Genomic DNA, 57,307 nt, shown 5'->3' on the forward strand with positions numbered 1-57,307 from the left:
CCCGGGCCTTGGCTGCCGTCCACCCAGGGGATGGCGGTGACCACGACGGCGTCGGTGGCCGGGTCGGCGAGGGTGGCGGCCAGCGCCCGCCGGAAGTCCTCGGGAGTGGCCCCGGTGGTCAGATCGGTGACGGGCTGCGGGCGCAGGCCCCGGGCCAGGCAGGCGTCGTAGGTGAGCAGGCACAGCGACTCGGCGTTGCCCAGGATGCCCACCCGCGGGCCGGCGGGCAGCGGCTGGGTGGCCAGCAGCACGCCGGCGTCGACGAGTTCGGTGACGGTGTCGACGCGTATGACCCCGGCCTGCCGCAGCAGCGAGGAGACCGTGGCGTCGGGGGTGCGGCCGGCCGGGACGGCGTGGCCGGGGGGCGGGGCGCTGGCGTTGTGGCGGGCGCCCTTGACCACGACGATCGGCTTGCGGGCGGCGGTGCGCCGGGCCAGGCGGTTGAACTTCCTGGGGTTGCCGAAGGACTCCAGGTACATCAGGACGACGTCGGTGTCGGGGTCGTCGTCCCAGTACTGGAGCACGTCGTTGCCGGAGACGTCGGCGCGGTTGCCGGCCGAGACGAAGGTGGAGACGCCGCCGGCCCCCCGGCCGCGGCGGTGCAGTCCGGCGAGCACGGCGATGCCGATGGCCCCGGACTGGGTGAACAGCCCGATGCGGCCGCGTTCGGGCGTCTCGGGCGACAGAGTGGCGTTGAGCCGGACGTCCGGGGCGGTGTTGATCAGCCCGAAGGCGTTGGGGCCGATGATGCGCATCCCGTACGAGCGGGCCCGCCGCACCAGTTCGCGTTGCGCGTCGCGGCCGAAGTCGGCGGAGAGGACGACCAGCCCCTGCACGCCCCGCCCGCCGCACTCGTCGACCACCCCGGGCACCTCCCGGGCCGGGACGGCGACGACGGCGAGGTCGACGGGCTCGGGGATGTCGCGCACCGAGCGGTGGGCGGGCACCGAGTCGATCTCGGCGCGTCCCTCCTCCAGCGCTCGGTTGACTGCGTGGACGCGGCCGGTGAAACCGGCCGCGCGCAGGCTCTCCAGGACGGTGCGCCCGGCTCCGCCCGGGTTGCGGCTGGCGCCGATGACGGCGACCACGCCGGGGGACAGCAGCCGCTGCACGGAGCGGGCCTCGGCGCGCTGCTCGCGGGCCCGCATGACCGCCAGGGACTGCTCGGTCGGTTCGATGCCGAAGGTGAGGTGGACCGCGCCGTCCTCGAAGCTGCGTTTCTGGGAGTAGCCGGCGTCCGTGAAGACCTTGACCATCTTCGTGTTGGCGGGCAGCACCTCGGCGACGAAGCGGCGCACTCCGCGCTCGCGGGCGCAGGCGGCGATGTGCTCCAGCAGGGCGGAGCCGACCCCGCGGCCCTGGTGGTCGTCGCGGACGAGGAAAGCGACCTCGGCCTCGTCGGCGGGCAGGGAGGCGGGGCGGCCGGTGGCGTCTATGCGGTCGTAGCGGACGGTGGCGATGAACTCGCCGCCGACGATGGCGGCCAGGCCGACCCGGTCGACGTAGTCGTGGTGGGTGAAGCGGCGCACGTCGCGGTCGGAGAGCCGGGGGTAGGGAGCGAAGAAGCGGTAGTACTTCGACTGGTCGGAGACCTGCTCGTAGAAGCTGACCAGGCGCTCGGCGTCGTCGGGCGTGATGGGGCGGACCCGGGCCGTGCCGCCGTCGCGCAGCACCACGTCGGCTTCCCAGTGGGCGGGGTAGGCAGGCTCGCTCGGCGTCCGCATGGGGGTCAGCCTAGTCACCGGGGCACTGGATCGCGGAGGTGTCGGCTCCCCTTCCCGGGAGTCCGCCTGTGCGAAGCTGGGCTGGACTCCGGACATGCGGCCCGGTCCCGGCCGGACCCGAACCGGTCAGCGCCGGTCCGGCCTGTTCCGACCCGGTCCGGCCCGTTCGGGCTCGATCCGCTCCGACCCGTTTCGATTCGAAGGGCAACACCATGGCAGAGCGCCGTGTCACCGTCGGCTGGCCCGAGGGCCTGCACGCCCGCCCCGCCGCGGTCTTCGTCCGCGCCGCGACCGCCTCGGGCGTCCCCGTCACCGTGGCCAGACCGGACGGCGAACCGGTCAACGCCGCCTCGATGCTCTCGGTACTGGGACTGGGGGTGGAGGGCGGCCAGGAGGTCGTGCTGGCCTCCGCGGCCGATGACGCCGACATCGCCCTGGACCGGCTGGCGAAGCTGGTCTCCGAGGGACTGGACGAGCTGCCCGGAGCCGTCTGAGCCGCACGGTCCGGCGAGCCGGCCGCCGTCCGGGCCCGCATGCGGCACTGGATACGGGCCCGGCGCGGAAACGCGACGGAGATCACCGGCGGAAAACCACCGGCAAAGGCTGTGGGGCGAGCATCCCCCACGGCCTTTCCCGTATCCGGATTATTCCTGGCACGTATTCCCCGTGTACTCCCCTCCTGTGTACAGGGTTCCTGTTACGGGTTTTCACACGGCGTGTTTACGCCGTGTTTCGTTCTTCTCACCGGGCCTTTCCGGCGGCTGTCGCGCGCGGCCACCGGCCGCTGCTCGCGGCGCACCGCGACGGAGCGTTCCACGTGCTCGCTCGCCAGGGCGCGCGCCCGTTCCGCGTCGCCGCGCGCGACGGCGTCCACGACGGCGCCGTGCTCACGCCACACGGCGACCGCGCGCAGCGGCGGTTCCGCGGCGTACACCCAGGTGATCTTGCGGCGCAACTGTGTGAGCAGCGAGGCCAGGCTGGGGCTGCCCGACGCCCGGGCCAGCGTCTCGTGGTACCAGTCCTCCAGGGCCCTCAGATCGGACAGCCGGCCGCTCTCCGCCCGCTGCAGGCCCAGGCGGACCAGTCCGCGCAGGACCCTCAGCTGCGCCTCGGTGCGGCGCCGGGCGGCCCGCGCGGTACCCAGCGGCTCCAGCAGGGCGCGTATGTCGAGCAGGTCGGCGGCCTCCTGCTCGGTGGGCCGGGCGACACAGGCGCCCGCGTGGCGGCGGGAGACGACGAAACCCTCCGACTCCAGGGTCCGCAGAGCCTCTCGCACCGGGACGCGCGAAACGCCGTAACGCCTGGCGAGGAGTTCCTCGGTGAGCCGGGCCCCGGGCGGGAAAACACCGAAGACGATGTCGTCACGGACCGCGCTGCACACCATGTGCGCGGAAATGCGCATGGGCCGACCTCCGCCGCCGTCTCCATATTTCCCGAAGTGCCGCAGAGTCGAACTGTATTCCACCGGAACACGTTTTCCGATGCCCGCCGGAAAACAGACGTGAAAACATCTGCCGCGCGACCTCACGGGTCGCGCGGCGGATGCCGGTGCGTGACGGGCGCGGCTGCCCTGTGCCCTGCGGGGCGGGGTCCGTCAGACGTCGACACCCTTGCCGGCCAGATAGGTGACCGGGTTGAAGTCCGAGCCGTAGTGGGCGCCGTTGCGGGCCTCGAAGTGCAGGTGCGGTCCGGTGCTGTTGCCGGTGGAGCCGACCGCGCCGATCCGCTGGCCGCCGTCGACCTTCTGGCCCGCCGAGACCCTCGTGGCGGACAGGTGGGCGTACTGGGTGTACTTGCCGTCGTCATGGCGGATGACGATCTGGTTGCCGTACGCGCCGCCCCAGCCGACCGTCACCACGGTGCCCGGACCGACGGACCGCACGGGAGTGCCGGTGCCGGCGGGGAAATCGATGCCGCTGTGCTTGCCGGAGGACCAGGAGGCGCCGGCCTGCTTGTAGGCGGTGGTGGTGTCCACGCCCGCGACCGGGTCGACGTAGCCGGTGACCGAACGGCGCTCGGCGGAGCGGTCGGCACGCTCGTTCGCGCGCTTCTCGGCGGCCCTGCGCTCCTGGGCGGCCTCGCGCTCCTGGACGGCCTTGGCGGCCCTCGCGGCCCTCTCCTCGGCGACCTCGCGCTTCTCGGCGGCCCTCTCCTCGGCGGCCCTCTCCTCGGCGGCGTCGGCGACGCGCTGCTGGGCCCGGGCCTGGGCCCTGACGTCGTCGGCGATCGTGTCGCCGACGGCCATGGCCTGGACGAAGCCCAGGGCGTAGGTCCCCGAGCCCTCGCCCGGAGCGGCGATCGCGGGAGTGGCGGCGGCGCCGACCACGCCGGTGACGGTCAGGACGGCGGCTCCGGCCAGGCCGGCGCGGGTGCGCATGGAACGGCTGGAGAGGTGGTGCTTCTCGGTGAGGTCCTCGGTGAGCCCGGTGAGCTTTCCGGTCAGCTTCTCGGCGAGCTGCGCGGCGGCACGGGTGAACGCCATGGGTGGCGTGCTCCTTTCCTTCCTTCTCGCCTACCGGGTTAGCTGTCGGGTTCGGAGCAGGAAGGTCTCCTACGGGCGCACGGCCCGATTCACCCCAGGTGCCTCGGGAGAGGACCACTCCCGCGCGGATGGGCGGGAGGGTGGGTCCCCGGCTCCCCCGTCCGGGGGACTCGGCGATCACTGCCGTCGGCCGCGGTCGCGGTCACTTCTGACGGCCAGCGAGACAGACGCTAAACGGACAAATTTGAGCGAGCAAGCAGATAGCGGCTTTTGTAGGCCATGCCACACAGGCCGCCCACTGGAATAGCCCAAAATCGGACATAAGAAAGGCCCTTGGTGTGGCAATCCCACCAAGGGCCTTCCGCTGCGCAGCCGCCGCGAGGCGGCCGGGGGTCACTGGTCGGTGACGACGGTCACCTCTCCGATTCCCAGGTCGCGCACCGTGTCGGCGATCTGGGACGCGTCTCCCACCAGCACCGTCACCAGACGGTCCGCGGGGAAGGCGGCCACGGCCGCCGCCGTCGCCTCCACGGTGCCGGTCTCGGCGAGGCGGGCGTACAGCTTCGCCTGGTAGTCATCGGGAAGGTGCTGCTCCACCTGGTCTGCGAGGGTGCCTGCGACGGCCGCCGCCGTCTCGTAACGCAGCGGGGCCACCCCCACCAGGTTCTGCACGGCCGTGTCACGCTCGGCGTCGGTGAGGCCCTCCTCCGCCAGGGTGCGCAGCACGCGCCACAGGTCCTCCAGCGCGGGACCCGTCACATCGGTGGCCACCGAGCCGTTGATCGCCAGCATCGAGGCGCCGGCACCCTCGGGCGAGGAACGCAGCACCTGGGCGAAGGCCCGCACGCCGTAGGTGTAGCCCTTCTCCTCGCGCAGCACCCTGTCCAGGCGGGAGGTGAGCGTGCCGCCCAGGCAGTACGTGCCCAGCACCTGGGCGGGCCAGACCCGGTCGTGCCGGTCGGGGCCGACCCGGCCGATGAGCAGCTGGGTCTGCACCGCTCCGGGCCGGTCCACGACGACCACCCGGCCGGTGTCGTCCGCGGTGATCGGCGGGACCGGCCGGGGCCCGGCGGCCGCGCCCTTCCAGTCGCCGAGGGTCTCGGCCAGCGCCTTGTCCAGGTCCACCCCGGTGAAGTCGCCGACCACCACGGCCGTGGCCGTCGAGGGCCGCACGTGCTCCGCGTAGAAGGCGCGCACCGCCTCGGCGTCGATGTTCCTGATGGTCTCCTCGGCTCCCTGCCGGGGACGCGAGAGCCGGGAGTCGGCCGGGAACAGCTCCTTCGACAGCGCGATGGCCGCCCGGCGGGCGGGGTTGGCCAGCTCGTGCGGGATCTCGTCCAGACGGTTGCGCACCAGCCTCTCGACCTCGCCCTCGGGGAAGGCGGGGGCGCGCAGCGCGTCGGCGAGCAGACCCAGCGCCCTGGCCAGCCGGGAGGCCGGGACCTCCAGGGAGACCCGTACGCCGGGGTGGTCGGCGTGCGCGTCCAGGGTGGCACCGCAACGCTCCAGCTCGGCGGCGAACTCCTCGGCGGTGTGCCGGTCGGTGCCCTCGCTCAGCGCCCGGGCCATGATCCCGGCCACGCCCTCCCGGTCGCGGGGCTCGGCCTCCAGCGGCGCGACGAGGTCGACCTCGACGGCCACGACCTTCTGGCCGGGACGGTGGCAGCGCAGCACGGTCAGCCCGTTGGGCAGCTCACCGCGCTCGGGGGCGGGGAACGCCCACGGCCTGGGCTCGCCGCCGCGGGGCTGGGGGTGGAACTCCATCGACATTCCGTTCTGGGCCGTGGCGTCGCTCACTGGGCGGCCTCCTGATCGTGGGTGTCGGCGGCGGTACCGGTTCCGGAGACGGTGGCGCCCTCGGAGACGTCGGCCGCGGTGTCGGGGGCGGTCGCCTGGGTGGGCTCGTAGATCAGCACCGCGCGGTTGTCGGGGCGCAGCCGGGCCGCGGCCACCTCGCGCACCTCGTCGGCGGTGACCTGGAGCACGCGCTCCACCGCGGTCAGTGCGAGCTGTGGGTCGCCGAACAGCACCGCGTAGCGGCACAGCTCGTCGGCGCGGCCGCCGACCGTGGCCAGCCGGTCCAGCCACTCGCGCTCCAGCAGCGCCTGGGCGCGCTCCATCTCCGCCGGGGTCGGCCCCTCCTCCGCGAAGCGGGCCAGTTCCTCGTCGACCGCCCGCTCGATGTCGGCGATCTCGGCGTCGCCGGATGCCTTCACGTCCAGCCACCCCATCGAGGGCGCCCCCGCCAGCCGCAGCATGCCGAAACCGGCGGTGACGGCGGTGCGGTCGCGGCGGACCAGGCGGGTGTTCAGGCGGGAGGACTCGCCGCCGCCGAGCACCGTCAGCGCCAGATCGGCGGCGTCCGCCTCACGGGTGCCGTCGTGCGGCAGCCGGTAGGCGGCCATCATCGCCCGGGAGGGCACCTCCTCGTGGAGGGTCTGCTTGACCTCCTCGCCGATGACCTCCGGCAGGGAGCCGTCGCGCGGCGGCCGCTTGCCCTCGTGGGAGGGGATGGAGCCGAAGTACCTCTCGACCCAGGCGAGCGTCCGCTCCGGGTCGATGTCGCCGACGACCGCCAGCACGGCGTTGTTCGGCGCGTAGTAGGTGCGGAAGAAGTCCCGCGCGTCCTCCAGCGAGGCGGCGTCCAGGTCGGCCATGGAGCCGATCGGGGTGTGGTGGTACGGGTGGCCCTCGGGGTAGACCATCGCCGTCAGCTTCTCGAACGCCGTGCCGTAGGGCACGTTGTCGTACCGCTGGCGGCGCTCGTTCTTCACCACGTCGCGCTGGTTCTCCATGGACTCCTCGTCCAGGGCGGCCAGCAGCGACCCCATCCGGTCGGCCTCAAGCCACAGCGCCAGCTCCAGCTGGTGGGCGGGCATCGTCTCGAAGTAGTTGGTGCGCTCGAAGCTGGTGGTGCCGTTGAGCGAGCCGCCCGCCCCCTGTACCAGCTCGAAGTGACCGTTCCCCTTCACCTGTGCCGATCCCTGGAACATCAGGTGCTCGAAGAGGTGCGCCAGACCTGTGCGCCCGGCGACCTCGTGGCGCGATCCGACGTCGTACCAGAGGCAGACCGCGGCGACCGGCGTCTGGTGGTCCTCTGAGAGCACCACGCGCAGGCCGTTGGCCAGCCGGTGCTCGGTCGCCGTCAGACCGCCGGCGGTGGGCGGAGGGGAGGCCGTGTGAGCCATGGGCAGGGAGTCCCTTCGATCGCGATCGCGGACCGCGTTCTCACAACGCGTGTGTGGTCACTGTATGCAAGCGGCCGGACAAAGCGCGAAGTTCCCGTACGGTTCGGGGCGGGGACCGGACTGTCGGTGCCGAGGTCCACAATGGTGCCCGTCCGTCCCCCGCCCCAGCACGGGGCCACACAGTCCGCAGTACGCAAGAAGGAGTCGCAGCCGCGATGGCCCGCCGCAGCACGAAGACCCCGCCGCCCGGGGGAGAGTTCGAGGAGCGCGTCCTCGACATCGACGTCGTCGACGAGATGCAGGGCTCCTTCCTGGAGTACGCCTACTCGGTCATCTACTCGCGCGCCCTGCCCGACGCGCGCGACGGGCTCAAGCCGGTCCACCGGCGGATCCTCTACCAGATGCACGAGATGGGGCTGCGGCCGGAGCGCGGCTACGTCAAGTGCGCACGCGTCGTCGGCGAGGTGATGGGCAAGCTCCACCCGCACGGCGACAGCGCCATCTACGACGCGCTGGTGCGCCTGGCCCAGCCCTTCTCCATGCGGCTGCCGCTGGTGGACGGGCACGGCAACTTCGGCTCGCTGGGCAACGACGACCCGCCCGCCGCCATGCGGTACACCGAGTGCCGCTCCGCACCGGCGGCCGGGCTGATGGTCGAGTCGATCGACGAGGACACCGTCGACTTCGCGCCCAACTACGACGGCAGCGAGTCCGAGCCGGCCGTACTGCCCTCGGCCTACCCGAACCTGCTGGTCAACGGCGCCTCCGGTATCGCGGTCGGTATGGCCACCAACATGCCCCCGCACAACCTGGGCGAGGTGATCGCCGCCGCCCGGCACCTGATCAGGCACCCCGGCGCGGACCTGGAGACGCTGATGCGTTTCGTGCCGGGGCCGGACCTGCCCACCGGCGGCCGGATCGTCGGGCTGGAGGGCATCAAGGACGCCTACGCCAGGGGACGCGGCACCTTCAAGATCCGCGCCACGGTCTCGGTGGAGAACGTGACCGCGCGGCGCAAGGGCCTGGTCGTCACCGAACTGCCGTTCAACGTCGGCCCCGAGAAGGTCATCTCCAAGATCAAGGATCTGGTCAACGGCAAGAGGATCCAGGGCATCGCCGACGTCAAGGACCTCACCGGCCGCGAGCACGGGCTGCGACTGGTCATCGAGATCAAGAACGGCTTCAACCCCGAGGCCGTGCTGGAGCAGCTCTACAAGCTGACGCCGATGGAGGAGTCCTTCGGCATCAACAACGTGGCCCTGGTCGACGGCCAGCCGCTGACCCTGGGCCTGAAGGAGCTGCTGGAGGTCTACGTCGACCACCGCTTCACCGTGGTGCGGCGGCGCAGCGAGTTCCGGCGCGGCAAGCGGCGCGACCGGCTGCACCTGGTCGAGGGCCTGCTGGTGGCGCTGATCGACATCGACGAGGTCATCCGGATCATCCGCTCCAGCGAGAACGCCGCGCAGGCCAAGGAGTCGCTGATCGCCAGGTTCGGCCTGTCCGAGGTGCAGACGCAGTACATCCTCGACACCCCGCTGCGCAGGCTGACGAAGTTCGACCGCGTCGAACTGGAGGCCGAGCGCGACCGGCTGAACGCCGAGATCGAGGAGCTGACCCGCATCCTGGAGTCCGACGCGGAGCTGCGCAGGCTGGTCTCCTCGGAGCTTTCCGCGGTCGCCAGGAAGTACGGCACCCCGCGCCGCACCGAGCTGCTGTCCTCGGCGGACGTTCCGGCGGCGGCCGTCCCCCTCCAGGTGGCGGACGACCCGTGCCGGGTGCTGCTGTCCTCCACCGGGCTGCTGGCCCGCACCGCGGGCGGCGAGCCGGTCTTCGACTCCTCCGCCAAGCGCCGCAAGCACGACGTGGTGGTCTCCGCCGTCCCGGCGACGGCCCGCGGCGAGGTGGGGGCGGTGACCTCCACCGGGCGCCTGCTGCGGATCTCGGTCATCGACCTGCCGCAGCTTCCGGAGAACTCCGCGCCGAACCTGGCGGGCGGAGCCCGGTTCACGGAGTTCCTCTCCCTGCAGGAGGGCGAGGAACTGGTGTGTCTCACCACTTTGGACGAGTCCTCGCCGGGGCTGGCGCTGGGTACGGAGCAGGGCGTGGTCAAACGGGTGGTGCCCGACTATCCCTCCAACAAGGGCGAGTTGGAGGTGATCACCCTCAAGGAGGGCGACCGGATCGTCGGCGCGGTGGAGCTGCGCACCGGCGAGGAGGACCTGGTCTTCGTCACCGACGAGGCGCAACTGCTGCGCTTCCCCGCCGGGCAGGTCAGGCCCCAGGGGCGCCCGGCCGGTGGCGTGGCGGGCGTCAAGCTGGGTCAGGGAGCGAAGGTGATCTCCTTCACCGCCGTCGACCCGGCCGTCGACGCGGTGGTCTTCACCGTCGCGGGCTCGCACGGCACACTGGCCGAAGAAATGGGCACGGCCAAGCTGACGCCGTTCGACCAGTACCCCCGCAAGGGCCGGGCCACGGGCGGGGTGCGCTGCCAGCGCTTCCTCAAGGGCGAGGACCACCTGACCTTCGCCTGGGCCGGTGCCACTCCCGCCCGCGCGGCGGACGCCAAGGGCTCGCCGGTGGACCTGCCGGAGCCGGACCCGCGCCGCGACGGCTCCGGCGTTCCGCTGGCCAAGCCGGTCTCGGTGGTCGCCGGGCCGGTGTGACGCCCTGCCGCATACCGGTGAGGCGGCCCGGCGGTACGTGCCGGGCCGCCGTACCACCGGGCCGCCTTGCGAAACGGCACACTCAGGTCCGTACGTAGCGCAGGACGCCCCACATGCTGTCGGGGCCCGCCTCCTCCGGCGAGCCGGTCGCCGCGCAGGAGGCCAGTTCCCCGCGCACCGCGTCGGCGTCGATACCGGAACCGATCAGCACGAGCTGTGTCAGGCGCGGCTCGCCGCTCCCCCACGGCCCGGGGTTGAAGCGCAGGAAGCGGCCGACCGCGTGCAGCCCGTACTTCTCCCGGTGACCGGGCACACCGAAGTGGACGAAGCCCTTGATCCGGTACAGGCCGCCGGGCCTGCCGTCCAGGAACTCCATGAGCCGGCGCGGGTCCATCGGCTCGCCGGTGGTGAACTCCACGCTCTGGTAGGCGGCGTGGAAGTGCTCGTCGTGCCCTTCGCCGCATCCGTGCCCGCCCTCGCGGATCTCCGCCCACACATCCTCGAAGGAGAGTTGCCGTGTGCCCTGCGCACCGTCGTCGCGGGGGCGCGGGTCGAAGAGCAGCTCCGGGTCGACGCGCCCGTGGAAGGCCCGGACGACGGGTACGCCCCGGCCGATCCCCCGCAGCTCCCCGGTCAGGGCGGACAGCTCCTCCTCCCCGGCCCGGTCCGCCTTGTTGAGCACCACCAGATCGGCCATCGCCACATGCCGTTCGAGTTCCGGGTGCCTGGCCCGGGTGCCGTCGAACTCCACCGCGTCGACGACCTCCACCAGCCCGCCGTAGACGATGTTCTCCTCGGCGCTGGAGAGGATCATGCGGATCAGGGTCTCCGGCTCCGCCAGGCCGCTGGCCTCCACCACGATGACGTCGATACGGGCCGAGGGGCGCGCGAGGCGCTCCAGCATGGTGTCCAGGTCGCTGGTGTCGACGGCGCAGCACAGGCAGCCGTTGCCCAGGGAGATCATCGAGTCGACCTGTCCGGCCACCGACATGGCGTCGATCTCGATGCTGCCGAAGTCGTTGACGACCACGCCGATGCGGGTGCCGCCGCTGTGGGCGAGGAAGTGGTTGAGGAGGGTGGTCTTCCCCGACCCCAGGAAGCCGGCGAGTACGACGACCGGGATCCGCTTCCTGACCAAACTCGTGCCTCCATCGTGCGGGTGGCGGCCGTACCGGAACGGCTGCCGATGGTAACCGACGGCCTCTCCCGCCCGCGCACGCGAGGACCTTCGAGGGTGGGCCCGGGGCCTGCGAGGGCGGACCCGGGCCCACCGGTTCCGCCGACTCCGCCGGCAGGAACCCCCGGGCAGGAGCGGTTAGGCTCCCCTGTGTGAGTACCTGTTCGACCGCCTCCCGGGCGCTGGCCGAACCGCCGGCCGCCACCGCCGCGACCGCCCGGACATGGCTGCTGGTCGAGCAGCCCGGGCCGTGGGGGGCCAGAGCCCTCACCGACAGCCGTCTCGATCCGGTGCTCGGCCGCGCGCTGGAACGGGCCGCCGACGGCACCGGTGTACGGGTCGCGCTGATCCGCCGCCCCGGCCGCCACCCGGACAGCCACGGGCCCGCCCTCCGCCGTGTCTACCTCGCCCACACCCTCCCCGGCCGGTCCTGGGTGCGTACCGCCCTGCTCACCGGCCCGGACGAGCTGTACGGCCTCGACGCGGCCGCCATGGCCTCGCTCGGCGCGGGCGACCACGACGGGCTGTGGGAGCCGTACGGCGGTGATCCCCTGGCCCTGGTGTGCACCAACGGCAGGCGCGACCGCTGCTGCGCCGTCCTGGGCCGCCCGCTGGCCGCCGAGCTGGCGGCCTCCGAGGCATGCGAGGTGTGGGAGACCACCCACATCGGCGGCCACCGCTTCGCCCCCACCCTGCTGGTCCTGCCGTACGGCTACGTGTACGGCAGGCTGGGAGGCCACGCCGTCAAGGGCGTGCTGGACGAACTGCGGCGCGGCCGGATCGCCACCGGCGGATGCCGGGGCCGGTCGGCCTGGGAGCGGCCGGGCCAGGCCGCCGATCTGGCGGTCCGCGAGCTGACGGGCGAGGCGGGCGCCGACGCCCTGGCGGTCACCGGGACCGCGGGCGCCGCCCCGCGGTGGAGCGTCACGGTGGCCCACACCGACGGCCGCTCCTGGCGTGTCACGGTCACCGAGGACACCGACGTCCCGCCCGTGGCCGCGAGCTGCGGTGCCGTTCCCGCCGTGCAGCCCCGCGTGACGGCCGTGGGCGTGACCCCGCTCTGACCGGACCGCGCCCGCCCCGGAGACCGGGGCGGGCGCGGTCCGGTGGTGTGCCGGTCAGCGGGTCGGGCATCCCCTCTCCGTGGTCGCCGGGCCCGCCGCACAGGCCGGTCCACAGGCGCACCGGCACGGCTCGGGGGCCTTCCCGCGCCCGCCACGGTGCGGTCGCGTGTGCCGGGCGTACGCCCGGCACACCAGACAGACGGCGGCGAACTGCGCGAACCCGGCGGCCGTGCCCACCGTGACGGGTCCGCCACCCAGTGTCCGGACCGTCACGGCGGGCACGGCGGTGGCCGCGACCAGGTATGCCAGGTGGCAGGCGAGGAGGGCTGCGACGGCGGACAGGACGAGGCGGCGGTGACGGCGTGTTCCGCGGAAGGCGGCTTCGTGGGGGCGGGCGAGGCGGGCGGCGGGGGCCGCTGCCGCGCCGGGAGCGGCCCACCGGGGAAAGCGCGCCGCGGTGGCGCCGCGCTCCTCACCCCAGCCGGAGGCGAGGGTGTCGTACCAGGGGTCTTCGATCCGCATGTCCCAGGATGGGCAGGACCCCGGACCCGATGAAGGAGCAATCCGGACCCTTCACCCTTTCAGGGGTGGATTCGCCGAACCGGCCCCACTGCTCCGGCGGGCCGGGTCACCGGAGGTCGCGCCGGGGCCCGGGCCCGGAAGAACCGTGCCTCCGCCTCCGGACGGGCCGGAGGCGGAGGCACGGTGAAGGGCGTGGAGCGGCGTGGGTCAGACGTCGATCCGGGAGCGGTCCAGCGTGGCCGCGGAAGTGGTGATGAACTCCTTGCGCGGCGCGACCTCGTTGCCCATCAGCAGGTCGAAGGTCTTCTCGGCGGCCTCCAGGTCGCTGATGTTGATGCGCCGCAGGGTTCGGTGGCGCGGGTCCATCGTCGTCTCCGCGAGCTGGTCGGCGTCCATCTCGCCCAGGCCCTTGTAACGCTGGATGGAGTCCTTGAAGCGGACCCCCTTGCTCTGCAGCTCCAGCAGGGTCTGGCGCAGCTCGTTGTCGGAGTAGGTGTAGATGTACTTCGCCCGGCCCCGCCGGGGGTTGATCAGCTCGACCCGGTGCAGCGGCGGGACCGCCGAGAAGACCCGGCCCTGCTCGACCATCGGCCTCATGTAGCGCTGGAAGAGCGTCAGCAGCAGGCAGCGGATGTGCGCGCCGTCGACATCGGCGTCGGCCAGGAAGATGACCTTGCCGTAGCGGGCCTGGTCGATGTCGAACGTCCGGCCGGAGCCCGCCCCTATGACCTGGATGATCGCGCCGCACTCGACGTTCTTCAGCATGTCGGAGACGGACGACTTCTGGACGTTGAGGATCTTGCCCCGGATCGGCAGCAGCGCCTGGAACTCGGAGTTCCGGGCGAGTTTGGCGGTGCCGAGCGCCGAGTCGCCCTCGACGATGAACAGCTCACTGCGCTCGACGTCGTCGCTGCGGCAGTCGGCGAGCTTGGCCGGCAGGGCGGAGGACTCCAGCGCGGTCTTGCGGCGCTGGGCCTCCTTGTGCTGGCGGGCGGCGATGCGGGTGCGGGCCGCGGCCACGGCCTTCTCCAGCACCGAGCGGGCCTGCTGCCTGGCGTCGCGCTTGGTGGATGTCAGGAACGCCTTGAGCTCCTTGGAGACCACCTGGGCGACGATCCGGGAGGCGGCCGAGGTTCCCAGCACCTCCTTGGTCTGGCCCTCGAACTGCGGCTCGGCCAGCCGCACGGTGACGACCGCCGTCATGCCCTCCAGTGCGTCGTCCTTGACGACGTCGTCCTCGGCGACGCGCAGCAGCTTGGCGGAGCGCAGCACCTCGTTCACCGTGCGGGTGACCGCGCGCTCGAAGCCGGCGACGTGGGTGCCGCCCTTGGGGGTGGCGATGATGTTGACGAACGACCTGACCGTGGAGTCGTACCCCGTCCCCCAGCGCAGCGCTACGTCCACGCCCAGCTCACGGGTGACCTCGGTGGGGATCATGTGGCCGCGCTCGTCCAGGACGGGGACGGTCTCCTTGAAGGTGCCCTGCCCCGTCAGGCGCAGCACGTCGCACAGCGGCCGGTCCGGGGCGAGGTACTCGCAGAACTCGCTGATGCCGCCGTCGTAGTGGAAGACCTCCTCCGCGGGCGGTGCGCCTTCGAGCCCGCGGTCGTCACGGACGACGATCGTCAGGCCGGGCACCAGGAAGGCGGTCTGGCGGGCACGTGCGTGCAGGTTCTCCAGGGAGAGCCGGGCGTCCTTGAGGAAGATCTGGCGGTCTGCCCAGTACCGCACCCGGGTGCCGGTGCGGGTCCTGGGGATCTTCTTGCTCTTGCGCAGGCCGCTCGTCGGGTCGAAGGGGGCGTCCGGACCGGACTCGGTGAAGATGCCCGGGACACCGCGCCGGAAGCTGACGGAGTGCGTGCGGCCGTCGCGGTCGACCTCGACGTCGAGGCGGGCGGACAGGGCGTTGACGACGGACGCGCCGACGCCGTGCAGACCGCCGGAGGCCGCGTACGACCCGCCTCCGAACTTTCCGCCGGCGTGCAGCTTGGTCATCACGACCTCGACACCCGACAGTCCCGTCTTGGGCTCGACGTCGACGGGGATGCCGCGGCCGTTGTCCCGTACCTCGACGGAGCCGTCCTCTCGGAGGATCACCTCGATGTGGTCGCAGTGCCCTCCGAGGGCCTCGTCGACCGAGTTGTCGATGATCTCCCAGAGGCAGTGCATGAGACCGCGGCTGTCGGTGGAGCCGATGTACATGCCGGGTCGCTTGCGCACCGCCTCCAGCCCTTCGAGGACGAGCAGGTGCCGCGCGGTGTAGTTGGAACCGTCACGGTCCGCGCCCGTGAGCAGGGCGGTGGACGGCATGGGGTTTCCCCTGCCGGAGGCCAGGGGAGTCTCGGCGGTCACGCGGTTCGCTCCTCGCTGAATTTCGCTGGGGATGGCTGTCTTGCGGGTCAGAGGGTACCGAGGCCATGGAGAGCCAAGGTGAAGCCACCCAGGAGAAGGCCCATGCTAAACCAGTGTCGACCAAACGTTCGATAACTCGTCCGGGTGACGTGTACATCACGTTCCCTTCCGGGCATGAACCATCTAGGCTCCGGGCACGTCCTCTGGAACGACACCGGCGAGACCGGCACCGGAGGAGACAACCGAACACACAACACGAAGACGACAAAGATCAACACATCTCTGTAATCGGCTCATTCGCCGCCAACCGGCAACATGTCAGCCACCTCACACAGAGATTTTCGAGGAAAAGCCACGAGCGGGAACGTTTTCGGCCTGGTTGGATGTTGACCCTGGTACGACAGCTCGTCGAGCTAGAGAAGAGGCGACGTGACTACTGTTCTGACCCCCGCGAGCCCGCTGACGGCCGCTGATCGCTGCGACCGCTGCGGCGCCCAGGCATACCTGCGTGTTGTGCTCGTCAGCGGTGGAGAGCTGCTGTTCTGCGCCCACCACGGCCGCAAGTTCGAGCCGGAACTCAAGAAGATCGCTGCGGAGATACAGGACGAGACCGAACGGCTCAACGCCACCCCCGCGACGGCGGGTGACGGCGAGCACTGACCTGCCGGCCGGCGGCAAACGCGTCCCCATCCGACGAGCTCGGACCGGCCCAGGGCCGGACGCCACGGGCGGTCGTCCCCTCGCGGGGTGGCCGCCCGTTTGCCGTACCCGGGCACAGGTGGGCACGGTGGAGGGCGGCAGGCCCGGAAGGGCGCGGAGACTCCCGCACGCCGGGAAACGGGCACCTGGGTCCTCCCTGAGCGTACGATCGCCCCCGCCTCACCCCAGGGTGGGCCATGCGGGCGATTTCCGCATCCGGGGAACCGCCACACCCGCGCGCCGCACGTGTCGGAGGGCCGGAACCCCGCCGGCGGGGTTCCGGCCCTCCGACACGTGCGGCCGGACCTGGTGGACGGATCAGTCGAGGTAGTCCCGCAGGACCTGCGAACGGGAGGGGTGGCGCAGCTTCGACATCGTCTTGGACTCGATCTGGCGGATTCGCTCGCGGGTCACGCCGTAGACCTTGCCGATCTCGTCCAGCGTCTTGGGCTGGCCGTCGGTGAGGCCGAAGCGCATCGAGACCACGCCGGCCTCGCGCTCGCTGAGCGTGTCGAGCACGGAGTGGAGCTGCTCCTGCAGGAGCGTGAAGCTGACCGCGTCGGCCGGGACGACCGCCTCGGAGTCCTCGATGAGGTCACCGAACTCGCTGTCGCCGTCCTCGCCCAGCGGGGTGTGCAGGGAGATCGGCTCGCGACCGTACTTCTGGACCTCGACGACCTTCTCCGGGGTCATGTCGAGCTCCTTGGCCAGCTCCTCCGGAGTGGGCTCGCGGCCCAGGTCCTGGAGCATCTGGCGCTGGACGCGCGCGAGCTTGTTGATCACCTCGACCATGTGCACCGGGATGCGGATGGTGCGGGCCTGGTCGGCCATGGCCCGGGTGATGGCCTGACGGATCCACCAGGTCGCGTAGGTCGAGAACTTGTAGCCCTTGGTGTAGTCGAACTTCTCGACCGCGCGGATCAGGCCCAGATTGCCCTCCTGGATCAGGTCCAGGAAGAGCATGCCCCGGCCGGTGTAGCGTTTGGCCAGCGAGACCACCAGACGGAGGTTGGCCTCCAGGAGATGGTTCTTGGCCCGGCGGCCGTCCTCGGCGATGATCTCCAGCTCGCGCTTGAGCTTGGGAGCGATCTTGTCGCTGTTGGCGAGCTTGTCCTCGGCGAAGAGACCGGCCTCGATGCGCTTGGCCAGCTCGACCTCCTGCTCGGCGTTGAGCAGAGGGACCTTGCCGATCTGCTTGAGGTAGTCCTTGACCGGGTCGGCGGTGGCGCCCGCGGCGGCGACCTGCTGGGCGGGTGCGTCGTCCTCGTCCTCGTCGGACAGGACGAAGCCCTCGTTCTCGTTCTTGGGCTCCACCGGGGGGTCCTCGGCGACCTTGCCACCCTTGACCGGGGGCTCGTCGATGACCTCCTCGTCGCCCTCGAGCAGCTCGTCGACGTCCGTCTTCTTGGCCGCGGTCTTCTTCGCCGCGGCCTTCTTGGCGGGCGCCTTCCTGGCCGCGGTCTTCTTCGCCGCGGCCTTCTTCGCCGGCACCTTCCTGGCCGGCTTCGGCGCGGCCTCCTCGGCGGCCCCCTCCGCGTCCTCGGCGGGGTCCTCCGGAGCGGCCTTCCTGGCAACGGTCTTCTTGGCGGCGACCGCCTTGGTCGCGGTGCGCTTGGCCGGGGCCTTCGCTGCGACGCTCTTCCGGGTGCGCTTGGGGGCCTCCGCGGCACTCACCATCAGCGTCACACCCTCCTCATCGAGGATCTGGTTGAGACTGCGCAGGACGTTCTTCCACTGGGTCGGCGGAATCTGGTCGGCCTCGAAGGCCCGACGCACATCGTCGCCGGCGATCTGCCCCTCGGCCTTTCCCCGCTCAATGAGCGCCATCACAGACGCGGACTCGGCGATCTCCGCAGGGAGCGTACGGGATGTGCTGGCCGACACGAACAACCTCTCGGAACGATGGAAACGGCTTCGGCCCCGCCCACTGGGGGCTCCGGGACCTGCAAGCCCCGGCGGGGATGACCGGCGGCTCGGGCGGAGCGACGGAGGAACTACAGCGCCGGATGCGGCGTCCGTATTCCCCCGGTAGCTGCCACCTCTTGAGTCATCGTGCTGCCACGCGAAGCGTTACGCCCAACCAGAGTGTCCCGGGTCACACGACATAGGAGAACAGAAATACCCATACAGCGACTTATAACCGGACCACGGCCCAGGACGGCAGATGCCGCGGGTACGGGCGGACCGGCCGGAAGGACGTCGCCGGATCCCGCCGGGCGGGATCCGGCGACACCGTGCGGGCGCGGCCGGTGCCGGACGTCAGTGTTCGCGGGGCGCCGGCACCACATGGTCGGCGGCTCCGCCCCCGGCCGGAGCCGCCGAAGAGGCCTGGGCCTCGGACTGCACGGCGGGTGCGCTCGCGGCGGGAGCGACTGGAGCAGGTGCGCCGGGCGTCGCGGGGACGGCCGCCTCGGTGGAGACCGCGAGCAACTGGCGCACCGCGTTCTCCGCGGCGACCGCCTCCCCGGAGGCGACGGCTTCGGCGATCCTGCGGTGGTGCGCCAGCGACGCCTCGGTGGGGCGCTCACATCCGACGGCGGGCGCCCCGGAGACCTGGAGAGCAGCGCCGACGATGCCGGAGAGGTGCTCCAGCATCCGGTTGCCGGCGGCCTGCAGGAGCAGGGCGTGGAACTCGGCGTCGGCCCGCGAGAAGGTCAGGCTGTCGCCCTGAGCGAGTGTGTGGCCCATGATCTCGACCATGTCAGCGAGGCGCTGCTGCACCTCGTCGCGGCTGTGGTCCGCGGCGAGGCGGGCGGCCAGCGGCTCGATGGCCCAGCGCAGCTCACACAGCTCGCGACGCTGGTCGTCACGTTGTGGGCCGAAGGCACGCCACTCGATGATGTCGGGGTCGAGGAGGTTCCAGTCACTGACCGGACGGACCCGCGTCCCGACGTTGGGGCGGGCACTGACCAGGCCCTTGGCCTCAAGGACCCGGAGCGACTCACGGACGACGGTGCGCGACACCTCGAAGCGCTGGCCGATCTCCTCCGGCACGAGGGGTCGGTCTGCCCCGAGGTCTCCGGAGACGATCATCTGGCCCAGTTGCTGTACGAGTTGGCCGTGCAGTCCACGCCCCCGGTTTCCGGCGGCACGTCGTCCGGCCCGGGCCATGTCCGCCTCGCCGCCGTCCCACGCGGGAACGGTGGTGACACGGGTCGCGCCGGTCGACTCGGCATAGGCGTAACGGTCCGGCTCGCCCGGACCCGTGAGGCCGGAGTCGGCGGAGCGAGCCGAGGTCATCATGGTGTGCGCAAGGGTAGTCACGCATCCTTTGTCGGCGGTGCTCCGGACGGCCTTGAGGGCTTTGGTGAAAAGCACACGAAAGGGTGATCAGTAGCCTCCTCGCGATTGACGCCTTATCGGAAAGAAACGGTCTTCTGACCGGGAATATGCGACAGACGGCGCAAACCTGCGGCGGAGCGGTACCGCCGGAGCCCCGGATCCGCTGGTGAGAGGCGCGCCGGCTCCCCGACGGGCCGGTCAGTGGGCCAAGCACCGCCTCGGAGGAAGGCGAAGGTTTCGCTCTCTCCCCGTCAGACCTCCGGGCGCAGCATCGGTGGATTCAGCACCGTGGCGCCACCGGCCCGGAACAACTGTGCGGGCCGACCACCCTGACGGGTCGTCGTACCGCCGGTGGGTACCAGGAAGCCCGGGGTGCCGGTTACCTTGCGGTGGAAGTTCCTCGGGTCGAGTGCGACGCCCCACACCGCTTCGTAGACCCGCCGCAGTTCTCCCACGGTGAACTCCGGCGGGCAGAAGGCGGTGGCGAGCGAGGAGTACTCGATCTTCGATCGGGCCCGCTCCACTCCGTCCGCGAGGATTCTGGAATGGTCGAAGGCCAGCAGAGCGGGCTGCCCGCCACTTCGGTCCGGGCCACTCCCGGAAGGTTCCCCGGGGGGCAGCAGGGTATCCACCGGTGCCCAGCGGACGCTGTCGGCGTCGCCGCCGGCCGTGGGGGCGGGCAGATCGGGGGCCAGTACCAGGTGGGCGACGCTGACCACTCGCATCCGCGGATCACGCCCCGGATCACCATAGGTGGCGAGCTGTTCGAGATGGGCCCCGGTGTGCCGGTCGCCCGGCCCCTGAACGTGCAACCCGGTCTCCTCGGTGAGTTCGCGGGCGGCCGCGGCCCCGAGATCCTCGTCGATGCGCACGAAACCCCCGGGCAGCGCCCATCGCCCCTGGTACGGAGGTTCGCCCCGGCGTACGACCAGTGCGCACAGGGCGTGCCTTCGCACGGTGAGCACGACCAGATCGACGGTGACGGCGAAGGGGGGAAAGGCCGACGGGTCGTAGGGCATGACATGATCATAGTCGTCTGCCTGACGATAAACAGAGGCTTGCGCCGCTCCACCATCAGCCTTGGACCGCCGCGGCACCAAGACCGCGCGCGGCCCGCTGCCTCCGCAGGCACCGCCTCAGCGGTTCGGGGTCGAGCCCGCTGTTGCACGCGTCGTGGAGCAGCCGCGCGAAGACGTACCCCGGATCCAGTTCCAGTGCCCGGCCCAGCGCCACGCGCGCGCCCGGCTCGTCTCCACCGGACCAGGCGACCCAACCGGCCAGAGTGAGCGGGGCCGCGGCGTGCTCGGCGTAGGCCCCGACGCACCGCCTGGCCAGCGCACGCCACAGCCGCAGCGCGGGGACGGCGTCCTCGTCCTCCATCCACTCCGCGGCCCAGTCCCGGGTGACCCGGTCCTGGAGACCGAGAATCACGGTGGCGGCCTCCTCATGGCTCAGGATGCGGTCGTCCCGGGCGTCGGCGCCCCCCGCCCCCTCCTTCCGACCCGACGTCGGCGCGTTCCGGTAACGGTCGAGCAGCCGTCCGGCGAGCGCCAGGGTCTCGGCACGCACCGTCTTGCGGTCGGCCTCACCGAGCATCCGGGGCACCAGGGCCGCGCCCGCGGTGTCGAGGGCCCGCTCCTGTGGTCCGGCGGTCGGCGGACCCAGTGGCGCGAGCCTGGCCGTCATCTCCTTCAGGGTGCCTTCCACCCGCAGTCCGGCGTACGCGGCCGCGGCCGCGATGGCCGAGGTGCCGGGGAGGCCCAGCGGTGTGCCCTCGGCGGGGCAGCACCGGACGTCGGGGCAGCAGTAGGACCAGTAGCGGCCACCGGAGACGCACAGCGCCTCGTACACCGGCATGTCCAGCGCCCCGCAGGCGGTCCGCAGCCGCTGGGCGAGAGGCCGGAGCCGTTCCATGACGGTCCGGCCGTTCTCGCCGCCGGCCGGATCCTGGCACAGGAAGACGAGCGCCGCGTCGGGGCGATCGCCGCGCGGGACGCCGCTGCCGCGCAGACAGTCGGCGAGCTGTTCGGCCAGCTCGGGCCATCCCACCTCTTCAGCGGGAATGCCCACGCGGAGCCGGCCGCCGAAGCGGCCGCTCGGGCCGTGGAGACCGACCAGGACGACGGAGTCGTCGGGGTGGTAGCCGAGCAGGTAGGGAAGGGAATCGATCAGCTCGGCCGGGCCGCGCAGGGTGACCTGGGCGGTGGCGGACGGCTGCGGGGTGGATCCGCTGTGCTGTGTCATGCCCCGACAGTGACGCGGACGGACGGGGCGACGTGCGGCTCCGTCCACAGGCAGCCCGGATAGGCAGATTTATCGATGTTCCGGTGATCGAATCGACTGTATGGACGCCAGGTTGTCCACAGGCGGTTCGCGCAGTGTCGGTGTCATCGGGTTGCATGGACGCATGAGCGAGGAGAATCTGCGTGCCGCGGCCGACGCCGTACTGGCCCGTCTCGTCGGTGACACCACCGGTACGGCGAGGCTGCGCACCGACCAGTGGCGGGCCGTCGAGGCTCTGGTGGTGGAGCGCCGGCGGACCTTGGTGGTGCAGCGAACGGGCTGGGGCAAGTCGGCGGTGTACTTCGTGGCGACCGCGCTGCTGCGCGAGCGCGGCGAGGGACCGACGGTGATCGTCTCCCCTCTCCTGGCACTGATGCGCAACCAGGTCGAGGCCGCGGAACGAGCGGGCGTCCGCGCCCGGACGATCAACTCCGCGAACACCGAGGAGTGGGACACGGTCCACGCCGAGGTGGCCGCGGGCGATGTCGATGTGCTGCTCGTCAGTCCGGAGCGCCTGAACAACCCCGACTTCCGCGATCAGGTCCTGCCGAAGCTGGCCGCCACGACCGGACTGCTGGTGGTCGACGAGGCGCACTGCATCTCCGACTGGGGCCACGACTTCCGGCCCGACTACCGGCGGCTACGGACGATGCTCGCCGAGCTGCCCCCGGGCGTCCCGGTGCTGGCCACCACCGCGACGGCCAACGCCCGGGTGACGGCCGATGTGGCCGAGCAACTGGGCACCGGCGGAACGGGGACGGACGCGCTGGTGCTGCGCGGCCCGCTGGACCGGGAGAGCCTCAGCCTGGGGGTGCTGCGCCTGCCGGACGCGGCACACCGGCTGGCCTGGCTCGACGGCCACCTCCACAAGCTGCCGGGCTCCGGCATCGTCTACACGCTGACGGTCTCGGCAGCCGAGGAGGTGGCGGCGTTCCTGCGGCAGCGGGGGCACACCGTCGCCTCATACACGGGGCGGACGGAGAACGCCGACCGGGAGGCGGCCGAGGCGGACCTGCTGGGCAACAGGGTCAAGGCACTGGTGGCCACCTCCGCGCTGGGCATGGGCTTCGACAAGCCGGATCTGGGCTTCGTCGTCCATCTCGGCTCCCCCTCCTCTCCCATCGCCTACTACCAGCAGGTGGGCCGGGCCGGGCGCGGGGTGGAGCACGCCGAGGTGCTGCTGCTGCCCGGCCCGGAGGACGAGGCGATCTGGCGGTACTTCGCGTCCCTGGCCTTTCCTCCCGAGGAGCAGGTGCGCCGCACCCTGGACGTGCTGGCTTCGGCCGACCGGCCGCTGTCGCTGCCTGCTCTGGAACCGCTGGTGGAACTGCGCCGCTCGCGGCTGGAGATGATGCTCAAGGTGCTCGACGTGGACGGGGCGGTGCGGCGGGTGCGCGGCGGCTGGGTCTCCACGGGCGAGCCCTGGTCCTACGACACCGAGCGGTATGCCTGGGTGGCACGGCAGCGGGAGGCCGAGCAGCGCGCGATGAAGGAGTACGCCGCCACCTCCGGGTGCCGGATGGAGTTCCTGCGGCGGCAGTTGGACGACGCGGAGGCGGCGCCCTGCGGGCGGTGCGACAACTGCGCGGGCCCGCGGCTCGGCACCGATGTCGATCCGGCGGCGCTGGAGGCCGCCCGGGGGGAACTGGGACGCCCCGGTGTGGAGGTGGAGCCCCGCAGGATGTGGCCGACGGGGCTTCCCGCGATCGGGCTGGATCTCAAGGGCCGCGTCCCTCCGGGTGAACAGGCGGCTTCCGGCAGGGCGCTGGGCCGACTGTCCGACATCGGATGGGGCAACCGGCTGCGCCCGTTGCTGGAGCCGACCTCGCCGGACGGGCCGGTGCCCGATGACGTGGCCGGTGCTGTGGTCTCCGTACTCGCCGACTGGGCGCGGGGGCCGGGCGGCTGGGCCTCAGGGGAGGAAGGCTCGCCGGCCCGCCCGGCGGGGGTGGTGACGATCGACTCGCGGACCCGGCCGCGGCTGATCAGGTCTCTCGGGGAGCGGATCGCGGCGGTCGGCCGGATACCGCTGCTGGGCACCGTGGAATACGCCGACAGCGCGTCGGACACCCGCATACCGCGCAGCAACAGCGCGCAGCGGCTGCGTGCCCTGCACGGTGCGCTGACCGTGCCCGAGCCGCTGGCGGAGGCGGTCGCGGCGGCCGACGGCCCGGTACTGCTGGTGGACGACGTCACGGAGACCGGCTGGACCCTGGCGGTGGCCGCGCGGCTGCTGCGCCGGGCCGGGGCCCAGGGGGTGATGCCGCTGGTGCTGGCCGTGCGGGGTTGAGTCGCGGCCCGACGCGTTGCGGAAGACTCCGGCGTGACCAGGGCGACCCGGTGTTCCATTGCCGCAACCGTGTTCACCCGTGAGAATTGGTGCGGTGCCACGGAGGGAGGACCATGACCGTCGGCTTCGTCTCACCGCCGCCCGCCGGGCCCCCGTCCCACACCGGACGCGTTCTCGAACCCGCCGAGTGGGCCGCCGCCGGGATCCCTCTGCCGCGCAGCCCGCGTGAACTGGTCGCCGGGCTGCACACCCGCCACCGGCCCGGACCGTCCACCTCCGTCGTCGCGGTGCTCGGCCCGGACGAACGGATCATCGCCAGCGCGTCGTTCTCCCGGGCCAACTCCACTCCGGACGGCTGGGAGTGCCGCAACGTCCTGCTGTCCCAGCTGCGCAGGGTCGTCCCGCACGACCTGCGCCGCCGCAGGCCCTCGCGGACCGCCGTCCTGCTGTGCTGCCGGGAGGACGGCCCGGGTTGGAGGGACGAGGACGGCGCTTGGATGTGGGGGCTGCGCGACGCCTGCACACTGCACGGCCTGCGGTGCGGGGCGTACATCACGCTGACCCGTACCGGCTGGCGGGTGCTCGGCGAGGACCGCGGCGGACGACAGCCGTACGTCGGCGGCCCCGCCGTCTGGGACACACGGCCGGGAGGCGGGGGCCCGGGAGACGAGGTTCCGGAGAAAGCCGGCCCCGGTAAGAGGAGCCCCGGGAAAAAGAACCCGGGGCTCTCCGGGACACGGCGGAGTACGACGGCCCGCTGACCCGCCGGGCGGCGGGCCGGAGCGCCGATTCAGAGCAGGGTGCGCAGCCGGCCCGGATCGCCGCAGACGATCAGCCGCGACCCCGTCCTGGCAAGGGCGGCGGGCAGCGCCCGGGCAGCCTGCTCGTCCGTCCCGCCGTTGACCGCGAGCACGACGACCGGGCGGCCGGTGGCGCGTTCCGCGGCCGACGCGTGGGCGTAGAAGACATCGTCGCCCTCGGCCTGTTGGCTCCAGTAGGCGTCCTCCCCGAAGGTGAGCTCGTGCTGCGCCCAGGGGTGCTGCTCACCGGTGGTGAACACCAGGACGTCGGCGGGCGAGCGACCCTCGTCGAGCAGCCCGTCAACGGTCTCGTCCGCGACCTCGACCGCAGTGGCGTCGGTGGCCTCGACGAGCTGGATCTGCGGCGCGACCTTCCCCTGAGCCGCCTTCGCGTCCGCCGTCTCCGCCTCGGGGCGCAAGGGCCCGGCGTTGCGCGTCGGCACCGGCCTGCCGGGAGCGGGACGGCTGCGGTCGGCACGCTGCGGCGTCGGCCGGGGGCCGGGGACGGGTGCGGGGGGACGGGGAACCTGTGGGGCCCGGGCGGTGCCCGTCATGTTGCGGGGGCCGGGGACATTCGGGTGGATCTTGGGCTCCTCGGAGCTGTGCGGCATGGGATGTTGTCTATCAAACGCCGGCGCGGGACGCGCCGGCGGGTTCGGAAAAAGATTCGGTTTCGGCTCAGAAGAGGCCGATCTGCTCGGTCCGCTCGGCACGCTCCCGTTTCAGGTGCCGCCAGCGCGGCAGTGCGTCCAGGTACGACCACGACAGCCGGTGGTGGGGCGTGGGCCCCAGTTCCTCGAGGGCGGCACGGTGGACGGGCGAGGGATAGCCGACGTTGCGGTCGAAGCCGAACTCGGCGTGATCGACGCCCAGTTCGGCCATACGGGCGTCCCGGTGCACCTTGGCGATCACAGATGCCGCGGCGACCGGGACACACGACTGGTCCCCCTTGATCACCGTGCGGACCCGCCAGGGCGCCCCCAGGTAGTCATGCCTGCCGTCGAGGATCACCGCGTCGGGGCGGACCGGCAGCGCCTCCAGCGCACGCACGGCGGCGAGCCTCAGCGCGGCCGTCATGCCCAGTTCGTCGATCTCCTCCGGAGAGGAATGCCCGAGCGCGTGGGCGGTGACCCAGCCGGTGAGTATCCCGGCGAGTTCGGTGCGGCGGGCGGGTCCGATGAGCTTGGAGTCCGTCAGCCCGTCGGGCGGCCTGCGCAGCCCGGTGATCGCCGCGCAGACGGTGACGGGCCCCGCCCAGGCTCCCCGGCCGACCTCGTCGACTCCTGCGACGACCTTCGCTCCCGTGGTGGCCCGCAGGGAACGTTCGACGCGGTGGGTGGGAGGCTCGTACGGCATGGCGTCAGCCAGGGTACGCCCCGCCGCCCGGCGGACGCCCCCCGGGGGGCCGGGAGGCCGCCCCCTCTCCGTCGCGGTCCGGCACGATTCAGCGGGACTCGAGCCTCCGCCCTTCCCGGTCCGGCCAACCACGGGGGCTCGATCCGATCGGCGGGGCGGTCGTTGAGCACGGCGCGCCCCAGCGGCCACGGGCGGATGCCGCGTCCCGCGGCCCACCCGGCGCACGCCCGGTGGTCCGGCGCACGCCCGCCGCGTTGTCAGCGTCTCACCGGAACCGGCCGGGGCGCCCGCGCACCCCGGACATCCCGTACGTCTCCCCGGACTCCCCCTCGTAGGGCCCGGCGTACGACTCGGGTGTGCACCAGCGCTCGAACGGCCGGTCCAGGTGGTAGCGCCCGTCCGTTCCCAGCTCCAGGGCCCGCATCTCCCCGTTGCCCGGGTTGGACAGCGACTCGAACTCCGCGACCGTCCAGTGCAGCCACCTCATGCAGAACAGCCGCATGGTCAGCCCGTGCGTCACCAGCAGCACGTTCGACGGATGGTCGGGGGACTCGAAACTGCGCCACAGGCTCTCCAGGAAGGCCCCGACCCGGTCGTAGACGTCCGCGCCCGACTCGCCCTGTGCGAATCGGTAGAAGAAGTGCCCGTACGCGTCGCGCGCCGCCTTCTGCCGCCGTACGTCCTCGCGGTCCTGCCAGTTACCCCAGTCCTGCTCGCGCAGCCGGGGCTCCTCGCGCATCCGCACCCGCGTCGGGTCCAGACGCAGTGCGCGGAAGGTCTGGTGGGTGCGGCGGTACGGCGAGACGTAGGCCGAGATCCGCTCGTCGCCGAAGACCGCCCGCAACCGCTCCCCCGCCGCCTCGGCCTGCCGGAATCCGCGTTCGGTGAGGCTCAGGGCGTGGTCGGGCACCCGCTCGTAGACCGAGTCGTCGAAGTTCCCCTCCGACTGGCCGTGCCGGACCAGGACGATGCGCCGGGGTCGTACCATGCACCCACCCTAGGCGCGCGGAGGCTCCACAGCCCAACCACAGCCCAACCACAGCCCAACCCACGGTTCGGCCACGGCTCCCTCAGCGGCACCGGCACCGGCACCGGCGTCAGACCGTCCAGGCCGGCTCGAGGTCGATCACGTCCCCGCCGACCGCCGCGACGTCCGCCCCCAGCTGGGCACGGAGGGCCAGCCGCTCGATCCGCTCCGTGCGGTACTTGCCGTGCTCCGCCGCCGAGTCCCACATCGACAGCACCAGGAACTCGTCCTCGGCCTGCGCCTGCGCGAAGACCCCCCGCAGCATCCCGGGCGACCCGGCCATCGCCGGGTTCCACACCTTCTCCTGCATCAGGGTGTAGTGCTCGATCCGCTCGCGGCGCACCCGGCAGTGGGCGACGCGCAGCAGGTCCGCGTCCGTGAACTGCGGACGGAACCCCACCTTCACATCGAAGCGGTACTCGAAGAGCCGGACCTGGGCGTCCTTGTGGGTGCCGTTCTGCGACGCCGCCAGCCGGTCGTGGGAGCGCGCCATGAACGAGTCGTAGAAGGCCCGGCTCTCCCAGAAGCCGAAGAGGTGCGCCACGCCCGGCCGGGACCGGCTCCAGCCGCCGCCCTGCGCGCGGAAACCCGGCTCGCCGAGCAGACCGGCCCACTTCCGCTGCCCCCGCTCGAAACCGCGTCGGTCGACCACCGTGCAGCGCATCCACTTGACCAGCACCGCGCCATCGTACGGCCATATCGGTGACTGATCGCACGGCTTGTCACGGGCGGAGGTCGACGGGCGTGAGGACCCCGACTCCGCGTTCGACCGTCTCCGCGGCCGCCAGGCACTGGTCCTCACGGAAGGCCCGTCCGACGATCTGCACGCCCTGCGGCAGGCCACCCCACACCCCGCCGGGCACGGCCACGGCGGGCAGCCCGGCGAAGCTGGTGACAGTGCACAGCCGCATCGCCTCGGTGACGGCCCGGTGGCCCTCCTCGTCGCGGGACTCCAGTCCGGGCTCCACCGGCGGCAGGGTGAACACCGGCCCGAGCAGCAACGGGTATTCGGCGAGGAACCCCGCCCAGGCCCGCCGTACCGCCAGCCGTACTCCGGTCAGTCGCAGGTACTCCGGCAGGTCCACCGGTGGAGTGGCCGCCATCGACATCTCGATGTAGCGGTGTCCGCCCGGGCCGAGGATCCCGCTGACCGCGGGCCAGGTCGGGACGAACTCTGTCATGATCATCCGACCGTACGCCTCCAGCGCCTCGTCGTGCGCCGGTACGTCCGGGACCTCCGTCACGGCGTACCCGGCGTCCGCCAGGCACGAGGCCGCGGTGTCCACCGCCCGCCGCACCAGGGGATGCACCCCCCGGCCGCCCGGGTCGGCGACCACCGCCACCTTCAACGGCCTCTTCGAACCCGGCTGTTCCAGCGGCACCGGAACGGCACGCGGATCGCGTGGGTCGGGGCCCGGGCCCGCCAGCGCCTCGAACGTGGTCCGCAGGTCGCCGACCGTGCGTGCCAGGGGACCGTCCACCGGGATGGTCTGTGCCGACAGCGGCGGGTCGTCCGCGCCGATGCGGTGGTCGGCGGGGAAGCGCCCCTCGGTGGGCTTGAGACCGGCCACTCCGCAGAAGGCGGCGGGAATACGCACCGATCCCCCGGAGTCGTTGCCCAGCCCCAGCGGCACCAGCCCGGCGGCCACGGCCGCTCCGTCACCACCGCTGCTGCCGCCGGGGGTGACGCGGGCGCTCCAGGGGTTGGCCGTGTCACCGAAGAGTTCACTGCGGGTGTGCATCCCGGCGAGGGCGAGGGTGGGCATGTTGGTGTGCCCGATCGGTATGGCACCGGCCGCGCGGAGCCGGGCCACCGGCGGGGCGTCGGAGGGTGACACGGCGTCCCGGAAAGACCGGCTGCCGTGGGTGGTGGGCACCCCGCCGACCGCGATGTTCTCCTTCACGGTGAACGGCACTCCGGCCAGCGGGCCCGGGTCCTCCCCGGCCGCACGGCGGCGGTCGGTTTCGGCCGCCCGGGCCCGGGCGGTGCCGGCGAGCAGTCGCGTCACCGCGTTGAGCGCGGGACCGACTGCCGCGATCCGCTCCAGATGGCTGTCGACCACCTCGAGCGCGCTCACCTCGCCCGCCCGGACGGCTCGCGCGATCGAACCGGCGTCCCACCGCCACAGGTCGTCGTCCGCTCCGCCGCCGCTGCCGTCGTTCACCGTCGGCCACCCCTCTCCAAAGGTCCCGCTTCCGCCTGCGCTCCCGTACCGATGCGATCGCATCGGAAAGATACCCTGGCGTCGATGCAAGCGCATCGGAATATCCGGAAGGCGAGGTGGGGCATGCCCCGGCACACCGACCACGACGGACGGCGCCGGCTGATCGCCGACGCCGTCTGCCGGCTCGCCGACGAGCGAGGCCTGGAGGGCGTCACCCTGCGCGACGTGGCGTCGTGCGCCGGGGTCTCCATGGGCGCCGTCCAGCGCTGCTTCCGCACCAAGGAGGAGATGCTCGTCTTCGCCCTGGCCCACGTGGGCGAACGACTCACCGGTCGCGTACGCGACCGGCCCGCCCCGCCTACGGGCCGGTCGGCACGGGCCGCACTCGGCCACACCCTGACCGAGGTCTCGCTGTCGGCCGAGGAGCACCGCGCGGAGGCCCGGGTCTGGCTCGCCTTCGTGGCACGGGCCGCCGTGAACCCCGCGCTGGCGGAGGTCGTACGCGGCGCCTACTCCGAACTGCGCGGCCTGCTGGCACGGCTGATCGACGAGGCCGCACAGCCGCCCTGCCGCCGGCCGGAGCGCGAGGCCGACGCCCTCCTCGCCCTAGCCGACGGCCTGACCGTCCACGTGCTGCTCGGACGGCTCTCCTCCGAGGCCGCGTCGGAGATCCTCGATGACCGGCTCAGCAGCCTGTGCCCGCCGGGCGCTCCTCCCGCATGACCCGGTCCACGGCGCCCGGCCCGTGGACAAACCGCCTGGTAGCAAGGAGAGTTGATGTGCTGTCATGGCGGCCGCACCGCGTCGGCCCCCGGGCCGGGGGCGGCCGCGTCCCGCAGCAGCTCAGTTCCTAGGAAGGGGAGCCTGGTGAGCAGTCCCAACAAGGGGGTGGATAAGGTCGAGGTGGCGGTCAGGTGGGACCCCAGCCCCTCCGAGTCCTCACCCCACGACCTCGACATCATCGCCGCGACCTACACCGCGGACGACCCGCACGGCGAGCCCGCGTACGTCGTGCACTTCGACAGCCGCTCGCCCGACGGCACCATCAGCCTCAGCAGGGACAGCCGGACCGGTCTGGGTCTCGGCTACGACGAGGTCATGACACTGGAGCTCGGCCGGCTGGCCTCCTCCTACGCCCGGGTGGTCGTGGGCGTGGCGGTCCAGCAGCACAGCGGACGCCGGGCGTTCGGCGACATAGCGCGCACCGGTGTGCGGATCAGGGAAGGATACGTCGAGCTGGCCGAGCACGACTTCTCCGGCGTGTCCGGGGCGACGGCCGCCACCGTCGCGGAGTTCACCCGCAACGGCACGGGCGCCTGGGAGTTCCGCGAGCACCTGCGCGGGTTCGACGCCGACCCGGAGTCCTTCACACGCCTCATGGGCGGCGCTCCCGTCTGACGCCCCGGCCGCCGCAGGAGGCACCGGACGGCGCGGAGGGCGCCGTCCGCTTCGGTCGGTGCCCTCCGGCAGTCCCGCGGTGCGGCGGCGGGGGAGCCCGCCGCCGCACCGCAGGTCAGCTGCAGCCGCTGGTGGAGCCGCAGCCCTCACACAGGTAGCAGCTGCCCGCGCGGCGCATCTTGGTGCCGCAGGAGAAGCACAGCGGCGCGTCGGCGTTGAGGCCGAGCTGCATCTCCACCAGTTCGGTGGAGCTGTGCGCCTCCTTCGGCGCCGGGACCGGAGCCTGCGGCTCGGAGGTGCTGCTCACCGCCTGGGGCGGCTCCGTCCGGCGCGGGGCCGACTGTGCCAGGCTCTCGACGTCCAGCTCGTCGTCGGCGGGCTCGTAGGAACCGGTCTCCAGGTGGCGCTGGCGCTCCTCGGCGGAGTGGATGCCGAGGGCCGAACGGGTCTCGAAGGGCAGGAAGTCCAGCGCCAGACGGCGGAAGATGTAGTCGACGATCGACTGCGCCATCCGCACGTCCGGGTCGTCGGTCATGCCGGCCGGCTCGAAGCGCATGTTGGTGAACTTCGAGACGTAGGTCTCCAGAGGCACGCCGTACTGCAGGCCCACCGAGACGGCGATCGAGAAGGCGTCCATCATGCCCGCGAGGGTCGAACCCTGCTTGGACATCTTCAGGAAGACCTCGCCCAGGCCGTCGTCCGGGTAGGAGTTGGCGGTCATGTAGCCCTCGGCGCCGCCGACGGTGAAGGAGGTGGTGATACCGGGCCGGCCCTTGGGGAGGCGCTTGCGCACCGGACGGTACTCGACGACCTTCTCGGCCTCGGGCTGTGCCTCGCTCTTCCCCTCCTTCTTCTTGGCGGAGAGCGGCTGGCCGACCTTGCAGTTGTCGCGGTAGATCGCCAGCGCCTTCAGGCCGAGCTTCCAGCCCTCGAAGTAGATCTCCTCGACCTCCTCGACGGTGGCCGACTCCGGCATGTTGACCGTCTTGGAGATCGCACCGGACAGGAACGGCTGGGCGGCGGCCATCATCCGCACGTGCCCCATCGGGGAGATGGAGCGCTCGCCCATGGCACAGTCGAAGACCTCGTAGTGCTCGGGGCGCAGCCCCGGAGCATCGATGACGTTGCCGTGCTCGGCGATGTGCTCGACGATCGCCTCGACCTGCTCGGGCTGGTAGCCGAGCCGCTTGAGCGCCTTGGGCACGGTGTTGTTGACGATCTGCATCGAGCCGCCGCCGACCAGCTTCTTGAACTTGACCAGGGCCAGGTCGGGTTCGATGCCGGTGGTGTCGCAGTCCATCATCAGGCCGATGGTGCCGGTGGGCGCCAGCACGGACGCCTGGGCGTTGCGGAATCCGTTCTTCTTGCCCAGCCGGAGCACGTCCTGCCACGCCTCGGTGGCCGCGGCCCACACCGGGGTGTCCAGGTCGTCCATGCGCTTGGCGTCGGTGTTGGCGTCGGCGTGCTGCCTCATGACGCGCTGGTGGGCGTCGGCGTTGCGGGCGTAGCCCTCGTACGGGCCGACGATCGAGGCCAGTTCGGCGGAGCGGCGGTAGGACGTGCCGGTCATCAGGGAGGTGATCGCACCGGCCAGCGCACGGCCGCCGTCGGAGTCGTAGGCGTGGCCGGTGGCCATCAGCAGGGCGCCGAGGTTGGCGTAGCCGATGCCCAGCTGGCGGAAGGCGCGGGTGGTCTCGCCGATCTTCTCGGTGGGGAAGTCGGCGAAGCAGATGGAGATGTCCATCGCGGTGATGACCAGCTCGACGATCTTCGCGAAGCGCTCGGCGTCGAAGGACTGGTTGCCGGCGTCGTCGTCGCGCAGGAATTTCATCAGGTTCAGCGAGGCCAGGTTGCACGAGGAGTTGTCCAGGTGCATGTACTCGCTGCACGGGTTGGAGGCGGTGATGCGGCCGCTCTCCGGCGAGGTGTGCCAGTGGTTGATGGTGTCGTCGTACTGGATGCCGGGATCGGCGCAGGCCCAGGCGGCCTCGGCCATCTTGCGGAACAGCGCCTTGGCGTCGACCTCCTCGATGGTCTCGCCGGTCATCCGGCCGCGCAGGCCGAACTTCGACCCGGTCTCGACGGCCTTCATGAAGGCGTCGTTGACGCGGACGGAGTTGTTGGCGTTCTGGTACTGGACGGAGGTGATGTCGTCGCCGCCCAGGTCCATGTCGAAGCCCGCGTCGCGCAGGGCGCGGATCTTCTCCTCCTCCTTGACCTTGGTCTCGATGAACGCCTCGACGTCGGGGTGGTCCACGTCCAGGACGACCATCTTGGCCGCGCGGCGGGTGGCGCCGCCGGACTTGATCGTCCCGGCGGAGGCGTCGGCACCGCGCATGAAGGAGACCGGGCCCGACGCGTTGCCGCCGGAGGAGAGCAGTTCCTTGGAGGAGCGGATGCGCGAGAGGTTCAGGCCCGCGCCGGAACCGCCCTTGAAGATCATCCCCTCTTCCTTGTACCACTCCAGGATCGACTCCATGGAGTCGTCGACGGAGAGGATGAAACAGGCGGAGACCTGCTGGGGCTGGGTGGTGCCGACGTTGAACCACACCGGGGAGTTGAACGAGAACACCTGGTGGAGCACGGCGTGGGCCAGCTCGTGCTCGAAGATCTCGGCGTCGGCGGGGGAGGCGAAGTAGCCGTGCTTCTCACCGGCGGCGCGGTAGGTCTTCACCACGCGGTCGATGAGCTGCCTGAGGCTGGTCTCGCGCTGAGGGGTGCCGACGGCGCCGCGGAAGTACTTGCTGGTGACGATGTTGACCGCGTTCACCGACCAGAAGTCGGGGAACTCCACGCCGCGCTGCTCGAAGTTGACCGAGCCGTCGCGCCAGTTGGTCATGACGACGTCCCGGCGCTCCCAGACCACCTCGTCGTACGGGTGCACCCCGGGGGTGGTGTGGATGCGCTCGATCCGCAGACCCTTGGCGGCCTTGGTCCCCTTGGACCGGGCCCCTCGTGCCGGGTCGCTCGTCGTCTCTGTCATTCCGCCTCCCTGTACAGGCATAACGCCCTGACACACCCCGCACTTCCCGGGGTGTGGTGTTCGTTTCGATGGCCGGAGCGCGACGCGCTCCGGTCCGGTCCGTGCGGGGCCGCTCAGTTCCCGGCGGCCAGTGGTGCGGACGGGGCGGCCGGGCTTTCGCCGCCCCCGCCGTCACGTCCGCCCCCGCCGTCACGTCCGTCTCCGGCATCCCCGGCTCCGCCGCGGCTTCCGGCCCCCGCGGCCGTGGCTCCGCCCGGAGCCGCGTCGCCCCCACCGGCGCGGTCGCCGGGGGCGACGCTGTCGGCGGAGGCCCGCTCCCCGCGCAGCTCGGCGATCGCGGCCTCGAAGTCCTCCAGCGAGTCGAACGCCTGGTAGACGGAGGCGAAGCGCAGATACGCCACGAGGTCCAGCTCGCGCAGCGGACCGAGTATGGCCAGCCCGACGTCGTGCGTGGACAGCTCGGCGCTCCCGGTGGCGCGTACCGCCTCCTCGACCCGCTGGCCCAGCTTGGCGAGCGCGTCCTCGGTGACCGGGCGTCCCTGGCACGCCTTGCGCACCCCGGCGATCACCTTGTCCCGGCTGAAGGGCTCGGTGACCCCGCTCCGCTTGATGACCATCAACGACGCGTTCTCCACCGTCGTGAATCGGCGGGAGCAGTGCGGACACTGGCGGCGTCGGCGGATCGCGGTGCCGTCGTCGGTGGTGCGACTGTCGACGACGCGGCTGTCGGGGTGCCGGCAGAAGGGGCAGTGCATCGCTTCCCACCCTCCTTCACCCTCGGTGGCGCAGCATGAGCGGCGCAGCAGAACAGCATTGGACACGCATTCGAGTACCCGGCGGGCGGGCCTCGGAAGCGGCCACCAGCATAGGTGATGTCCGCCGCCCTTCAGGACCGGGGGACCACAACTTCTGGGTAGCCACCGAACATCTAACCACTACATCTGGTGGCTACTCGACGAACGCACCATGCGTGTCGGAAACGCCGGAACGGCAAACGTACGAGAGGCTACCGTAGCGATCGGAGGCGATCCGCAGCCCGTACACCGCCCTCATCGATCACGTCAGCCAATCTGCGAAATTTCACTCGAACGTGTGTTTGGCGCAACCTTTCGAAAGCACATACCGTTGTCCAACCAGGGAGAACCGCTTGAGAGGGGCCGACGTGACCACAACCGCAGAGAGCGCCACCATCACCGCACGGGACCGTTCCCGGGGCCGGGCCGATCATGTGCAGGAGGCAAACGCCGCCCCCGGCGCGTCCGACGGCGCGGTCGGCGGCGCGGAGGCTCCCAGGCCCACCCGCTCGCTTCCCGGCCGTCCGCCGGGCATCCGCGCCGACAGCTCAGGGCTGACGGACCGGCAGCGCCGGGTGATCGAGGTGATCCGCGACTCGGTGCAGCGCCGCGGCTACCCGCCGTCGATGCGGGAGATCGGCCAGGCCGTCGGCCTGTCCTCCACCTCCTCCGTGGCCCACCAGCTGATGGCGCTGGAGCGCAAGGGCTTCCTGCGGCGCGACCCGCACCGCCCCCGCGCCTACGAGGTGCGCGCCTCGGACGCGCCCACCAGCCAGACCACCGACACCACCGGCAAGCCCGCCGCCTCCTACGTCCCCCTGGTCGGCCGGATCGCGGCCGGAGGTCCGATCCTCGCCGAGGAGTCGGTGGAAGACGTCTTTCCGCTGCCCCGCCAGCTCGTCGGCGACGGCGAGTTGTTCGTGCTCAAGGTCATCGGCGACTCCATGGTCGACGCGGCGATCTGCGACGGCGACTGGGTCACGGTCCGCCGCCAGCCGGTCGCCGAGAACGGCGACATCGTCGCCGCCATGCTGGACGGCGAGGCGACCGTCAAGCGCTTCAAGCGCGAGGACGGGCATGTGTGGCTGATCCCCCACAACGCCGCCTACCAGCCGATCCCCGGCGACGAGGCCACCATCCTCGGCAAGGTGGTCGCGGTGCTGCGGCGCGTCTGACGCCCCGGCCGCACGACATCGGCCGCACGACGGCCGGAACAGACCGCCCCGGGGCCACTGCGCCGGTCCCGGGGCCCAGCTCGTCCCCGTACTCCGGCGGGCCCAAGGCTCCGGGCCCCGCCAGGCTCTTCCGCCCTGCCCGCCCCCGCCCGGCCTCCTACACGCCGTCCCTGGCCGCGGCGTCGATGGCCGCCAGTGAACGGCGCACCTGGTTGCGGTCGGTGGTGTACCAGAAGTCGGGCATCGAGGCCCGCAGAAAGCTCCCGTAGCGAGCCCTGGCCAGCCGCGGGTCCAGCACCGCGACCACGCCCCGGTCCCCCGTCGCCCGCACCAGACGGCCCGCACCCTGCGCCATCAGCAGCGCGGCGTGGGTGGCCGCCACGGCCATGAAGCCGTTGCCGCCCGTCTCCTCCACCGCCTTCTGCCGGGCACTCATCAGCGGATCGTCGGGGCGCGGGAACGGGACGCGGTCCATCACCACCAGCTGGCAGTTCGGGCCCGGCACGTCCACGCCCTGCCACAGCGACAGCGTCCCGAACAGACAGGTCTCGGCGTCCGCGGCGAAGCGCCGGATCAGCTCGCCCAGGGTCTCCTCGCCCTGCAGCAGTACGGGTACGTCCAGCCGCCCGCGCAGCTCCTCGGCCGCCGCCTGGGCGGCCCGCATCGAGGAGAACAGCCCGAGGGTGCGCCCCCCGGCCGCCTGGACCAGCTCGGTCAGCTCGTCCAGCATGTCGCCGCGGCTGCCCTCCCGGCCGGGCGGTGACAAATGCTGGGCGACATAGAGGATGCCCTGCCTGCGGTAGTCGAAGGGCGAGCCGACGTCCAGCCCCCGCCATTGCGGAACCTCGGCCTCCGCCTCCGCCGCGCCGTCCCCGCCGTCCCCGTCGGCGGCGCCTGCGCTCCCGGCTTCCCCGGCGGCCCCGGGGTGCTCGGCCGCGCCACCGGCCTCCGTGATCCGCCCCTCGGAACTCAGCCCCAGAGAGGCGCCCACCCCGTCGAAGTCCCCGCCGAGCTTGAGCGTGGCGGAGGCCAGGACCACCGACCGGTCCTCGAACAGCTTCTCCCGCAGCAGCCCGGAGACCGCCAGCGGGGCGACCCGCAGGGAGGCACCGTAGCGGTCGTGGCGCTCGTACCAGAAGACATCGTGCTTCGAGTACTCCGAACCCTGCACGATGCGCTCGGCGACCGCGTGGACGTTCTCCACCGAGGCCAGGGCCTGGCGTCGGACGGCGTCCTCGTCCTGGACGGACCGGTCGCGGGTGTTGCCCAGCGCGGTGATGACCGCGCGGGCCGCGTCCCGCAGCGCCGTCAGGGCGTAACCGAGGTCCTCGGGGACCTCCTCCAGCCGGCCCGGCAGCGCCAGCTCCATCAGCCGCTCGAAGCCCTCCGCGGCCGTCTGGAGCCGGTCGGCGTCCTTCTCGTCGACCAGCTTGGCCGCACGGCGCACCGCTCGGTTGACCCCGCCCGGCGTCAGTTCGCCGGTGGCCACCCCGGTGACCCGGGAGACCAGTTCGTGCGCCTCGTCGACGATCAGGACCTCATGACCGGGGAGTACCGGCGCGCCCTCGATGGCGTCGATGGCCAGCAGCGCGTGATTGGTGACGATCACCTCGGCGAGCTTGGCCCGCTCGCGCGCCGCCTCCGCGAAGCACTCAGCCCCGTAGGCGCAGCGGGTGGCGCCCAGGCACTCCCGGGAGGAGACCGACACCTGGGACCAGGCCCGGTCGGAGACGCCCGGGGTGAGGGCGTCGCGGTCACCGGTCTCGGTCTCGTCCGCCCAGTCCCGCAGCCGCAGCAGGTCCTTGCCCAGCCGGCTGGTGGGGGCCGCGGCCTCGAAAGGGTCGAACAGGCCTTCCTCGTCGTCCTGCGGCACCCCCTCGTGGAGGCGGTGCAGACACAGGTAGTTGGAGCGTCCCTTGAGCATGGCGTACTCGGGACGGCGGCGCAGCAGCGGATGGAGCGCCTCGACCGTGCGCGGCAGGTCGCGCTCGACCAACTGCCGCTGCAGGGCGAGCGTCGCGGTCGCGATGACCGTGCGCTCGCCGTGCGCCAGGGCGGGCACCAGGTAGCCCAGCGACTTGCCGGTCCCGGTGCCCGCCTGGACCAGCAGGTGGACGTTGCTGTCGATGGCCTCGGCCACGGCTTCGGCCATGGCGACCTGGCCGGGTCGCTCGGTGCCTCCGACGGCGGTGACCGCGGCGTGGAGGAGGTCGGTGAGGGCGGGCTTGGTCATAGGACCGTCACCTTACGCGGTGCCGCCGACAGCCGTGCCCGGTACGGCCCACGGCCCACCCGGGGAGTCACAGGGCGTGGCGCAGCGCCCGGTCGCGGACCACCACGGCGGCCCGTTTGCCCGGGAGGTCGGCCTCCGCGGCCAGCCGGAAACCCGCCCGCAGGAAGGCCGCGACGGAGGGGACGTTGCGGAGGTCGGGCTCGGCGATGACGCGGCCGCACATCGGCCGCCGGTCCAGGACGAGGTCCGAGACCGCCCGCAGCAGCACCGTGCCGACCCCGCGCCCCCGGTCCGCCGCGCCGCCGATCAGCAGGTGCAGCCCGGTGTCGTGCGGACGCACCGGGTGGTACCGGGCGAGCGGGTCGAGATCGGCGCGGTAGACCTCCCAGTAGCTCATGGGGACGCCGGAGAGCACCCCCAGGCAGGGCACGCTGCGTCCGTCGCCGTCGACCTGGGCGCGCAGATGCGCGGCGGTGGCACCGGCAGGGCCGGCAAGGTGCCAGAAGGCCGCCACCGCGGGGTCGTTCATCCAGGCGGTGATCAGCCGCAGATCGCGCTCGGGACGGACGGGGACGAGCCGGAAGACTCCGGCGGCCGTGGTGACCGGCCCCCAGCCGGCGACGGTGTCCAGCAGGTCCGGCCGCGAAGCGGGCTCCGGTGCGGCGCCGTACGGCACGGCGGGCGGACCGGCGGGCGGTTGGGGGTCGAGGGTGTCGTCGGTGCCGGCGGCCGACGGGACGCGCGCGGCAGCGGGTGCGGGGCAGGCCGGTGGAACACCTGTGGTCATGGCGGTGCCTCCTGTGTGGTTCAGGGCTTCACCAGCGGGTTGGTGACGGTGACGTAGACGGACTGGGTGTCCACCGGCCCGGTCAGCTCGTCCAGTCCGTGCAGCCGGGTGAGGAGGTTGGCCTTGCACCGCAGGACCGGGGAGTGCAGCAGCAGGGCCGGCAGCGGTGATCTGCCGGCACCGTCGCCGGGGCGGTCGGCGTCGGTGAGGAAGCGGCGCAGCGCGGCGAGCAGCAGCCCCTCATCGGCCAGGCCCTGGGAGCCGAACGCTCCGATCAGGCCGAGCACGTTGTTGACGCCCAGGTAGTAGGCGAAGCGCTCGTCGGCGACCTCGTCGGCGACGAAGGTGTCGCTGTGGGCACCGATGCCCGGCAGGCGCCGCCGGAGCGCCTCGCGGTGGGACTCGCGGAAGTAGTAGCCCTGGTTGTCGCGGTAGCGGCCGCCCACCGGCCAGCCGTCGCCGTCGAGCAGGACCACGGTGTTCTGCTGGTGCGCCTCCAGGGCGACGCCCGCCTCGGCGTCCAGCCACAGCACGGGGCGCACGACGGTGTGGAGGTAGCGCAGGAACCACTCGGCGGCGACGGTGGCCACCGGCCGTCCCGTACGCGCCGCGAGCCGGGTGACGGCGTCGGTCAGCCGGGAGCGGAGCACGCCGCGGGGACCGCCGGGCCAGGGCCGGGGGGAAGTCAGCCCGGCCAGGCACACGGCGTCGTCGCCGGGCCCGAAGGGGTTGTGCCGGATGACGGTGTCCAGCCCGGCCACCGGCTTCCCGCCGCCGTCGTCGACGGCGAGCCAGGCGGGATCGCGCACGATGTCGAAGCCGGGGCGGCCGGGGAAGGCGGCCCGCCAGCGCGCGCCCAGGCCGGTGCGCAGCAGCCGGTGCACCTCCACTGCGCGGTGCAGCTCCTTGCGGAGGTTCTCCCGGCGGGAGTTGGTGATCCGCAGGCCCAGCGAGAGCTTGAGCATGGCGGGCACACCCGGCCGGTGGACGGTGCGCACGGAGGAGGTCGGGTGCCAGGAGTCGCCGTGCGGGCCGAGGTCGTGCAGCAGACCGGCCTCCAGCAGCGCCGCGACGGCGGGGCGGTGCCGGATCTCGCGGGCCTGCCAGGGGTGCAGCGGAAGGGGGACCGTCCCCTCGGGCAGGCGAAGCCCGGGCCCGGCCAGCTCGACGGCGATCCGTTCGGCGGGCACGTTCCGGCCGCGGTCGGTCCAGGCGGAGTCGGAGGCCAGGACGCAGCGGTCGACGGCCATCCAGTGCAGGGGGAAGGATCCGCGCAGCTCCGGGGACCAGTCGCGCGCCTCCGCGTCGGTGATCCCTTCGCGGCTCTTGGGCACCGGGTGCAGCGGGTGCCCGAGGATCAGGGACTGCTCGCCGTCCAGGAACGGGTCGGCCGTGGACGGCGTCTCGGGGCGGGCGCGGCGGTCGGCGAGGAAGACGGCGGTACGGCGTACGGAGTCGGCGACCCGGCCGACCAGCTCCGCGCCCTCTCCCGCGACGGGTCTTGAGGCCGCGGGGCCGCGGTGCGCGGCCTCCCGCGCCAGCAGGGCGGCCAGCGTCACCGCGTCGACGGGGGCGGCGCCGGGCGCGGCGCCCTCCAGGGCCGGCGGGCCGAAGCGGTGCCAGCCGGTGGCGGACCAGTGGCGGACCGGCACCCGCAGCGCCAGGCCGCAGGAGGCGAGGGCGACGCGGAGAACGGTCCCGCCTTCGGGGCCGCCGGGCCGGGGCAGGCCGTTCTCCCGCACCCAGCAGCGCAGCAGGTTCTCGGCGGCCGCCGCGTCGGCGGCCGCGACCGGAGCGGGGTGCTCCAGCGGGTCGCCCGCCCCCCGCTCACCGGTGTTCGCCGGCGGCACGGCACGGCACGGCTGCCGGGGTACGCCGGGCTCCGCCGGTACGGCGGGTACGGCGGGCCGCCCTCCCACCGGGTCCGCCGCCTCCTGCGTCGTCATCCCGTCCGGGGCGGGACATGCGTTCACGGAAGTCTCCCTGAGGGTGAGGGCACCGCACCGGTGCGTGGTCGTCCGGTTCCCGCGGCACGGCGTCGTTGGTACGAGCGGCGCCGCGTCTCCGCCCGTACCAACGACGGCGCCCCCGCCGGATCACGGCTCGGGGCGAGATCGTCGCCTCCCGGGCGGGCCGGAACCGCGGACCCGCCGTCCCCCGAACACCGGCACGGTGGGACCCGCCTCGCCCGGCGAGGTTCATGGCAGGCCGGCGGGTGCAGCGTTCCGTTCAGGGGGATTCTCAGTCCATGTCAGCTACGAGCAGTAGGCGGTCCGCGCCGGCCGCCGCGGCGATCGCCGCGGCCCTGGCCGCCACCGCCACCGCGTGCGGCCCGGCGGACGACCGGTACTCAGGCCACTCCCGGAGCCACCGCACCGGACGGGGAGGGCGGGAAGGTCGGGAAGGGCGGGCCCGGCATCGACGGCCTGCGTCTGCCGAAGGAACTGCCCGCGGCCCTCGAGGACTTCGACCCCGAGAAGTGGAGGAACGGTGCGTGGCGGAACCGGGACAAGGACGACCGGCTGCGCAAGGCCGGGGACTTCTGTCAACCCGATCATCGAGGGCCTGTGGGATCCGGACCGGATGAAGGGCGCCGAGGAGAACGACCGCAGAGTCGACTCCCACGTCGACGACGGGAGCACCGGCGGCGGCACGGGCGGTGAAGGGGACGAGGGCGTCACCGGCCCCGGCCCCGCGCCGAGGAAGGCCCGGCCGGTCACGACGCCGTACCGGAAGAACGCCCCGGCCGGTGGGCAAGGTATTCATGGACACCTCAAGGGCCCCACGGTCTGCTCCGGCACCGTCGTCGAGGACCCCCGCAGCCCGGGGAAGTCCAATCTGGTGGCCACCGCCGGGCACCGCGTGCACGCGGGCTCCGACGGCGGCTGGTTCCGCAACGTCGTCTTCGTGCCCGCCCACAACGACTCGGCGCCGAGCGCCTCCCGGCTGGAGCAGGCGTCCTCCACCGGGGTCGCGCCGCACGGCGTGTTCTGGGCGACCTGGGCACAGACGACCGAGCACTGGATCTCCAACGGATCCGAGACCGGCGGTCTGGGCGCCTCGCAGGACTTCGCCGTGCTGCGGGTGGAGGCCGAGGACAGGGGCGGCAAGTCGCTGGAGGAGACCGTCGGCACCGCCGTACCGGTCGACTTCGGCAAGCCCTCGGCCGCGCGGGCGGAGGTGGGAGCGGCGCGCCGGACGGTCAGACCACGGCCATCGGGCTACGCACCGTGTCGCTGCCGGGCACCGGCTCGGACGGGTCGCTGCCCAGCTCCACGATGCGGTTGTCCGCGTCGACGTGCACCACCGCGGGCCGGTGGGAGCGGGCCTCGGCGTCGTCCATCTGCGCGTAGCTGATGAGGATCACCAGGTCCCCGGGGTGGACCAGATGCGCGGCCGCGCCGTTGATCCCGATCACCCCGGAGCCGCGCCGTCCCTCGATCACGTACGTCTCCAGGCGGGCACCGTTGGTGATGTCGACGATGTGGACCAGCTCTCCGGGCAACAGGTCGGCGGCCTCCATCAGGTCCGCGTCGATCGTGACGGACCCCACGTAGTGGAGATCCGCCTCGGTGACCGTGGCACGGTGGATCTTCGACTTGAACATGGTGCGCTGCACGGTGCCGACTCCTCGAAGGTGGGTAGGGTCGCGCTCCCCTGACGGGATGCGCGCCGTCCCGCCCATCGTACGGCCGCGCCCCCGGCCGCCCGGTGGAGCGTGACCCGGATCACGGTCGGCGGGAGGAAGCCGGGCGGCGCCGACCGCCTCTCCCCGCTACGGCTGCGGGCCCGTCCCCCGGCCGGGGGACGGGCCCGGTGCGCGCTGCCGGGACGCGCGTGCGGCGATGGAGGTCAGGCTCCCGTGCCCGCCGTGACGTACGCCCTGAGTTCGGCGGCCAGTTCCTCGTGGACACGGGCCGCGAGCAGCGTGCCGCCCTCGGTGTGCTCCTCGGAGAGGACCTCCCCGTCGGCGTGGACCCGGGAGACCAGGTCGCCGCGGGTGTAGGGCACCAGCACCGTCAGTTCCACGGCCGGGCGCGGCAGTTCCCGGTCGATCAGCTCCAGCAGCTCGTCGATGCCCTGCCCGGTGCGGGCGGAGACGGCGAGGGCGTGCTTCTCGGCGCGCAGCAGCCGCGCCAGGGTCAGCGGATCGGCCGCGTCCGCCTTGTTGACCACCACGATCTCGGGGACGTCCACCGCGCCGACGTCCCGGATCACCTCGCGCACGGCGGCGAGCTGCTCCTCCGGCGCCGGGTGCGAGCCGTCGACCACGTGGAGGATCAGGTCGGCGTCGCCGACCTCCTCCATCGTGGAGCGGAACGCCTCGACGAGGTGGTGCGGCAGATGGCGTACGAAGCCGACGGTGTCGGCCAGTGTGTACGCGCGCCCGCTGGGGGTCTCGGCACGGCGCACGGTCGGGTCGAGGGTGGCGAACAGCGCGTTCTCCACCAGCACGCCCGCGCCCGTGAGCCGGTTGAGCAGCGAGGACTTGCCCGCGTTGGTGTACCCGGCGATGGCGACCGAGGGCACCTTGTTGCGGCGCCGCTCCTGCCGCTTGACGTCGCGGCCGGTCTTCATCTCCGCGATCTCCCGGCGCATCTTCGCCATCTTCTCGCGGATCCGCCGCCGGTCCGTCTCGATCTTGGTCTCACCGGGGCCTCGGGTGGCCATGCCTCCGCCTGAGGATCCGGAGCCGCCACCGCCCATCTGCCGGGACAGCGACTGGCCCCAGCCGCGCAGCCTGGGCAGCATGTACTGCATCTGCGCGAGCGAGACCTGCGCCTTGCCCTCGCGGGACTTGGCGTGCTGGGCGAAGATGTCGAGGATCAGGGCGGTGCGGTCCACCACCTTGACCTTGACGACGTCCTCGAGGTGGATGAGCTGGCCGGGGCTGAGCTCACCGTCGCACACGACGGTGTCGGCGGCCGTCCCGACCACGATGTCGCGCAGCTCCTGCGCCTTGCCCGAGCCGATGTAGGTGGCCGGGTCCGGCTTGTCGCGGCGCTGGATCACACCGTCGAGGACGAGCGCGCCCGCGGTCTCGGCGAGGGCGGCGAGCTCGGCGAGGGAGTTCTCGGCGTCCTGCGCGGTGCCGGAGGTCCACACGCCCACGAGCACCACGCGCTCCAGCCGCAGCTGCCGGTACTCGACCTCTGTGACGTCCTGGAGTTCGGTGGAGAGGCCCGCGATGCGGCGGAGGGCGGCACGCTCGGAACGGTCGTACTGGTCGCCGTCGCGCTCGCCGTCGATGTCGTGACCCCAAGCGACGTCCTCCTCCATCAGGGCGTCGGCTCGGCGGTACGTCTCGGCGAGGCGCTGGCCGTTCTGCGGAAGGGAGGAAGAGAAGGTCAAGTGAGTCCTTACGTCGATGGAGCGAAGGTATCCGGGTCAACGTGCGCGGTGCCCGGAACATTCCCGTCGGCACGGGCACGGACGCGGGCCGCGGCCCGTATCCGGACACGATGATGGTGACACGGCGCGGCGCGGCCGTCACCTGGTTTGCGCGGCAGCCCGCCCCTTCCGGGGCACCGGGCTCCCCTGAGCGGGCTCCTCAGGGCTGGGGCCGGGTGGCCCGGACGACGTCGTAGACGCCGGGCACCTCCCGCATGGCGCGCATCAGCCGGGGCAGCTCGCCGGCGTCCTCCAGCCGCAGGGTGTAGGTGTGCCGCACCCGGTGCTCCCTGGGCGGTTCCACCTCGGCGGAGACCACGGCGGCCCCTTCCGCAGCGATGGCCTCGGTCAGGTCGGCGAGGAGGTGCGGGCGGCTCAGCGACTCGGCGTGCAGCGTCACCCGGCAGCCCGCGCCGGAGTCCTGCCACCGCACGGCCACGGTCTCGCGCCCGGTGGCGGTCATCCGGGCCACGGTGGGGCAGCCCTCCCGGTGGGCGGTCACCGCGCCGCCGCGCACCGCGAAGCCGACCACGGCGTCGGGCGGCACCGGCGTGCAGCAGCGGGCCAGCCGCACCGGTGCGCCGGGCAGGCCGACCACGGCCGCGGGCCTCTCGCGGGGCTGTGCGGACCGGCCGGGGCCGTCGGGCGCGGGAGCGGAGAGGGCGGGAGCGGAGAGGGCGGGAGCGGAGAGGGCGGGCGTCCGGGCCGTGCGGGCCTGCCCGCCCGCCCCCTCCGACCGCTGGCCGTCCCCCGCGCAGGCGTCGATCCAGGTGCGGATGGCGATCCGCGCGGTGGGGGTGCGGGCGTGCTCCAGCCACTGCGGGGAGGGGCCGGACGTGCCCTCGGGAGCCATCAGCAGCTGCAGCGAGTCGCCGTCGCTCAGCACGGTGCCCAGTGCCGCGAGCCTTCCGTCCACCCGGGCGCCGACCAGGGCGTGTCCGGCCGCGCCGTAGCGGGCGTAGGCCGCGTCCACGCAGGTGGCGCCCGCGGGCAGGTGGAGGGCGGCGGTCCGGCCGGGGCCGGACGGATCGGTGCAGAAGACGGTGATCTCACGGTCCTGGGCGAGGTCGTCGCGCAGTTCGGCCCAGAAGGTGTCCGGGTCGGGTGCGTGGCTCTGCCACTCCAGCAGCCGCTCCAGCCAGCCGGGACGGGTGGGGTCGGCGCGTCCGTCGTCCGCGGCGGCCACCTCTCCGCTGGGGTCGGCGGGGGAGGCGCCGGAGGTCCGGTGCGGGTCGCCGAGGGCGATCACCCCGGCCTCGGCGACCCGGTGCATCCGGCGGGTACGGACCAGGACCTCGGCCACCCGCCCCCCGGTGTCGGCGACCGCGGTGTGCAGCGACTGGTACAGGTTGAACTTCGGCACGGCGATGAAGTCCTTGAACTCCGACATCATCGGCGTGAAGCAGGTGTGCAACTCCCCCAGGACCGCGTAGCAGTCCGCGTTCTCGGCGACCAGGATCAGCAGCCGCCCGAAGTCGCAGGGCCCCAGCTCACCGCGTTTGGCACGGGCCCGGTGGACGGAGAGGAAGTGCCGCGGCCGGATGAGGACCTCGGCGGCGATGCCCGCCTCGCGCAGTACGGCCCGCACCGAATCGGTGATCTCGGCGAGCGGGTCGGCACCGGCGTTGTGCTCGCGGATCAGCTCCCGGGTGCCGGCGTACTCCTCGGGGTGGAGGACGGCGAAGGCCAGGTCCTCCAGCTCGGTCTTGAGCGCCTGCACGCCCAGCCGCTCGGCCAGCGGGATCAGCACGTCGCGGGTGACGCGGGCGATGCGCGCCTGCTTCTCGGGGCGCATCACGCCCAGGGTGCGCATGTTGTGCAGCCGGTCGGCGAGCTTGATGGACATCACCCGAACGTCGTTGCCGGTGGCCACCAGCATCTTGCGGAAGGTCTCCGGCTCGGCGGCGGCGCCGTAGTCCACCTTCTCCAGTTTGGTGACGCCGTCGACGAGGTAGCCCACCTCCTCGCCGAACTCCGCCCGTACCTGTTCCAGCGTCACATCGGTGTCCTCGACGGTGTCGTGGAGCAGGGAGGCCGTCAGGGTCGTGGTCTCGGCGCCGAGTTCGGCCAGGATCAGGGTGACGGCCAGCGGGTGGGTGATGTACGGCTCGCCGCTCTTGCGCGTCTGCCCCCGGTGCGAGGACTCCGCCAGGACGTAGGCGCGGCGCAGGGTGTCGAGGTCGGCGCCGGGATGGTGGGCACGGTGCGCCTTGGCCACGTGTTCGATGGCGTCGGGGAGGGCGTGGCGGGGCGACGGGCCCAGGAGGGCCGCACGACCGAGCTTGCGAAGGCTCCGTACTGCGCTCATGGCACCTCCCACTGCGTCGGGGGGCTTGATCCTACCGAGCCTCCCACACGCCGCGTGCCGCCTCCCGTCCGCAGTGGCCGGGATCACCCGTTCGAGCGGTCGCCCTCAGGAAACGGCGAACAGGCCGGGGTCGATCGTGCCCTCGGCGACGATCACGGCGGGGCCGGTCATCTCGATACCGCCGTCCGGGTGTTCGGTGATCACCAGCCGCCCGCCGGGGACGTCGACGGTGTAGGTGACCGGAGCACCGTCCGCGGCCGGGTCCGCGCCGTCGCGGCGGGCGGCGGCGACCATGACCGCGCAGGCGCCCGTACCGCAGGAGCGGGTCTCGCCGGAACCGCGCTCGTGCACGCGCAGGGCCACGTGGCGCGGTCCCCGGCCGACGGCGAACTCGACGTTGACGCCCTCGGGGTAGGCGGCGGCCGGCGCCACGGCCGGGGCGGTGAGCAGGTCGCCGGCGTGGGCGAGGTCGCCGACGAAGGCGACGGCGTGCGGGTTGCCCATGTCGACGTGGAGCGCGGGCCAGCTGCGCTCCCCCACCGTGACGGTGACGCCCGCCTCCGTGCCGCCGGGCAGCTCGGCGGCGCCCATGTGGACGGTGACGCCGCCGTCCTCGGCCAGGCGCACCCGGCGAACACCGGCCCGGGTGGCGACGGCGAGGTCGCCGGCCCCGGCCAGCCCGGCGCGCTGGAGGTAGCGCGCGAAGACCCGTACGCCGTTGCCGCACATCTCCGCGACACTGCCGTCGGCGTTGCGGTAGTCCATGAACCACTCGGCCTCGCCGGCCATCGAGCGCGCCTCGGGGTGGGCCGCGGAGCGCACCGCCCGCAGCAGGCCGTCCCCGCCGATCCCGGCCCGCCGGTCGCACAGCCGGGCCACGGCAGCGGCGGGCGGGTCCAGCGTCCCGTCCGGGTCGGGGATGATCACGAAGTCGTTCTCGGTGCCGTGCCCCTTGAGGAACGGCACGGGCGTGCCTGCGGCCCCTGCTGCGCTGTTCACGGTGCCCATCGTACGGGGGCGGGGTCCGGCCACCGGCCGGGCCGGCGGACTAGCGGAGCCGGGCGACGCGCCAGACGGCCAGTGCCACGAGGGTGCCTGCGATCAGCGCGTACAGGGCGACCAGGCGCCAGTCGGGGCGCTCTCCGGACCCGCGCGCCGGCAGACCCGGCCAGGTGAGGCCGACGCGGCGGGCGGCCATCATGCCCCAGCCGGCGGCGCAGCAACTGAGGAGCAACCCGAGCATGGCGACCACCGCTCCGCCCTCGCCGAGCCCGAAGGCGAGCGGGAAGGCGAACATCAGCGAGCCGGCCGCGCCCAGGCCCACGATCGGGGCGAGCTGCCACAGCCGCAGCTTGCGGGGCGGGCGGAGTTCGCCGTAGGACTCGTCCCCCCCGGCGGTCGTCTCCTCCAGCGCCTCGGGGCCGTCCACGTCCTCCAGAGAGGCCGCACCGTGCGGATCCTTCGGACCGTCGTCCGCCAAGCCGTCGGCGCGGAACCGTCCGACGACCGGTTCGTCGCTGTTGCGGGCGCCGGCCTCCATCGCCACGTGCCCTCCCAACTCCCGGCTCTGCGGCTCAATCGACGGTCGATGCTCGCCGATGCTCGATGATGGCACGCCAGGACGGCCGTCCAGCGTCCGCTGGGCGTCCCGATGCCATCACGTGATCAGGCTGTGACCGCTCGTTCGAGGAGGACCAGTGCCCTCGCGGGGAGTTCGCCGCGATCGTCCGCCGCGCCGCTGAGCCAGTGGACACGCGGGTCGCGGCGGAACCAGGAGTCCTGGCGCCGCGCGAAGCGCTTGGTGGCGCGTACGGTCTCGGCGCGCGCCTCGTCCTCGGTGCACTCACCGGCCAGGGCGGCCAGGATCTGCTGGTAGCCCAGGGCCCGTGAGGCCGTACGGCCCTCGCGCAGTCCGGCGCGCTCCAGCTCGCGCACCTCCTCGACCAGCCCTGCCTCCCACATCCGGTCCACCCGCCGGGCGATCCGCTCGTCGAGTTCGGGGCGCCCTACGTCGACTCCGATCTGAAGGGTGTCGTAGACGGGGTCGGGGCCGGGGAGGTTGGCGGTGAAGGGGCGGCCGGTGATCTCGACGACCTCCAGGGCGCGGACGATCCGGCGGCCGTTGCCGGGCAGGATCGCGCGGGCCGCCTCGGGATCGACGGCGGCGAGCCGGGCGTGCAGCGCCCCGGAGCCGGACTCGGCCAGCTCGGCCTCCAGCCGGGCCCGCACGGCCGGATCGGTGCCGGGGAACTCCAGGGCGTCGACGGCTCCGCGCACGTACAGCCCGGACCCGCCCACGAGCACGGGGGTCCGTCCCCGGGCGAGCAGGCGGTCGATCTCGGCGCGGGCCAGGCGCTGGTACTCGGCGACGCTGGCGGTGACCGTCACGTCCCAGACGTCCAGAAGGCGGTGCGGAACGCCCTGGCGCTCCTCCTGCGTCAGCTTGGCGGTGCCGATGTCCATGCCCCGGTAGAGCTGCATGGAGTCGGCGTTGATCACCTCGCCGCCGAGATGCCGGGCGAGGGCGACGCCCAGGTCGGACTTTCCGGCCGCGGTGGGTCCGACCACGGCGATGACACGAGGGCTGGGAAGTGAGCTTCTCACGGCCCAAGTCTCGCAAACACACGGAGGGAAATCCGAACGGGTTACACGGCGCCACACGTCCGCAGCCGTCTTCCCTCGCGGTGCGCCGGCCCGCGCTCCGGGTGCCCGGCCGCGGGCCGGCGCACCGCTCCGTGAGGCGCGGAACTCCGATCGCGCGAGTAAGGTCTGGGGTACATATACGGACATTCGCGCCATTCACGGCGGTCCGCGGGCGGGGCCGCGGGCTCCGGCGCAGAGCGGGAGTCACCGGCAGGGCGCGAGAGAACGGAGTGACCGCCATGGGCATCATGGACAGGGTCAAGGGCATGGTCGGCCGGCACGGCGGGAAGGCCGGGGAGACGTCCGGCGGCGGGACCGGGGGCAGGCACCGGCGCCGTACCGGAACCCGCGACGCGAAGATCCGGGAGGCGCGGGAGCGGATGACGCGTGAGAGGGACGAGAAGGGGGACGCCTCCGGCCCCGCCGCCTGAGCGGCCGCCGCCCCCGCCGTGCGACGGGCGGATCGGCCTACGACCAGCTCGCCACCAGGTAGCCGACACCGTACGGCGCCCGGTCGTACAGCAGCCGCCCCTGGAGCCCCGCGCCCTCGGCCGCGCCGGCCAGCACCTGCCAGCAGGCCCGGCCCGACGCCTTCAGCTCATAGGCCAGCTCCTCGTCGAGGGCCAGCAGCCCGGTGGGGTCGGCGGCGCCCAGTGCCCGGGCCGCGTCCGCGTCGAAGGCGGTGGCGCGCTCGTCGAAGTAGCCGGGGGCCTTGATCGTCCGGCAGGCGCTGCCGTCGCCCATGACCAGCAGCGCGACGCGCTCCGCCGAGGCGGCCAGCTCCCGCCCGGTCTCCGCGCAGCGCTCCTTCGGCAGCGGCTCCCCCACTCCGAGCCCCTCCACGGGCACCGCGCTCCAGCCCGTGCGCTCCAGCAGCCAGGCGCCCACGGCCAGGGACGGCGGCAACCGATGCCCCGCGGGCGGGCCCTCGCCCAGCCGGACCTCCAGATCGACTCCGAAGGGGCGGAAGGAGCCGGTGGCGCCCTGCGGGTGCCTGCCCCGGCCCGCCGGATCGGCGGTGCCGACGACGACGAGCCGGTCGGGGCGCGCGGCCGCCAGGACGGCGACCGCGTCGTAGCAGGCGGCTCGGGCTTCGTCCGCCTCATGGGCGGCACCCCCCGCCACCTCGGGCACCAGCAGCGGCGGACAGGGGCATACGGCGGCGGCGACAAGCATGGCGCGCAGCCTACCGCCGTACGCCCTCCCCACGGTCGGGCGCACAAGGGGTCCGCACACGCCTGACCAGCGCACACCCGGCGCACGGTCGGCACATGCACACCGGGCCCGCGCGCCTGTGCGCTCCGGAGGACGGGTGTGTCAGCGGGCGGTGCAGCCGCCCGGCGCGGCGGGCAGCGGCTCGGGGACGCCGACGGTCGGCAGCCCGAGCATCACGCCCTGCGATCCGGTCTCGGGCGCGGCGTTGCGCCGCTCCCAGGCGTCCCCCGCACGGGTGCGCCGCACGCCCAGCACCGCGCCCTCGGCCAGCAGGTGGTGCGGGGCGGCGTAGGTGACCTCGACGGTCGCCATGTCCCCCGGGCGTGGTACGTCCTCGTCGGGACGGGTGAAGTGGACCAGACGGTTGTCGGGGGCGCGTCCGGACAGCCGGCGGGTGGCACCGTCCTTGCGGCCCTCGCCCTCCGCGACCATGACCTCCAGTGTCCGCCCGACCTGCCTCTTGTTCTCCGCCCAGGAGATCTCCTCCTGGAGGGCCACCAGGCGCTCGTAACGCGCCTGCACGACCTCCTTGGGGATCTGCCCGTCCATCCCGGCGGCCGGGGTGCCGGGGCGCTTGGAGTACTGGAAGGTGAACGCCTGCGCGAAGCGGGCCTCACGGACGACGTGGAGGGTCTGCTCGAAGTCCTCCTCGGTCTCTCCGGGGAAGCCCACGATGATGTCGGTGGAGATCGCGGCGTCGGGGATCGCGGCCCGGACCTTCTCGATGATGCCCAGGAAGCGCTCCTGCCGGTAGGAGCGGCGCATCGCCTTCAGCACGCGGTCGGAGCCGGACTGCAGCGGCATGTGCAGCTGCGGCATCACGTTCTCCGTCCCGGCCATGGCGGCGATGACGTCGTCGGTGAAGTCGCGCGGGTGGGGAGAGGTGAAGCGGACCCGCTCCAGACCCTCGACCTTCCCGCAGGCGCGCAGCAGCTTGGAGAACGCCTCGCGGTCGCCGATGTCGGACCCGTAGGCGTTGACGTTCTGCCCCAGCAGGGTGATCTCGGTGACGCCCTCGGCGACCAGCGCCTCGACCTCGGCCAGGATGTCGCCGGGCCGGCGGTCCTTCTCCTTGCCGCGCAGCGCGGGGACGATGCAGAACGTGCAGGTGTTGTTGCAGCCGACCGAGATGGAGACCCAGGCCGCGTACGCGCTCTCGCGCCGGGTCGGCAGTGTGGAGGGGAACGCCTCCAGCGACTCGGCGATCTCGACCTGCGCCTCCTGCCGGACGCGGGCGCGCTCCAGCAGCACCGGCAGACTGCCGATGTTGTGGGTGCCGAAGACCACGTCGACCCAGGGTGCGCGCCGCACGATGGTGTCGCGGTCCTTCTGCGCCAGGCAACCGCCGACCGCGATCTGCATGCCCGGCCGGGACGCCTTCCTCGGGGCGAGGTGGCCGAGGTTGCCGTACAGCTTGTTGTCGGCGTTCTCCCGCACCGCGCAGGTGTTGAAGACGACCACGTCGGCGTCGTCGGCGTCCCCCGGAGCCCGGACATAGCCCGCGTCCTCCAGCAGGCCCGACAGGCGCTCGGAGTCGTGGACGTTCATCTGGCACCCGTAGGTGCGCACCTGGTAAGTCTTCGCACTCATCTCAGTCGACAGGGTACGTGCTCCCGCCCCCACCCCGCCTCTCCCTTCCGCGTACCGGTCCTGGCAGGATCGAGGCCATGGTCTCACCGCGCATACGGCGCCCGCGGCCGCTGGCGGCCGCCGCGGCCGCGGGCGCCGTGCTCGCGCTGCTGCTGTGGTGGCTGCTGCCCGGCGGCGGCCCGGCGCCCAGCGGCCAGGTCGTCTTCACCACCGGCGCCCGGGGCGGGGTCTACGAACGCTACGGGGAGCTGCTGAAGGAGCAGCTGAGCCGCGACCTGCCCGAGGTGGACGTGACCCTCGTGCCCAGCCAGGGATCGGTGCAGAACATAGAGCGGCTGGTCTCCGGCCAGGCGTCCTTCACCATCGCCGCGGCCGACGCGGTCGCCGCCTACGTCAACTCCGGCGGAAAGGACGCCGACCGGCTGCGGGCCTGCGCCCGGCTGTACGACGACTACATACAGCTCGTCGTCCCGGCCGACTCGTCGGTGCGCGCCGCCGAGGACCTGAAGGGGCTGCGGGTCGGGCTCGGGCAGGGGCGCTCCGGTGTCAACCTGATCGCGGGCCGGCTGCTGAAGGCCGCCGGCCTGGACCCGGACAAGGACATCCAGCCGGTGCTCCAGGGCATCGACCGGATGCCGGAACTGCTGATCCGTGAGGAGCTGGACGCCTTCTTCTGGTCGGGCGGGCTGCCGACCGGCGCGATCGAGGATCTCGCGGAGGCCACGGAGATCCGCCTCGTCCCGCTGGGCGACCTGGTGCCGGTGCTGCACGCCCAGGAACCGCAGACCCGCTCCTACCGGGCGGCCCTGATGCCCTCCGACGCCTATCCCGCCGTCCGGGACAGCAAGGCCGTCGAGACGATCGCGGTGGCGAACCTGCTGGTCACCATGGACGGCACGGACGCCGCACTGACCGAGGGGATAACCCGCTCGGTGATAAACAGCCGGGACCGCATCGGCCGCGCGGTCCACGCCGCGCAGAGGGTCGACCTGCGCACGGCCATCTACACCCATCCGCTCCCGCTGCACCGGGGCGCCGAGCACTACTACCGCTCCGTGAAGTCCTGAGCCGGCCCAGGTACGGGCGCCGGCGGGCCGCACGGTGGTGTCGGCGCCCGCGGCCGCAGCCCCCTCGGAGCCTCACCCCGCGTCCGGCGCGTCCCGCGGCAGGCCGATCACCACGCGCAGGCCGTGCGGCTCGTTGCGGGCGAAGGAGATCTCCGCCCCGCCCGCGGCGAGCAGCGCGCGGGAGATGGACAGGCCCAGGCCGGAGCCGGAGACGTTCTGGTGGCGGCCGCTGCGCCAGAAGCGGTCCCCGATCCGGTTCAGCTCGTCCTCGGTGAGGCCGGGCCCGTGGTCGGCGACCTCGATGGTCACCCGCCCGCCGCCCGCGGTGACGGCGACCGTGACCGGCTCCCCGGCGGGGGTGAACTTCACCGCGTTGTCCACGACCGCGTCCAGCGCGCTGGAGAGCGCGACCGGGTCGGCCCAGCCGGTCACCGCACCCTGCCCGGCCGCGCGCAGCTCCACCCCCTCGCGGTCGGCGACCGGACGCCAGGCGGCGACGCGTTCGGCGGCGAGCGCGGCGATGTCGGTCAGTCGCAGGTCGGCTGGTGTGTGCTCGGCCAGTGCGAGGTCGAGGAGGTCGTCGAGCACCCGGGCCAGCCGCTTGCCCTCGGCCCGTACCGAGGCGATCTCCTCGTTTCCCTCGGGCAGTTCCAGGGCCAGCAGGTCGATGCGCAGCAGCAGGGCCGCCAGCGGATTGCGCAGTTGGTGGGAGGCGTCGGCGACGAAGGCGCGCTGCTGCTCCAGGACGGTCTCGACATGGTCGGCCATCTCGTTGAAGGACCGCGCCAGGCGCTGGAGTTCCGGCGGTCCGCTCAGGGCGGCCACCCGGGAGGCCAGCCGTCCGGTGGCTATGTCGTGGCTGGCCTTGTCCAGTACGCGCACCGGTTTGAGTACCCAGCCGGTCAGCCGGACTGCGAAGGCGACGGCGACGAGCATGGCGGCCGCCTCCCCGGCGGCCAGCGGCAGCCAGCCGTGCAGGATGCGCGAGCGCATCGGCCCGGTGGGGGAGTCGGTGAGGACGACGGCGACTACGTCGCCGTCGCGGACGACCGGTGAGGCGACCGCGATCCGGCCGTCCTGCCAGGGCCACACCTGGGACGGGTCGTGGCTGCGGCGCCCGGCCAGTGCCTCGGCGAAGGCCGCGGCACCCTCCCCCTCACCCGGGGGCCGCCAGGTCACCGGGGCCGCGGCCATCGGGCTGCCGTCGCGGTAGAAGACGCCGGCCCTGATGCCGTAAAGATCGTGGTAGCGGCTGAGTTCGTCCCGCAGGGTGGCCAGCCGCTCGTCCTGCTGGCGGGCCTCGGCGGTGGTGGGGCTGCGGGCCGGGGGGCGGGTGGTGACGTACTGCGCCAGGGAGGCGAAGCGCGCGGTGTCGTCGATGCGGTCGACGACGACGTGCTGCTGCTCGGCGGCGGCCATGCTCGCGGCGAGCGGGAAACCGAGGGCGAGCAGGACGCCGGCCATCAGGGCGATGAGGAGGGCGAGGAGACGTGTGCGCACGGCGGGCGGTTTGCTCTCGTCCCGGTCCCGGCCTCAGCCGGTGGGGGCGACGAGCCGGTAGCCGACTCCGCGCACCGTCTCGATCAGGGCGGGCAGGCCCAGCTTGGAGCGGAGCGAGGCGACGTGCACCTCCAGGGTGCGGCCGGTGCCCTGCCAGTTGGTGCGCCAGACCTCGCTGATGATCTGCTCGCGGCGGAAGACGACACCGGGACGCTGGGCGAGCAGCGCGAGCAGGTCGAACTCCTTGCGGGTCAGGGAGACCGCCTCGCCGTGCACCGTGACCCGGCGGGTGTCGGTCTCGATGGTCAGCGGCCCGAGGTTCAGCTCCCCGCTCCCCGCTCCCCGGGCGCCCCCGGCCTCCCCGCCCGCGGCCCGGTCGGCGCCGGGGTCGCCCGGTGCGCCGGCCGGGGCGGCGACGGCGGTGGAGGCGGTGCGGCGGCCGACGGCGTGGATCCGGGCGAGGAGCTCGGCGGTGTCGTACGGCTTGACCACGTAGTCGTCGGCGCCGAGGTTGAGGCCGTGGACACGGGAGCGCACATCGGCCCGTGCCGTGACCATGATCACCGGGGTACTGGTCAGCCGGCGGATGCGGCCGCACACCTCGAAACCGTCGACGTCGGGCAGGCCGAGGTCGAGCAGCACCACGTCGAAGGGCGGCGCGGCACCGTCCGGGAGCAGGTGCCGCAGGGCCTCCTCGCCTCCGCGGGCGTGCACCACGTCGAAGCCGTGCCGGGCGAGTACGGCGGACAGCGCCGCGGCCACGCGGTCGTCGTCCTCGACGAGCAGCAGTCTCATGGCCCCTCCTCTCCCGGTGTTCCCCCGTGTGTCTCCCCGGGCCCTTTGGGTGTGGCAGCCATCCACTCCGATCCGGCCCGGCGCGTCAAGACCCGGCGGGCCGCCGTCCGCACGAACCCCCACGTTAAGCAGCCGATACACCGACCGGTGAACCTTTCGGGCGATAAGTCCCTTTGCGGCTGAATCGTTATGCTCAAGTTCAGCTCAGATCGGATGACGCTGCTCAACGGCGGTCACTAAGGTCCCCTCAACCGACGAGGACGGAGCGAATGACGCCGATGAGCGATGTATCGGTGACCAAGGACGCCGCACCGACGGCGGAGAACCTGGTCGTCCTGGACAATGTCAACAAGCACTTCGGTGCCCTGCACGTCCTTCAGGACATCGACCTGACCATTGCGCGGGGCGAGGTCGTCGTCGTCATCGGACCCTCGGGGTCCGGGAAGTCCACGCTGTGCCGCACCATCAACCGCCTGGAGACGATCGACTCCGGGACGATCCTGATCGACGGCAGGCCGCTGCCCGCCGAGGGCAGGGAACTGGCCCGGCTCCGCGCCGATGTCGGCATGGTCTTCCAGTCGTTCAACCTCTTCGCGCACAAGACGGTGCTGGAGAACGTCATGCTGGGCCAGCTCAAGGTCCGTCGCGTCGACAAGCAGGCGGCACAGGAGAAGGCCCGCTCCCTGCTCGACCGGGTGGGCGTGGCCAACCAGGCCGACAAGTACCCCGCTCAGCTCTCCGGCGGCCAGCAGCAGCGCGTGGCCATCGCCCGCGCGCTGGCCATGGACCCGAAGGTGATGCTCTTCGACGAGCCGACCTCCGCGCTCGACCCCGAGATGATCAACGAGGTCCTGGAGGTCATGCAGCAGCTCGCGCAGGGCGGCATGACGATGGTCGTCGTCACCCATGAGATGGGTTTCGCCCGCTCCGCCGCGAACCGGGTGGTCTTCATGGCCGACGGGCGGATCGTCGAGGAGGCCACTCCCGACCAGTTCTTCAGCAACCCGCGCAGCGACCGCGCCAAGGACTTCCTGTCGAAGATCCTCCACCACTGATCCGGCAACGGCTCAGCGGACCTTTGCACGATACGACTCCAGGGATGTTCACCATGACTCTCCGCAAGCCCGGCCTCGTGGCCGCCACCGCCGTCGTCCTCGCCCTGACCGCCACCGCGTGCGGCGGCGGTGGTGACAGCGGCTCCAACGGTGACAAGATCAACATTGGCATCAAGTTCGACCAGCCGGGTCTGGGCCTGAAGACCCAGGACGGCGAGTACACCGGCTTCGACGTGGACGTGGCCAAGTACGTCGCCAAGGAGCTGGGCTACGACGAGAAGGACATCGTCTGGAAGCAGGCTCCCAGCGCCGAGCGTGAGAACATGATCGTCAATGGTGATGTGAAGTTCGTCGCCGCCACCTACACGATCAACGACGAGCGCAAGGAGCGGGTGAGCTTCGCCGGCCCGTACTTCCTCGCCCACCAGGATCTGCTGGTGAGGAACGACGACGACACCGTCCGGGGCGAGGACGACCTCGACAGCAGCGAGATGAAGCTCTGCTCGGTCACCGGCTCCACCTCGGCGCAGAACGTCAAGAAGGACTTCGCCCCGAAGGCCAACCTGATCAACTACGGCGGTTACTCGGAGTGCCTGACCGGTCTGGAGAACGAGGCCGTCGACGCCCTGACCACCGACGACTCCATCCTGGCCGGCTACGCGGCGCAGAAGGAGCACCAGGGCAAGTTCAAGCTCACCGGCCTCAACCTCAGTGACGAGCCGTACGGCATCGGGCTGAAGAAGGGCGACACCGAGCTTCGCAAGCAGATCAACGACGCCCTCAAGAAGATGGTCGACGAGGGCGCCTGGGAAGAGGCCGCGAAGAAGCACTTCGGCCCGGCCAACTACGAGTACGAGCCCGCCCCGGAGATCACCGAGACGAACTGACGCCGTCCGCGGTGTGCCGCCGCCGTCCGCGGGCAGCGGCACACCGCACCTCCGACGGTGTCCGACGAGACGCCATCCGACGAGGCGAGAGCGCGGGAGAACGTGTTCGACTTTCTTGATTCCGGGCAGTACGACGTGCTCGGAGCCTTCTGGGTGACGGTGCAGCTCACCGTTTATTCGGCGATCGGCTCCCTGGTGTGGGGAACGGTCCTGGCCGCCATGCGGGTCAGCCCGGTGCCGCTGATGCGCGCCTTCGGCACCGCCTACGTCAACGTCGTACGGAACACCCCGCTGACGGTCATCATCCTGGCCGCCTCGCTGGGGCTCTTCCAGACACTGGGGATCACACTTGCCGGTGGCAGCGACTTCGAGGTGATCGGCTTCAGGCTCGCCGTGCTCGGACTGATCGCGT

At 72.5% G+C, this 57,307-nt stretch carries 45 protein-coding genes, 1 pseudogene and 1 riboswitch (2 of these 47 running past the window's edge); of the genes and pseudogenes, 14 read left to right on the forward strand and 32 right to left on the reverse strand.

Going from position 1 to position 57,307, the window contains the following annotated elements; genetic code table 11:
* Window positions 1–1,724, reverse strand: partial view of a bifunctional acetate--CoA ligase family protein/GNAT family N-acetyltransferase gene (locus tag ACGRHY_RS06205; protein ID WP_394634396.1) — the 5' portion only. The gene continues 1,069 nt to the left of window position 1, outside the view; the window shows 1,724 of its 2,793 coding nt (coding positions 1–1,724); the start codon lies at window positions 1,722–1,724; its stop codon lies off the left edge, out of view.
* 212 nt (window positions 1,725–1,936) lie between these two features.
* On the opposite strand from ACGRHY_RS06205, the gene ACGRHY_RS06210 reads away from it, so the two are divergent.
* A complete protein-coding gene (locus ACGRHY_RS06210; RefSeq protein WP_394634397.1) occupies window positions 1,937–2,218 on the forward strand; it encodes an HPr family phosphocarrier protein in 282 nt (93 codons plus the stop codon).
* 203 nt (window positions 2,219–2,421) lie between these two features.
* On the opposite strand, the gene ACGRHY_RS06215 is transcribed toward ACGRHY_RS06210, so the two are convergent.
* The 4 genes from ACGRHY_RS06215 to ACGRHY_RS06230 all read right to left on the reverse strand — a co-directional run bounded on the left by ACGRHY_RS06215 (window position 2,422) and on the right by ACGRHY_RS06230 (window position 7,394).
* A complete protein-coding gene (locus tag ACGRHY_RS06215; protein ID WP_394634398.1) occupies window positions 2,422–3,126 on the reverse strand; it encodes a GntR family transcriptional regulator in 705 nt (234 codons plus the stop codon).
* Between the two features lie 192 nt (window positions 3,127–3,318).
* On the reverse strand, window positions 3,319–4,206 hold the full coding sequence (locus ACGRHY_RS06220; RefSeq protein ID WP_491630953.1) for a M23 family metallopeptidase: 888 nt from the start codon (window positions 4,204–4,206) through the stop codon (window positions 3,319–3,321).
* A 13-nt stretch (window positions 4,207–4,219) separates the two neighbouring features.
* Window positions 4,220–4,392: riboswitch (cyclic di-AMP (ydaO/yuaA leader) on the reverse strand.
* A gap of 207 nt (window positions 4,393–4,599) precedes the next feature.
* The gene (locus ACGRHY_RS06225) at window positions 4,600–5,970 is read right to left on the reverse strand and encodes a M16 family metallopeptidase (RefSeq protein ID WP_394637940.1); all 1,371 of its coding nucleotides are present in this window, start codon (window positions 5,968–5,970) and stop codon (window positions 4,600–4,602) included.
* A gap of 29 nt (window positions 5,971–5,999) precedes the next feature.
* Window positions 6,000–7,394 (reverse strand): M16 family metallopeptidase, encoded by a 1,395-nt coding sequence (locus tag ACGRHY_RS06230; RefSeq protein WP_394634399.1) that lies wholly within the window; start codon window positions 7,392–7,394, stop codon window positions 6,000–6,002.
* Between the two features lie 215 nt (window positions 7,395–7,609).
* Here ACGRHY_RS06230 and ACGRHY_RS06235 point away from each other — a divergent pair, with 215 nt between their 5' ends.
* Window positions 7,610–10,057, forward strand: coding sequence for a DNA gyrase/topoisomerase IV subunit A (locus ACGRHY_RS06235; protein ID WP_394634400.1), 2,448 nt, complete (start codon window positions 7,610–7,612; stop codon window positions 10,055–10,057).
* A gap of 82 nt (window positions 10,058–10,139) precedes the next feature.
* Here ACGRHY_RS06235 and ACGRHY_RS06240 read toward each other — a convergent pair whose 3' ends face one another.
* On the reverse strand, window positions 10,140–11,195 hold the full coding sequence (locus ACGRHY_RS06240) for a CobW family GTP-binding protein (protein ID WP_394634401.1): 1,056 nt from the start codon (window positions 11,193–11,195) through the stop codon (window positions 10,140–10,142).
* Between the two features lie 191 nt (window positions 11,196–11,386).
* Between ACGRHY_RS06240 and ACGRHY_RS06245 the strand changes: the two genes are divergently transcribed.
* Window positions 11,387–12,298 (forward strand): ferredoxin family protein, encoded by a 912-nt coding sequence (locus tag ACGRHY_RS06245; protein WP_394634402.1) that lies wholly within the window; start codon window positions 11,387–11,389, stop codon window positions 12,296–12,298.
* A 54-nt stretch (window positions 12,299–12,352) separates the two neighbouring features.
* Here the strand turns inward: ACGRHY_RS06245 and ACGRHY_RS06250 are convergent, their stop codons facing one another.
* Complete coding sequence (locus ACGRHY_RS06250; protein ID WP_394634403.1) at window positions 12,353–12,820, reverse strand: DUF485 domain-containing protein; 468 nt, start codon at window positions 12,818–12,820, stop codon at window positions 12,353–12,355.
* 207 nt (window positions 12,821–13,027) lie between these two features.
* Entirely contained in the window at window positions 13,028–15,130 is a 2,103-nt protein-coding gene (locus ACGRHY_RS06255) for a DNA gyrase/topoisomerase IV subunit B (protein ID WP_394637941.1), read from the reverse strand.
* 471 nt (window positions 15,131–15,601) lie between these two features.
* On the opposite strand from ACGRHY_RS06255, the gene ACGRHY_RS06260 reads away from it, so the two are divergent.
* On the forward strand, window positions 15,602–15,832 hold the full coding sequence (locus ACGRHY_RS06260; protein WP_093662696.1) for a DUF7455 domain-containing protein: 231 nt from the start codon (window positions 15,602–15,604) through the stop codon (window positions 15,830–15,832).
* A 357-nt stretch (window positions 15,833–16,189) separates the two neighbouring features.
* Here the strand turns inward: ACGRHY_RS06260 and ACGRHY_RS06265 are convergent, their stop codons facing one another.
* The 4 genes from ACGRHY_RS06265 to ACGRHY_RS06280 all read right to left on the reverse strand — a co-directional run bounded on the left by ACGRHY_RS06265 (window position 16,190) and on the right by ACGRHY_RS06280 (window position 21,397).
* A complete protein-coding gene (locus ACGRHY_RS06265; protein ID WP_394634404.1) occupies window positions 16,190–17,755 on the reverse strand; it encodes an RNA polymerase sigma factor in 1,566 nt (521 codons plus the stop codon).
* A gap of 375 nt (window positions 17,756–18,130) precedes the next feature.
* Complete coding sequence (locus ACGRHY_RS06270; RefSeq protein WP_394634405.1) at window positions 18,131–19,189, reverse strand: FadR/GntR family transcriptional regulator; 1,059 nt, start codon at window positions 19,187–19,189, stop codon at window positions 18,131–18,133.
* A gap of 215 nt (window positions 19,190–19,404) precedes the next feature.
* The gene (locus ACGRHY_RS06275) at window positions 19,405–20,172 is read right to left on the reverse strand and encodes an NUDIX hydrolase (protein WP_394634406.1); all 768 of its coding nucleotides are present in this window, start codon (window positions 20,170–20,172) and stop codon (window positions 19,405–19,407) included.
* 55 nt (window positions 20,173–20,227) lie between these two features.
* Window positions 20,228–21,397: a DUF4192 domain-containing protein gene (locus ACGRHY_RS06280; protein ID WP_394634407.1), complete on the reverse strand. Its 1,170-nt coding sequence runs from the start codon at window positions 21,395–21,397 to the stop codon at window positions 20,228–20,230.
* Between the two features lie 163 nt (window positions 21,398–21,560).
* Here ACGRHY_RS06280 and ACGRHY_RS06285 point away from each other — a divergent pair, with 163 nt between their 5' ends.
* Both ACGRHY_RS06285 and ACGRHY_RS06290 read left to right on the forward strand, forming a co-directional pair.
* Window positions 21,561–23,726, forward strand: coding sequence for a RecQ family ATP-dependent DNA helicase (locus tag ACGRHY_RS06285; protein ID WP_394634408.1), 2,166 nt, complete (start codon window positions 21,561–21,563; stop codon window positions 23,724–23,726).
* Window positions 23,727–23,839: 113 nt separating this feature from the next.
* A complete protein-coding gene (locus ACGRHY_RS06290) occupies window positions 23,840–24,487 on the forward strand; it encodes a hypothetical protein (protein WP_394634409.1) in 648 nt (215 codons plus the stop codon).
* Between the two features lie 29 nt (window positions 24,488–24,516).
* Here ACGRHY_RS06290 and ACGRHY_RS06295 read toward each other — a convergent pair whose 3' ends face one another.
* The 5 genes from ACGRHY_RS06295 to ACGRHY_RS06315 all read right to left on the reverse strand — a co-directional run bounded on the left by ACGRHY_RS06295 (window position 24,517) and on the right by ACGRHY_RS06315 (window position 29,074).
* Complete coding sequence (locus ACGRHY_RS06295) at window positions 24,517–25,137, reverse strand: hypothetical protein (RefSeq protein ID WP_394634410.1); 621 nt, start codon at window positions 25,135–25,137, stop codon at window positions 24,517–24,519.
* 67 nt (window positions 25,138–25,204) lie between these two features.
* Complete coding sequence (rnhB, locus tag ACGRHY_RS06300) at window positions 25,205–25,882, reverse strand: ribonuclease HII (RefSeq protein WP_394634411.1); 678 nt, start codon at window positions 25,880–25,882, stop codon at window positions 25,205–25,207.
* Window positions 25,883–26,147: 265 nt separating this feature from the next.
* Window positions 26,148–26,870, reverse strand: coding sequence for a histidine phosphatase family protein (locus tag ACGRHY_RS06305; RefSeq protein WP_394634412.1), 723 nt, complete (start codon window positions 26,868–26,870; stop codon window positions 26,148–26,150).
* A gap of 109 nt (window positions 26,871–26,979) precedes the next feature.
* A complete protein-coding gene (locus ACGRHY_RS06310) occupies window positions 26,980–27,588 on the reverse strand; it encodes a YdbC family protein (protein ID WP_394634413.1) in 609 nt (202 codons plus the stop codon).
* A gap of 43 nt (window positions 27,589–27,631) precedes the next feature.
* Window positions 27,632–29,074 carry an amidase gene (locus ACGRHY_RS06315; protein WP_394634414.1) on the reverse strand — a complete coding sequence of 481 codons (1,443 nt, stop codon included), beginning with the start codon at window positions 29,072–29,074 and terminating at the stop codon, window positions 27,632–27,634.
* A gap of 123 nt (window positions 29,075–29,197) precedes the next feature.
* On the opposite strand from ACGRHY_RS06315, the gene ACGRHY_RS06320 reads away from it, so the two are divergent.
* Window positions 29,198–29,797 (forward strand): TetR/AcrR family transcriptional regulator, encoded by a 600-nt coding sequence (locus ACGRHY_RS06320; RefSeq protein WP_394634415.1) that lies wholly within the window; start codon window positions 29,198–29,200, stop codon window positions 29,795–29,797.
* Window positions 29,798–29,941: 144 nt separating this feature from the next.
* Window positions 29,942–30,472 carry a TerD family protein gene (locus ACGRHY_RS06325; protein ID WP_394634416.1) on the forward strand — a complete coding sequence of 177 codons (531 nt, stop codon included), beginning with the start codon at window positions 29,942–29,944 and terminating at the stop codon, window positions 30,470–30,472.
* A 115-nt stretch (window positions 30,473–30,587) separates the two neighbouring features.
* Here ACGRHY_RS06325 and ACGRHY_RS06330 read toward each other — a convergent pair whose 3' ends face one another.
* A complete protein-coding gene (locus ACGRHY_RS06330; protein WP_394634417.1) occupies window positions 30,588–33,455 on the reverse strand; it encodes a vitamin B12-dependent ribonucleotide reductase in 2,868 nt (955 codons plus the stop codon).
* A gap of 113 nt (window positions 33,456–33,568) precedes the next feature.
* On the reverse strand, window positions 33,569–34,210 hold the full coding sequence (gene nrdR / locus ACGRHY_RS06335) for a transcriptional regulator NrdR (protein WP_394634418.1): 642 nt from the start codon (window positions 34,208–34,210) through the stop codon (window positions 33,569–33,571).
* A 536-nt stretch (window positions 34,211–34,746) separates the two neighbouring features.
* Here nrdR and lexA point away from each other — a divergent pair.
* Window positions 34,747–35,424, forward strand: a pseudogene (gene lexA / locus ACGRHY_RS06340) (transcriptional repressor LexA); the annotation flags it as partial.
* 157 nt (window positions 35,425–35,581) lie between these two features.
* On the opposite strand, the gene ACGRHY_RS06345 reads toward lexA, so the two are convergent.
* From ACGRHY_RS06345 to miaA, 9 genes are all read right to left on the reverse strand, one after another.
* Window positions 35,582–37,657, reverse strand: coding sequence for an ATP-dependent DNA helicase (locus tag ACGRHY_RS06345; RefSeq protein WP_394634420.1), 2,076 nt, complete (start codon window positions 37,655–37,657; stop codon window positions 35,582–35,584).
* A 67-nt stretch (window positions 37,658–37,724) separates the two neighbouring features.
* Window positions 37,725–38,444, reverse strand: a complete 720-nt coding sequence (locus ACGRHY_RS06350; RefSeq protein WP_394634421.1) for a GNAT family N-acetyltransferase — start codon at window positions 38,442–38,444, stop codon at window positions 37,725–37,727.
* A gap of 20 nt (window positions 38,445–38,464) precedes the next feature.
* Window positions 38,465–40,417: an IucA/IucC family protein gene (locus tag ACGRHY_RS06355; RefSeq protein WP_394634422.1), complete on the reverse strand. Its 1,953-nt coding sequence runs from the start codon at window positions 40,415–40,417 to the stop codon at window positions 38,465–38,467.
* Between the two features lie 1,229 nt (window positions 40,418–41,646).
* Entirely contained in the window at window positions 41,647–42,063 is a 417-nt protein-coding gene (gene panD / locus ACGRHY_RS06360; RefSeq protein ID WP_394634423.1) for an aspartate 1-decarboxylase, read from the reverse strand.
* Window positions 42,064–42,296: 233 nt separating this feature from the next.
* A complete protein-coding gene (gene hflX / locus ACGRHY_RS06365) occupies window positions 42,297–43,796 on the reverse strand; it encodes a GTPase HflX (RefSeq protein WP_394634424.1) in 1,500 nt (499 codons plus the stop codon).
* Window positions 43,797–43,995: 199 nt separating this feature from the next.
* On the reverse strand, window positions 43,996–46,143 hold the full coding sequence (locus ACGRHY_RS06370; protein ID WP_394634425.1) for a RelA/SpoT family protein: 2,148 nt from the start codon (window positions 46,141–46,143) through the stop codon (window positions 43,996–43,998).
* A gap of 105 nt (window positions 46,144–46,248) precedes the next feature.
* Window positions 46,249–47,151 carry a diaminopimelate epimerase gene (gene dapF, locus ACGRHY_RS06375; RefSeq protein WP_394634426.1) on the reverse strand — a complete coding sequence of 301 codons (903 nt, stop codon included), beginning with the start codon at window positions 47,149–47,151 and terminating at the stop codon, window positions 46,249–46,251.
* 40 nt (window positions 47,152–47,191) lie between these two features.
* Window positions 47,192–47,683, reverse strand: a complete 492-nt coding sequence (locus ACGRHY_RS06380; protein WP_394637942.1) for a hypothetical protein — start codon at window positions 47,681–47,683, stop codon at window positions 47,192–47,194.
* A gap of 125 nt (window positions 47,684–47,808) precedes the next feature.
* On the reverse strand, window positions 47,809–48,747 hold the full coding sequence (gene miaA, locus ACGRHY_RS06385; RefSeq protein ID WP_394634427.1) for a tRNA (adenosine(37)-N6)-dimethylallyltransferase MiaA: 939 nt from the start codon (window positions 48,745–48,747) through the stop codon (window positions 47,809–47,811).
* A gap of 278 nt (window positions 48,748–49,025) precedes the next feature.
* Here miaA and ACGRHY_RS06390 point away from each other — a divergent pair, with 278 nt between their 5' ends.
* Entirely contained in the window at window positions 49,026–49,217 is a 192-nt protein-coding gene (locus ACGRHY_RS06390; RefSeq protein ID WP_394634428.1) for a hypothetical protein, read from the forward strand.
* 37 nt (window positions 49,218–49,254) lie between these two features.
* Here the strand turns inward: ACGRHY_RS06390 and ACGRHY_RS06395 are convergent, their stop codons facing one another.
* Together ACGRHY_RS06395 and miaB are read right to left on the reverse strand one after the other, a co-directional pair.
* A complete protein-coding gene (locus ACGRHY_RS06395; RefSeq protein ID WP_394634429.1) occupies window positions 49,255–49,962 on the reverse strand; it encodes a class III extradiol dioxygenase subunit B-like domain-containing protein in 708 nt (235 codons plus the stop codon).
* A 141-nt stretch (window positions 49,963–50,103) separates the two neighbouring features.
* On the reverse strand, window positions 50,104–51,591 hold the full coding sequence (gene miaB, locus ACGRHY_RS06400) for a tRNA (N6-isopentenyl adenosine(37)-C2)-methylthiotransferase MiaB (protein WP_394634430.1): 1,488 nt from the start codon (window positions 51,589–51,591) through the stop codon (window positions 50,104–50,106).
* A gap of 77 nt (window positions 51,592–51,668) precedes the next feature.
* Between miaB and ACGRHY_RS06405 the strand changes: the two genes are divergently transcribed.
* Entirely contained in the window at window positions 51,669–52,658 is a 990-nt protein-coding gene (locus ACGRHY_RS06405; protein WP_394634431.1) for a TAXI family TRAP transporter solute-binding subunit, read from the forward strand.
* Between the two features lie 72 nt (window positions 52,659–52,730).
* Here the strand turns inward: ACGRHY_RS06405 and ACGRHY_RS06410 are convergent, their stop codons facing one another.
* Entirely contained in the window at window positions 52,731–54,158 is a 1,428-nt protein-coding gene (locus ACGRHY_RS06410) for a sensor histidine kinase (RefSeq protein WP_394634432.1), read from the reverse strand.
* Between the two features lie 33 nt (window positions 54,159–54,191).
* Window positions 54,192–54,953 (reverse strand): response regulator transcription factor, encoded by a 762-nt coding sequence (locus ACGRHY_RS06415; protein ID WP_394634433.1) that lies wholly within the window; start codon window positions 54,951–54,953, stop codon window positions 54,192–54,194.
* Window positions 54,954–55,231: 278 nt separating this feature from the next.
* Here ACGRHY_RS06415 and ACGRHY_RS06420 point away from each other — a divergent pair, with 278 nt between their 5' ends.
* From ACGRHY_RS06420 to ACGRHY_RS06430, 3 genes are all read left to right on the forward strand, one after another.
* Entirely contained in the window at window positions 55,232–56,008 is a 777-nt protein-coding gene (locus ACGRHY_RS06420) for an amino acid ABC transporter ATP-binding protein (RefSeq protein WP_394634434.1), read from the forward strand.
* 53 nt (window positions 56,009–56,061) lie between these two features.
* Window positions 56,062–56,895: a glutamate ABC transporter substrate-binding protein gene (locus ACGRHY_RS06425; protein WP_394637943.1), complete on the forward strand. Its 834-nt coding sequence runs from the start codon at window positions 56,062–56,064 to the stop codon at window positions 56,893–56,895.
* Between the two features lie 102 nt (window positions 56,896–56,997).
* Window positions 56,998–57,307, forward strand: partial view of an amino acid ABC transporter permease gene (locus ACGRHY_RS06430; protein ID WP_394634435.1) — the start only. The gene runs 368 nt beyond the window's last position; only the first 310 of its 678 coding nucleotides appear in the window; its start codon is at window positions 56,998–57,000; the stop codon falls past the right edge of the window.

The organism is Streptomyces shinuiensis (assembly GCF_043660855.1).
Taxonomy (GTDB): domain Bacteria; phylum Actinomycetota; class Actinomycetes; order Streptomycetales; family Streptomycetaceae; genus Streptomyces.

Excerpts from the sequence above, each read along its gene's own strand:
- ACGRHY_RS06370 (WP_394634425.1), bottom strand. The coding sequence starts at position 46,143 with ATGAGCGCAGTACGGAGCCTTCGCAAGCTCGGTCGTGCGGCCCTCCTG.
- ACGRHY_RS06330 (WP_394634417.1), bottom strand. The coding sequence starts at position 33,455 with ATGACAGAGACGACGAGCGACCCGGCACGAGGGGCCCGGTCCAAGGGG.
- ACGRHY_RS06295 (WP_394634410.1), bottom strand. The coding sequence starts at position 25,137 with ATGCCGCACAGCTCCGAGGAGCCCAAGATCCACCCGAATGTCCCCGGC.
- ACGRHY_RS06380 (WP_394637942.1), bottom strand. The coding sequence starts at position 47,683 with ATGGAGGCCGGCGCCCGCAACAGCGACGAACCGGTCGTCGGACGGTTC.
- ACGRHY_RS06220 (WP_491630953.1), bottom strand. The coding sequence starts at position 4,206 with ATGGCGTTCACCCGTGCCGCCGCGCAGCTCGCCGAGAAGCTGACCGGA.
- ACGRHY_RS06395 (WP_394634429.1), bottom strand. The coding sequence starts at position 49,962 with ATGCTTGTCGCCGCCGCCGTATGCCCCTGTCCGCCGCTGCTGGTGCCC.
- ACGRHY_RS06230 (WP_394634399.1), bottom strand. The coding sequence starts at position 7,394 with ATGGCTCACACGGCCTCCCCTCCGCCCACCGCCGGCGGTCTGACGGCG.
- ACGRHY_RS06215 (WP_394634398.1), bottom strand. The coding sequence starts at position 3,126 with ATGCGCATTTCCGCGCACATGGTGTGCAGCGCGGTCCGTGACGACATC.
- ACGRHY_RS06280 (WP_394634407.1), bottom strand. The coding sequence starts at position 21,397 with ATGACACAGCACAGCGGATCCACCCCGCAGCCGTCCGCCACCGCCCAG.
- ACGRHY_RS06420 (WP_394634434.1), top strand. The coding sequence starts at position 55,232 with ATGAGCGATGTATCGGTGACCAAGGACGCCGCACCGACGGCGGAGAAC.
- ACGRHY_RS06405 (WP_394634431.1), top strand. The coding sequence starts at position 51,669 with ATGGTCTCACCGCGCATACGGCGCCCGCGGCCGCTGGCGGCCGCCGCG.
- ACGRHY_RS06345 (WP_394634420.1), bottom strand. The coding sequence starts at position 37,657 with ATGACCAAGCCCGCCCTCACCGACCTCCTCCACGCCGCGGTCACCGCC.
- ACGRHY_RS06390 (WP_394634428.1), top strand. The coding sequence starts at position 49,026 with ATGGGCATCATGGACAGGGTCAAGGGCATGGTCGGCCGGCACGGCGGG.
- ACGRHY_RS06250 (WP_394634403.1), bottom strand. The coding sequence starts at position 12,820 with ATGCGGATCGAAGACCCCTGGTACGACACCCTCGCCTCCGGCTGGGGT.
- ACGRHY_RS06255 (WP_394637941.1), bottom strand. The coding sequence starts at position 15,130 with ATGCCGTCCACCGCCCTGCTCACGGGCGCGGACCGTGACGGTTCCAAC.
- ACGRHY_RS06415 (WP_394634433.1), bottom strand. The coding sequence starts at position 54,953 with ATGAGACTGCTGCTCGTCGAGGACGACGACCGCGTGGCCGCGGCGCTG.
- ACGRHY_RS06285 (WP_394634408.1), top strand. The coding sequence starts at position 21,561 with ATGAGCGAGGAGAATCTGCGTGCCGCGGCCGACGCCGTACTGGCCCGT.
- ACGRHY_RS06320 (WP_394634415.1), top strand. The coding sequence starts at position 29,198 with ATGCCCCGGCACACCGACCACGACGGACGGCGCCGGCTGATCGCCGAC.
- ACGRHY_RS06290 (WP_394634409.1), top strand. The coding sequence starts at position 23,840 with ATGACCGTCGGCTTCGTCTCACCGCCGCCCGCCGGGCCCCCGTCCCAC.
- ACGRHY_RS06350 (WP_394634421.1), bottom strand. The coding sequence starts at position 38,444 with ATGACCACAGGTGTTCCACCGGCCTGCCCCGCACCCGCTGCCGCGCGC.
- nrdR (WP_394634418.1), bottom strand. The coding sequence starts at position 34,210 with ATGCACTGCCCCTTCTGCCGGCACCCCGACAGCCGCGTCGTCGACAGT.
- ACGRHY_RS06225 (WP_394637940.1), bottom strand. The coding sequence starts at position 5,970 with ATGGAGTTCCACCCCCAGCCCCGCGGCGGCGAGCCCAGGCCGTGGGCG.
- rnhB (WP_394634411.1), bottom strand. The coding sequence starts at position 25,882 with ATGCCGTACGAGCCTCCCACCCACCGCGTCGAACGTTCCCTGCGGGCC.
- dapF (WP_394634426.1), bottom strand. The coding sequence starts at position 47,151 with ATGGGCACCGTGAACAGCGCAGCAGGGGCCGCAGGCACGCCCGTGCCG.
- miaB (WP_394634430.1), bottom strand. The coding sequence starts at position 51,591 with ATGAGTGCGAAGACTTACCAGGTGCGCACCTACGGGTGCCAGATGAAC.
- ACGRHY_RS06305 (WP_394634412.1), bottom strand. The coding sequence starts at position 26,870 with ATGGTACGACCCCGGCGCATCGTCCTGGTCCGGCACGGCCAGTCGGAG.
- ACGRHY_RS06235 (WP_394634400.1), top strand. The coding sequence starts at position 7,610 with ATGGCCCGCCGCAGCACGAAGACCCCGCCGCCCGGGGGAGAGTTCGAG.
- ACGRHY_RS06275 (WP_394634406.1), bottom strand. The coding sequence starts at position 20,172 with ATGCCCTACGACCCGTCGGCCTTTCCCCCCTTCGCCGTCACCGTCGAT.
- ACGRHY_RS06210 (WP_394634397.1), top strand. The coding sequence starts at position 1,937 with ATGGCAGAGCGCCGTGTCACCGTCGGCTGGCCCGAGGGCCTGCACGCC.
- ACGRHY_RS06425 (WP_394637943.1), top strand. The coding sequence starts at position 56,062 with ATGACTCTCCGCAAGCCCGGCCTCGTGGCCGCCACCGCCGTCGTCCTC.